59 protein-coding genes, 4 tRNA genes and 1 riboswitch (2 of these 64 cut by a window edge) are annotated in these 57,671 nt (G+C 45.7%); of the genes, 5 read left to right on the plus strand and 58 right to left on the minus strand.

Annotated elements, in window-relative coordinates; translation table 11 throughout:
* The 38 genes from murA to sleB form a co-directional block, all read right to left on the minus strand.
* Positions 1-787 carry the 5' portion of a UDP-N-acetylglucosamine 1-carboxyvinyltransferase gene (gene murA, locus DSOL_RS00555; RefSeq protein ID WP_075362953.1) on the minus strand. The gene continues 464 nt to the left of window position 1, outside the view, so the window shows 787 of its 1,251 coding nt (coding positions 1-787); it begins with the start codon at positions 785-787; the stop codon falls past the left edge of the window.
* Positions 788-898: 111 nt separating this feature from the next.
* Positions 899-1,561: a hypothetical protein gene (locus DSOL_RS00560; protein ID WP_075362954.1), complete on the minus strand. Its 663-nt coding sequence runs from the start codon at positions 1,559-1,561 to the stop codon at positions 899-901.
* 307 nt (positions 1,562-1,868) lie between these two features.
* Entirely contained in the window at positions 1,869-2,276 is a 408-nt protein-coding gene (locus DSOL_RS00565) for a F0F1 ATP synthase subunit epsilon (protein WP_075362955.1), read from the minus strand.
* A gap of 3 nt (positions 2,277-2,279) precedes the next feature.
* Positions 2,280-3,677, minus strand: a complete 1,398-nt coding sequence (atpD, locus tag DSOL_RS00570) for a F0F1 ATP synthase subunit beta (RefSeq protein ID WP_075362956.1) — start codon at positions 3,675-3,677, stop codon at positions 2,280-2,282.
* 36 nt (positions 3,678-3,713) lie between these two features.
* Positions 3,714-4,559: an ATP synthase F1 subunit gamma gene (atpG, locus tag DSOL_RS00575; RefSeq protein WP_075362957.1), complete on the minus strand. Its 846-nt coding sequence runs from the start codon at positions 4,557-4,559 to the stop codon at positions 3,714-3,716.
* A gap of 24 nt (positions 4,560-4,583) precedes the next feature.
* On the minus strand, positions 4,584-6,092 hold the full coding sequence (gene atpA / locus DSOL_RS00580; RefSeq protein WP_075362958.1) for a F0F1 ATP synthase subunit alpha: 1,509 nt from the start codon (positions 6,090-6,092) through the stop codon (positions 4,584-4,586).
* Positions 6,093-6,096: 4 nt separating this feature from the next.
* Complete coding sequence (gene atpH, locus DSOL_RS00585; protein WP_075362959.1) at positions 6,097-6,663, minus strand: ATP synthase F1 subunit delta; 567 nt, start codon at positions 6,661-6,663, stop codon at positions 6,097-6,099.
* A complete protein-coding gene (gene atpF, locus DSOL_RS00590; protein ID WP_075362960.1) occupies positions 6,660-7,157 on the minus strand; it encodes a F0F1 ATP synthase subunit B in 498 nt (165 codons plus the stop codon). Before atpF ends, atpH begins: the two co-directional genes overlap by 4 nt.
* A gap of 111 nt (positions 7,158-7,268) precedes the next feature.
* Positions 7,269-7,499, minus strand: coding sequence for a F0F1 ATP synthase subunit C (gene atpE / locus DSOL_RS00595; protein WP_075362961.1), 231 nt, complete (start codon positions 7,497-7,499; stop codon positions 7,269-7,271).
* Between the two features lie 95 nt (positions 7,500-7,594).
* Complete coding sequence (atpB, locus tag DSOL_RS00600) at positions 7,595-8,311, minus strand: F0F1 ATP synthase subunit A (protein ID WP_075363096.1); 717 nt, start codon at positions 8,309-8,311, stop codon at positions 7,595-7,597.
* A gap of 31 nt (positions 8,312-8,342) precedes the next feature.
* Positions 8,343-8,714, minus strand: coding sequence for a hypothetical protein (locus DSOL_RS00605; RefSeq protein WP_075362962.1), 372 nt, complete (start codon positions 8,712-8,714; stop codon positions 8,343-8,345).
* Positions 8,701-8,949 carry an AtpZ/AtpI family protein gene (locus DSOL_RS00610; protein ID WP_075363097.1) on the minus strand — a complete coding sequence of 83 codons (249 nt, stop codon included), beginning with the start codon at positions 8,947-8,949 and terminating at the stop codon, positions 8,701-8,703. Before DSOL_RS00610 ends, DSOL_RS00605 begins: the two co-directional genes overlap by 14 nt.
* A gap of 169 nt (positions 8,950-9,118) precedes the next feature.
* Positions 9,119-10,219, minus strand: coding sequence for a non-hydrolyzing UDP-N-acetylglucosamine 2-epimerase (gene wecB / locus DSOL_RS00615; protein WP_083642266.1), 1,101 nt, complete (start codon positions 10,217-10,219; stop codon positions 9,119-9,121).
* 94 nt (positions 10,220-10,313) lie between these two features.
* The gene (locus DSOL_RS00620; protein ID WP_075362964.1) at positions 10,314-10,772 is read right to left on the minus strand and encodes a deoxycytidylate deaminase; all 459 of its coding nucleotides are present in this window, start codon (positions 10,770-10,772) and stop codon (positions 10,314-10,316) included.
* Complete coding sequence (gene upp / locus DSOL_RS00625) at positions 10,772-11,401, minus strand: uracil phosphoribosyltransferase (RefSeq protein WP_075362965.1); 630 nt, start codon at positions 11,399-11,401, stop codon at positions 10,772-10,774. The genes DSOL_RS00620 and upp overlap by 1 nt, the downstream gene beginning before the upstream one ends.
* A gap of 17 nt (positions 11,402-11,418) precedes the next feature.
* Positions 11,419-12,675 (minus strand): serine hydroxymethyltransferase, encoded by a 1,257-nt coding sequence (locus DSOL_RS00630; RefSeq protein WP_075362966.1) that lies wholly within the window; start codon positions 12,673-12,675, stop codon positions 11,419-11,421.
* A 25-nt stretch (positions 12,676-12,700) separates the two neighbouring features.
* Positions 12,701-13,228: a TIGR01440 family protein gene (locus DSOL_RS00635; protein WP_075363098.1), complete on the minus strand. Its 528-nt coding sequence runs from the start codon at positions 13,226-13,228 to the stop codon at positions 12,701-12,703.
* Between the two features lie 82 nt (positions 13,229-13,310).
* A complete protein-coding gene (gene rpiB, locus DSOL_RS00640) occupies positions 13,311-13,763 on the minus strand; it encodes a ribose 5-phosphate isomerase B (protein ID WP_170871407.1) in 453 nt (150 codons plus the stop codon).
* A gap of 162 nt (positions 13,764-13,925) precedes the next feature.
* Entirely contained in the window at positions 13,926-14,363 is a 438-nt protein-coding gene (locus DSOL_RS00645) for a low molecular weight protein arginine phosphatase (protein ID WP_075362968.1), read from the minus strand.
* Positions 14,364-14,382: 19 nt separating this feature from the next.
* Positions 14,383-14,967, minus strand: a complete 585-nt coding sequence (locus DSOL_RS00650; RefSeq protein ID WP_075362969.1) for a manganese efflux pump MntP — start codon at positions 14,965-14,967, stop codon at positions 14,383-14,385.
* Between the two features lie 85 nt (positions 14,968-15,052).
* The gene (locus DSOL_RS00655) at positions 15,053-16,099 is read right to left on the minus strand and encodes an L-threonylcarbamoyladenylate synthase (protein WP_075362970.1); all 1,047 of its coding nucleotides are present in this window, start codon (positions 16,097-16,099) and stop codon (positions 15,053-15,055) included.
* A gap of 8 nt (positions 16,100-16,107) precedes the next feature.
* Positions 16,108-16,953, minus strand: a complete 846-nt coding sequence (gene prmC / locus DSOL_RS00660) for a peptide chain release factor N(5)-glutamine methyltransferase (RefSeq protein ID WP_075362971.1) — start codon at positions 16,951-16,953, stop codon at positions 16,108-16,110.
* A gap of 111 nt (positions 16,954-17,064) precedes the next feature.
* Complete coding sequence (prfA, locus tag DSOL_RS00665; RefSeq protein WP_075362972.1) at positions 17,065-18,135, minus strand: peptide chain release factor 1; 1,071 nt, start codon at positions 18,133-18,135, stop codon at positions 17,065-17,067.
* A gap of 17 nt (positions 18,136-18,152) precedes the next feature.
* On the minus strand, positions 18,153-19,034 hold the full coding sequence (locus DSOL_RS00670) for a DUF1385 domain-containing protein (protein ID WP_075362973.1): 882 nt from the start codon (positions 19,032-19,034) through the stop codon (positions 18,153-18,155).
* Positions 19,035-19,230: 196 nt separating this feature from the next.
* A complete protein-coding gene (gene rpmE, locus DSOL_RS00675) occupies positions 19,231-19,428 on the minus strand; it encodes a 50S ribosomal protein L31 (RefSeq protein WP_075362974.1) in 198 nt (65 codons plus the stop codon).
* Positions 19,429-19,564: 136 nt separating this feature from the next.
* Positions 19,565-20,536: a class II fructose-bisphosphatase gene (glpX, locus tag DSOL_RS00680; protein WP_075362975.1), complete on the minus strand. Its 972-nt coding sequence runs from the start codon at positions 20,534-20,536 to the stop codon at positions 19,565-19,567.
* A 279-nt stretch (positions 20,537-20,815) separates the two neighbouring features.
* A complete protein-coding gene (gene fsa / locus DSOL_RS00685; RefSeq protein ID WP_075362976.1) occupies positions 20,816-21,454 on the minus strand; it encodes a fructose-6-phosphate aldolase in 639 nt (212 codons plus the stop codon).
* Positions 21,455-21,476: 22 nt separating this feature from the next.
* Entirely contained in the window at positions 21,477-22,331 is an 855-nt protein-coding gene (locus DSOL_RS00690; RefSeq protein WP_075362977.1) for a class II fructose-1,6-bisphosphate aldolase, read from the minus strand.
* Complete coding sequence (locus DSOL_RS00695; protein ID WP_075362978.1) at positions 22,322-23,011, minus strand: hypothetical protein; 690 nt, start codon at positions 23,009-23,011, stop codon at positions 22,322-22,324. Before DSOL_RS00695 ends, DSOL_RS00690 begins: the two co-directional genes overlap by 10 nt.
* A 164-nt stretch (positions 23,012-23,175) precedes the next feature.
* Entirely contained in the window at positions 23,176-23,538 is a 363-nt protein-coding gene (locus DSOL_RS00700; RefSeq protein WP_075362979.1) for a response regulator, read from the minus strand.
* An 18-nt stretch (positions 23,539-23,556) separates the two neighbouring features.
* Positions 23,557-24,768 (minus strand): alanine racemase, encoded by a 1,212-nt coding sequence (gene alr / locus DSOL_RS00705; RefSeq protein WP_075362980.1) that lies wholly within the window; start codon positions 24,766-24,768, stop codon positions 23,557-23,559.
* 4 nt (positions 24,769-24,772) lie between these two features.
* The gene (locus DSOL_RS00710) at positions 24,773-25,855 is read right to left on the minus strand and encodes a lipid II:glycine glycyltransferase FemX (protein ID WP_075362981.1); all 1,083 of its coding nucleotides are present in this window, start codon (positions 25,853-25,855) and stop codon (positions 24,773-24,775) included.
* A 247-nt stretch (positions 25,856-26,102) separates the two neighbouring features.
* On the minus strand, positions 26,103-27,695 hold the full coding sequence (gene pyrG / locus DSOL_RS00715) for a CTP synthase (RefSeq protein WP_075362982.1): 1,593 nt from the start codon (positions 27,693-27,695) through the stop codon (positions 26,103-26,105).
* Between the two features lie 309 nt (positions 27,696-28,004).
* Complete coding sequence (rpoE, locus tag DSOL_RS00720; RefSeq protein ID WP_235838658.1) at positions 28,005-28,445, minus strand: DNA-directed RNA polymerase subunit delta; 441 nt, start codon at positions 28,443-28,445, stop codon at positions 28,005-28,007.
* A gap of 71 nt (positions 28,446-28,516) precedes the next feature.
* Positions 28,517-30,199 (minus strand): arginine--tRNA ligase, encoded by a 1,683-nt coding sequence (argS, locus tag DSOL_RS00725; RefSeq protein ID WP_075362984.1) that lies wholly within the window; start codon positions 30,197-30,199, stop codon positions 28,517-28,519.
* The gene (locus DSOL_RS00730; protein WP_075362985.1) at positions 30,196-30,633 is read right to left on the minus strand and encodes a YwiB family protein; all 438 of its coding nucleotides are present in this window, start codon (positions 30,631-30,633) and stop codon (positions 30,196-30,198) included. The genes argS and DSOL_RS00730 overlap by 4 nt, the downstream gene beginning before the upstream one ends.
* Positions 30,634-30,825: 192 nt before the next feature.
* The gene (locus DSOL_RS00735; RefSeq protein ID WP_075362986.1) at positions 30,826-32,187 is read right to left on the minus strand and encodes a PepSY1/2 domain-containing protein; all 1,362 of its coding nucleotides are present in this window, start codon (positions 32,185-32,187) and stop codon (positions 30,826-30,828) included.
* 10 nt (positions 32,188-32,197) lie between these two features.
* Positions 32,198-32,887 (minus strand): spore cortex-lytic enzyme, encoded by a 690-nt coding sequence (gene sleB / locus DSOL_RS00740; RefSeq protein ID WP_075362987.1) that lies wholly within the window; start codon positions 32,885-32,887, stop codon positions 32,198-32,200.
* A 218-nt stretch (positions 32,888-33,105) separates the two neighbouring features.
* Between sleB and DSOL_RS00745 the strand changes: the two genes are divergently transcribed.
* Positions 33,106-33,981 (plus strand): radical SAM protein, encoded by an 876-nt coding sequence (locus tag DSOL_RS00745; RefSeq protein WP_075362988.1) that lies wholly within the window; start codon positions 33,106-33,108, stop codon positions 33,979-33,981.
* A gap of 5 nt (positions 33,982-33,986) precedes the next feature.
* Here DSOL_RS00745 and DSOL_RS00750 read toward each other — a convergent pair whose 3' ends face one another.
* The 3 genes from DSOL_RS00750 to DSOL_RS00760 all read right to left on the minus strand — a co-directional run bounded on the left by DSOL_RS00750 (position 33,987) and on the right by DSOL_RS00760 (position 37,073).
* A complete protein-coding gene (locus tag DSOL_RS00750; protein WP_075362989.1) occupies positions 33,987-34,427 on the minus strand; it encodes a CBS domain-containing protein in 441 nt (146 codons plus the stop codon).
* A gap of 84 nt (positions 34,428-34,511) precedes the next feature.
* Positions 34,512-35,666, minus strand: a complete 1,155-nt coding sequence (locus DSOL_RS00755; protein WP_075362990.1) for an MGDG synthase family glycosyltransferase — start codon at positions 35,664-35,666, stop codon at positions 34,512-34,514.
* A 150-nt stretch (positions 35,667-35,816) separates the two neighbouring features.
* A complete protein-coding gene (locus DSOL_RS00760; protein WP_075362991.1) occupies positions 35,817-37,073 on the minus strand; it encodes an MFS transporter in 1,257 nt (418 codons plus the stop codon).
* A gap of 413 nt (positions 37,074-37,486) precedes the next feature.
* On the opposite strand from DSOL_RS00760, the gene ybaK reads away from it, so the two are divergent.
* Together ybaK and ilvD are read left to right on the plus strand one after the other, a co-directional pair.
* Positions 37,487-37,966 (plus strand): Cys-tRNA(Pro) deacylase, encoded by a 480-nt coding sequence (ybaK, locus tag DSOL_RS00765; protein WP_075362992.1) that lies wholly within the window; start codon positions 37,487-37,489, stop codon positions 37,964-37,966.
* A gap of 159 nt (positions 37,967-38,125) precedes the next feature.
* The gene (gene ilvD / locus DSOL_RS00770) at positions 38,126-39,778 is read left to right on the plus strand and encodes a dihydroxy-acid dehydratase (protein ID WP_075362993.1); all 1,653 of its coding nucleotides are present in this window, start codon (positions 38,126-38,128) and stop codon (positions 39,776-39,778) included.
* A 115-nt stretch (positions 39,779-39,893) separates the two neighbouring features.
* Here the strand turns inward: ilvD and DSOL_RS00775 are convergent, their stop codons facing one another.
* The 8 genes from DSOL_RS00775 to scfA form a co-directional block, all read right to left on the minus strand.
* Positions 39,894-41,552, minus strand: coding sequence for a glutamine--tRNA ligase/YqeY domain fusion protein (locus DSOL_RS00775; protein WP_075362994.1), 1,659 nt, complete (start codon positions 41,550-41,552; stop codon positions 39,894-39,896).
* A gap of 111 nt (positions 41,553-41,663) precedes the next feature.
* Positions 41,664-42,062, minus strand: coding sequence for a biotin/lipoyl-binding protein (locus tag DSOL_RS00780; protein ID WP_075362995.1), 399 nt, complete (start codon positions 42,060-42,062; stop codon positions 41,664-41,666).
* Positions 42,063-42,445: 383 nt separating this feature from the next.
* The gene (locus DSOL_RS00785; RefSeq protein WP_075362996.1) at positions 42,446-43,600 is read right to left on the minus strand and encodes a S1C family serine protease; all 1,155 of its coding nucleotides are present in this window, start codon (positions 43,598-43,600) and stop codon (positions 42,446-42,448) included.
* 20 nt (positions 43,601-43,620) lie between these two features.
* Complete coding sequence (locus DSOL_RS00790; protein ID WP_075362997.1) at positions 43,621-44,430, minus strand: MBL fold metallo-hydrolase; 810 nt, start codon at positions 44,428-44,430, stop codon at positions 43,621-43,623.
* 60 nt (positions 44,431-44,490) lie between these two features.
* Positions 44,491-45,186: a tetratricopeptide repeat protein gene (locus DSOL_RS00795; protein WP_075362998.1), complete on the minus strand. Its 696-nt coding sequence runs from the start codon at positions 45,184-45,186 to the stop codon at positions 44,491-44,493.
* A 150-nt stretch (positions 45,187-45,336) separates the two neighbouring features.
* Complete coding sequence (locus DSOL_RS00800) at positions 45,337-47,298, minus strand: molybdopterin-containing oxidoreductase family protein (protein WP_075362999.1); 1,962 nt, start codon at positions 47,296-47,298, stop codon at positions 45,337-45,339.
* A gap of 45 nt (positions 47,299-47,343) precedes the next feature.
* Positions 47,344-48,849 (minus strand): thioether cross-link-forming SCIFF peptide maturase, encoded by a 1,506-nt coding sequence (scfB, locus tag DSOL_RS00805; protein ID WP_075363000.1) that lies wholly within the window; start codon positions 48,847-48,849, stop codon positions 47,344-47,346.
* 103 nt (positions 48,850-48,952) lie between these two features.
* On the minus strand, positions 48,953-49,093 hold the full coding sequence (gene scfA, locus DSOL_RS00810) for a six-cysteine ranthipeptide SCIFF (RefSeq protein ID WP_075363001.1): 141 nt from the start codon (positions 49,091-49,093) through the stop codon (positions 48,953-48,955).
* A gap of 204 nt (positions 49,094-49,297) precedes the next feature.
* A riboswitch (M-box (ykoK) riboswitch) is annotated at positions 49,298-49,464 on the plus strand.
* Positions 49,465-49,676: 212 nt separating this feature from the next.
* Between scfA and DSOL_RS00815 the strand changes: the two genes are divergently transcribed.
* The gene (locus DSOL_RS00815) at positions 49,677-50,975 is read left to right on the plus strand and encodes a magnesium transporter (protein WP_075363002.1); all 1,299 of its coding nucleotides are present in this window, start codon (positions 49,677-49,679) and stop codon (positions 50,973-50,975) included.
* Positions 50,972-52,234 carry an Nramp family divalent metal transporter gene (locus DSOL_RS00820; RefSeq protein ID WP_075363003.1) on the plus strand — a complete coding sequence of 421 codons (1,263 nt, stop codon included), beginning with the start codon at positions 50,972-50,974 and terminating at the stop codon, positions 52,232-52,234. Before DSOL_RS00815 ends, DSOL_RS00820 begins: the two co-directional genes overlap by 4 nt.
* A gap of 74 nt (positions 52,235-52,308) precedes the next feature.
* Here DSOL_RS00820 and DSOL_RS28655 read toward each other — a convergent pair whose 3' ends face one another.
* The 9 genes from DSOL_RS28655 to DSOL_RS00865 form a co-directional block, all read right to left on the minus strand.
* On the minus strand, positions 52,309-53,478 hold the full coding sequence (locus DSOL_RS28655) for an ATP-binding protein (protein ID WP_235838663.1): 1,170 nt from the start codon (positions 53,476-53,478) through the stop codon (positions 52,309-52,311).
* Between the two features lie 238 nt (positions 53,479-53,716).
* Positions 53,717-53,878 carry a DUF1540 domain-containing protein gene (locus tag DSOL_RS00830; RefSeq protein ID WP_075363005.1) on the minus strand — a complete coding sequence of 54 codons (162 nt, stop codon included), beginning with the start codon at positions 53,876-53,878 and terminating at the stop codon, positions 53,717-53,719.
* A 400-nt stretch (positions 53,879-54,278) separates the two neighbouring features.
* A tRNA-Gly gene (locus DSOL_RS00835) sits at positions 54,279-54,353 on the minus strand.
* 72 nt (positions 54,354-54,425) lie between these two features.
* Positions 54,426-54,501: transfer RNA gene (locus DSOL_RS00840), tRNA-Phe, on the minus strand.
* Between the two features lie 4 nt (positions 54,502-54,505).
* A tRNA-Glu gene (locus tag DSOL_RS00845) sits at positions 54,506-54,581 on the minus strand.
* A gap of 26 nt (positions 54,582-54,607) precedes the next feature.
* Positions 54,608-54,683, minus strand: a tRNA-Lys gene (locus tag DSOL_RS00850).
* An 86-nt stretch (positions 54,684-54,769) separates the two neighbouring features.
* Positions 54,770-56,053, minus strand: coding sequence for an adenylosuccinate synthase (locus DSOL_RS00855; RefSeq protein WP_075363006.1), 1,284 nt, complete (start codon positions 56,051-56,053; stop codon positions 54,770-54,772).
* Between the two features lie 58 nt (positions 56,054-56,111).
* Positions 56,112-57,410: an adenylosuccinate lyase gene (purB, locus tag DSOL_RS00860; RefSeq protein WP_486598764.1), complete on the minus strand. Its 1,299-nt coding sequence runs from the start codon at positions 57,408-57,410 to the stop codon at positions 56,112-56,114.
* A 75-nt stretch (positions 57,411-57,485) separates the two neighbouring features.
* A protein-coding gene (locus DSOL_RS00865; protein ID WP_075363008.1) for an NAD(P)/FAD-dependent oxidoreductase crosses the window boundary here: on the minus strand, positions 57,486-57,671 show its end. 1,227 nt of this gene lie beyond the right edge of the window; 186 of the gene's 1,413 nt are visible here — the last part of the coding sequence; the start codon falls outside the window, past its right edge; its stop codon occupies positions 57,486-57,488.

Genomic DNA, 57,671 nt, shown 5'->3' on the forward strand with positions numbered 1-57,671 from the left:
TCAGGGGTTTCAGATGGTCCGCAATCACATTTTGAACTAAGACGTCTCCACCGGTTGCGGCTACAATAAGCAGATAGCTTCCTGCCTCGATACGATCAGGAATTACAGTATGCGAAGTGCTATGAAACTCCCTGACGCCTTCAATATGGATAATGCTAGTACCAGCGCCGCGCACTTTTCCTCCCATCTCGTTCAGAAACGTTGCTAAGTCCACAATTTCGGGCTCTTGTGCAGCATTTTCTATGAGTGTTGTCCCATGGGCCATCGCAGCAGCCATCATAATATTTTCTGTGGCTCCAACGCTTGGGTAGTCTAAGTAAATACGGGCTCCCCTAAGACCTTTTGAAGACACATCCAGAAATCCATGATCCATTTTGACCTCAGCACCTAATGCTTCTAGACCCTTTAAGTGCCAATTAATCGGACGAGAGCCGATAGCGCACCCACCTGGATGGGAAATACGAACATGGCCCTTGCGAGCCAGCAGTGGCCCCATGGTGACAATAGACGCTCTCATCTGAGAAACAAGGTCATAGGGCGCCTCAATACAATCTATCTCATGGGCATGGATCTTCAACGTTGAACCGTTACGCTCAACCGTTGCACCCAAGGCCGAAATAACCTGATTCATTACATTAACATCCAACAGGTCCGGAGCGTCATCTAGTTGAATGGGTTCGGCACATAGTAAACTAGCAGCAATAATTGGAAGTACGGCATTTTTTGCCCCACTCACGGTGATCGTTCCTTCTAGCGATTTGCCGCCTGTTATTGAAAACTTACTCAAATTCTGAAGACACCCCCTATCTCAGATTATAATTACTTCCGGACTTATTAATATTCTCTTTGAACCGCCACTTATCCTGCTTAAATTCGACTATTTTCGTTAAAAAGCACACTAAAATTCTTCTAGCAAAGCGGGCATCGCTAGGACTGTTTGCCCCTCGTTGTTCTTACCGCGACAAAGAAGTTGTATGTTAATCCGGTCTTGCCCGGCCCAAACCTTCGTCTTTAAGTTGCTGTGATAGGCTGCAATGGAAACCGTATTTCCTAATAGGGACCATTGAGCAGGAAGAGCATTTATCTGGCTTAGATAAGCAGAAATGTCTATTGCTTGAGGAACACGTTCATCAATATAAATCTTTCCTCCTACTTTGGCAAGTTGTTGTGCCATAGTAGTATACCACGTATATAGATTTGTTTCCTCGTTTTTATTCACAATATGACTACCAGAAAGAGTTACGGCTACTTTTCCGCTCTCCGTTTGAAGGGATTTTGAGTACCAAACCCAATCCGGCATCGGTCGTTTTGCCCAAATTTCAAGTGGAATATCTCCTTGTTCAAACCAAAGAACGACCTTTACTTCTGCCTCCTTTGACTGGACAATCCCTGAATTAATGAGCATGGGGACTGCCGTTGAAGAGAGCATACGGGCATCTAGAGTTGGCGTCATCATCTGAAAAGCAGCCCGCCCCAAACTTATGAGAAAAATGCATACGACAAGTATGGTCATACTATTTCTGTAGAAACTGCGTTTTGGCTCTAATTGTCCAACAAGCACGTTGAAAACCTCTTTCTCATTCCTATGGTTTTAGCCATAGCTTTACCAAATAATGAGAAAGCTAACATACTTGACCTGGCAAAATTGAATTATAGTACATTTGCTTTATTTCCATAGTGAACTCGTTCAGCTAAAGCTGAACATCGAGACTTCAGTGGGGGAGTCTACCTCCACCGAAGCAGAGCACGGAATACCCACTCCCACTTATAGAAGTGCGAGTCTTGGAAGTGGATAAACTGGACAAAGAAAAAAGGCCTTCTTGAAAGGGCCTTTTTTTCACGGTAACCAAATCCCTAAATTTGAGGGCCTATTTTGAACCTTCTGAGGCATTGATACGAGCCACCGCTCTGCGTAACGCATATTCAGCTCGCTTGATATCAGTCTCACTAGAAGAAGCCGACAATCGTTTCATCGCCCGCTCTTTAGCCTCTAGCGCACGAGGAAGATCGATCTCCTCGCTCAACTCAGCTGTATCTGCAAGTACGGTTGCAGAGTTATCCGCAACTTCGACAAATCCCCCGGCAAGCGCCAATCGCTTAACATTGCCATTAAGCGTGTAGCGGACTACACCGATGTCAAGTCCAGCAATTAACGGTGCGTGATTGGGTAGAATTCCTAGTTCACCTGCTCCACCGGGAAGAACAACAAACTCGACCTCTTCTTTCAGGACATTTCCTTCAGGAGAGACAATTCGCAGTGAGAATGTTCCTGCCATGGCTTATTCCCCCAATGTCTTGGCTTTTTCGATCACTTCTTCTATGGGTCCAACCATAAGGAAGGCGGCCTCAGACAAGTGATCGTATTTTCCATCCGCAATTTCTTTAAAGCCACGAATTGTTTCTTTTAATGGCACATATTTTCCTGGCGAACCCGTGAATGCTTCAGCCACGTGAAACGGTTGGGAAAGGAAACGTTGGATCTTACGTGCCCTCGACACGATGAGTTTTTCTTCTTCAGAAAGCTCATCCATACCAAGGATGGCAATAATATCTTGCAACTCTTTATATTTCTGCAGGATCTGCTGAACACGTCTTGCCACAGCATAATGTTCTTCTCCTAACACCAAAGGTGAAAGGATTCGTGACGAAGAATCCAAGGGGTCCACTGCTGGGTAAATCCCGATTTCAGCAATTGAACGGGACAAAACCGTAGTTGCGTCCAAATGCGCAAATGCAGTTGCCGGAGCTGGGTCTGTCAAGTCATCAGCCGGTACATAGATTGCTTGAACCGAAGTGATCGATCCTTTATGAGTGGAAGTAATCCGCTCTTGTAATTGACCCATTTCCGTAGCCAAGGTTGGTTGATATCCTACTGCCGAAGGCATCCGACCTAGCAGAGCCGAAACCTCTGAACCAGCTTGAGTAAAACGGAAAATGTTGTCAATGAAAAGAAGCACATCTTGGCCTTGATCATCACGGAAGTATTCCGCCATGGTCAGACCCGTTAAACCAACTCGTAGACGCGCACCTGGAGGCTCGTTCATTTGACCGAACACCATGGCCGTTTTGTCGATAACGCCGGATTCCTTCATTTCGTTCCAGAGGTCGTTTCCTTCACGTGTCCGTTCACCAACACCAGCAAATACGGAAAGTCCACCATGTTCTTTAGCAATATTATTGATTAGTTCCATAATAAGTACCGTCTTGCCTACGCCGGCGCCACCGAAAAGTCCGATTTTTCCGCCCTTAGAGTACGGAGCTAGTAAGTCAATGACCTTAATTCCCGTTTCCAATATCCGAGTCGAAGGTTCTTGATCCGCAAACGCTGGTGCGGGTCGATGAATCGGATAATGGGTGTCGGAGTTGACTTCTCCAGCATTATCAATAGGCTCACCTAACACACTAACCATTCTTCCCAGCGTTGCTGGGCCCACAGGTACCGTTATCGGTGCCCCAGTGTCGATTGCGTCAATACCCCGTTGCAACCCATCCGTAGAGGACATTGCAACCGTACGTACTGTGTTATTTCCGAGATGTTGAGCTACCTCTAAGGTTATGTTAAGGTTCTGCTCAGGAACCTTAATCTGAATGGCGCTATATATTGCCGGCAGTTGGTCGGGCTTAAACTCAACGTCAACTACCGCTCCCAAAACTTGCAAAACCTTGCCGATATTCACAGGCGCGAAACCTCCTTTTTGGGTATTTCCAGCAGCTTATTCTAAGGAAGCTGCTCCTGAGACGATTTCGGATATTTCAGTCGTGATCGCCGCTTGTCGGGCTCTATTCATCGCCAGCGATAACTTCTCAATCATATCCTTGGCATTATCCGTAGCCGAACTCATTGCCGTCATTCGAGCCCCTTGCTCACTCGCTTTTCCATCTAGGATCGTCCGAAAGATCTGCGTTTCAACATACTTAGGCAACAGACTGTTCAGGATATCTTCAGCAGACGGCTCAAAAATGTACTGTTTACCTTGTTTGCCTTCAGGTTGTTCGATCGGAAGTAATTTGATTTGCGAGGGTCTCTGAGTCATCGCAGTGACGAATTCGGTATATAAGATATACACCTCATCCGCTTCGCCCTGCTCATAAAGGCGAACCACTTCCTGGGCAATCTCTTTGGCTTTATTATAACTCGGATCGTCACCAAGTCCCGTATACTCAGCCAAAAACTCAATTTTACCGCGCCGGAAGAAATCTCGACCTTTGCGGCCTACAGTCACCAACTTAACCTCTTGCTGTGTTTCGGCAATTAGTCCACTGGTCTTCCGAATGAGGTTGGCATTGTACCCTCCGCAGAGACCTCGATCCGAAGTTATCAGCACATAAACCACCTTTTGCACAGGCCGCTTTTTCAAGAGCGGATGAATAGCATCTACCGGAGCCTGTGCTAGGCGTTCCAAGACCCCTTGCAATTGGCGTGCATAGGGACGAGCAGCGTTAAGTTTTAGTTGGGCTTTCCTGAGTTTGGCCGCGGATACCATTTTCATCGCCTTGGTGATTTGCTGCATATTGCGAACGCTGCGAATCCGACGACGAATATCTTGTGCTCCTGCCACCTCGTTCACCTACTCCTTTTTAATCTAGGCCAAAAATCCCTGCTTGAACTCATTAATCGCTTTTTCAAGCTCGGCGATCATTTCCTTGGAGAGCGCCTTCTCAGTTCGAATCTTTTCCAACAGGTCAGCCTTCACGGAGCGCATGAAGCGCAGGTATTCTTCTTCAAATTTCCCGATTTTGTCTACATCAAGCTCGTCGATAAATCCTTTAACTGCCGCGTAGATAACTACGACTTCTTCTTCAACAGGCGAAGGTGTATACTGGCCCTGCTTGAGAATTTCCAGTGTCCGCTGACCACGCGTGAGCCGCATTTGGGTGACTTTATCTAAGTCCGATCCAAACTGAGCAAAGGCTGCCAACTCACGATATGAGGCAAGATCCAAACGAAGTTGTCCTGCGACTTGCTTCATTGCTTTAATTTGAGCGGAACCCCCTACCCGCGAGACGGAAATACCTACGTTAATAGCAGGCCGGAATCCCGAGTTGAAGAGGTCAGCTTCAAGAAAGATCTGACCATCTGTGATAGAAATCACGTTTGTCGGAATATAAGCGGACACATCACCTGCTTGAGTCTCGATTATTGGGAGCGCAGTCATAGACCCGCCACCAAGTTCATCAGACAGCTTAGCAGCACGCTCTAACAAACGAGAGTGGAGATAGAAAACGTCTCCCGGATATGCTTCTCGACCAGGAGGCCGTTTGAGTAACAAGGAAAGTTCACGGTATGCGACAGCTTGTTTAGAAAGGTCATCATAGACAATCAAAACATGCTTGCCATTGTACATGAATTCTTCGCCCATAGTGCAGCCAGAATAAGGAGCAATATAGACCATTGGGGCAGGTTCAGATGCGGTAGCCGCTACTACTATACTATAGGACATGGCATCGTGATCTTCTAACGTCTTAACGACGCTGGCAACGGTTGACGCTTTTTGTCCGACAGCAACATAAATACAAATGATGTCTTGCCCTTTTTGGTTGATGATCGTATCGATGGCCACCGCAGTTTTACCGGTTTGACGGTCACCAATGATCAACTCACGCTGACCGCGACCAATGGGAACCATGGCATCAATCGATTTAAGACCGGTTTGTAACGGTTCATGCACGGATTTCCGAGCTGCAACCCCAGAAGCTTTGTTTTCAATCGAGCGGAATTTATCGGTCGCAATTTCTCCTTTGCCGTCAATTGGCTGACCGAGGGCATTAACCACACGACCAATTAAAGCCTCGCCCACTGGAACTTCCACAATCCGGCCTGTCCTCTTGACCTGGTCACCCTCTTTAATTCCTAAGTAAGATCCCAGAATAACACAACCGATATTGTCTTCTTCAAGGTTCATGGCCATCCCGTAAATGTTGCCGGGAAACTCTAAAAGCTCACCAGCCATGGCCTTTTCTAAACCGTAAACACGGGCAATTCCGTCCCCGACTTGGATAACTGTCCCCACATCGATGATATCGACAGACGTCTCATAGCGTTCGATTTGCTGTTTGATAATAGAACTGATTTCTTCTGGACGCAAGTTCATCCTGTTATTTCACCCCTACTTCCTGAGGTTTCTCCGAGGTTCTACGTAAATCCTCACGCATTTTATTTAAAGCATGGGCGATGGTCCCGTCCATCACACGATCTCCGACCTGCACAAGAACCCCACCTATGAGTTCACCTCGAACTTCGCTTATTATGCGGACGTCTTTTCCTGTCAGTCGTCCAATGGCCTTCTTTAGTTCGTCAAGTTGAGAAGCACTCAGCTCTATGGCACTAGTAACTTTCGCTTCCACGACTTGACGCGCCTCATCAGCCAACCGAGTAAACTCACGTTGAATGAGCGGCAAGAGGTTTTCTCTCTTCCTGTCAATCAAAAGGTAGAAGAAACGACGAGTTATTTCACCAAAATCTTCTCCCAATAACTTGTCCATAATGGATTTTTTAACGCTTAGAGAAATATGGGGATGAAGCAAGGCGTTTTTAACCTCAGCATTTTCTTCCACCAGCTTTGTAAGTTCACGCAAATCGGTATCAATCGGATCAAGGGACGTCTCGGAGGCAATTTCAAACAAGGCCTGAGAATACCTTCGAGCAAGTGATCCATTTATCATTGCATATCCCCTACTTCTTGAATGAATTGTTCAATGAGCTGTCCTTGGCCCTTCATGTCAAGCTTTTGTCGAATAATCTTTTCAGCCACTAGGACTGACAAATCGGCAACTTGAGCTTTAACCTCAGAAATCGCCCGATCACGTTCGCGTTCAATATCAACAAGGGCAGATTTCTTGATTTTCTCAGCTTCTACGTGGGATTCAGCTAAGATTTCAGCTGAGCGTGCTTCGCTTACCTTTGTAGCCTTAGCAATCACTTCTTGGGCTTCTTGGCGAGCTTTACGCATTTCTTCTTGGTATTCGCGTTTTATTTGCTCTGCCTGTTGTCGTTCATTTTCTGCCTGAGCAAGCATGGATTCGATGTTGCTCCGCCGTTCTTCCATCATTTTCATCAGCGGACCCCAAGCTTTTTTACTGAGCAGCCAAACGAGCAACAGGAAAGATAAGACCGTAGCTAATACCGTATAGTCAAATTGAATAGGATTCCCACCCAATGGTCTACCCCCCTCTCGAGTCTGATTGACGTCGGGATGATTTTTTTCAAGGGGGAACTCTCGTTCCCCCTTGAATTAAGATGGGCCGTATTCTTAGCCCAGTACACGAACTTACTTTGTAAACATAAGCAACAGAGCAAGAACCCAGCTAAGGAGTGGCAAAGCCTCGATCAAACCAACACCAATAAACATGGTAGCTTGCAATGTCCCTTTAGCCTCAGGTTGGCGAGCAATGCCCTCCACCGTTTTGCTAATAACATTACCATTACCAATTGATGCTCCAAGGGCTGCTAATCCAGCAGCAATCCCTGCACCAAGGGCAGCAGCAGCAGATACGTCCATGGGAATTTCCTCCTTTCTTGTTTCCAATAATTTGTAAGTATTATTCCCTCAGTGAGCCTAAAAGATCACTGAAAAATGACACCAAAATGAACCGCCTAATGTTCTGTAGCCGTAACAGCCTGCGATATGTAAGCTGTAGTCAGTACCACAAACACGTACGATTGGATGGATCCGATAAAAATACTAAAGGCCAGCCAAATTGTCGTCGGAATAATCCCAGGCAACACCCAGATTCCCGGAAGCATAAGAATAACCTTAAGTAGAATTTCACCGGCAAAGATGTTTCCGAAAAGACGAAAGGCCAGTGTCATCGGTTTGGAAATCAAGTCAATGGCGTGAATGAGAACGAACACTGGATTGGGTTCTATAAAGTGATGGAAATAATGGACTCCCTTATACTTAATACCTAAGGAAACGACTAAAATAATGGTTAACAAGGCAAGAGACGCTGTTGTGTTAATATCAGCGGTTGGTGACTGCAACGATGGCCCCTCGAAAATCTTGTTTAATTGGGCAAATTCTATGTGGAAATGTTCAAAAAGGTTAAATGTAAAGTTTGGGATGAGACCAAGCATATTGGAAAAGAAAACAAACAAGATTAACGTTAACAAATAACCTAGCAGTGGGCGTCCCTTTTCATCGTCCATGTTATCGGATACAAGATTACGGACGAAATCAACAATCCACTCTAAGACATTTTGCATTTTACCAGGTTTACCGCTGGTTAAATGCCGTACCCCAAGATAACAGAACAACAAGATCGCAGCCATGGCAGTCCAGGTCATAATTAATGTCTTAGCGTGAAACGTCATATTTCCCAAATGCCACAAAACTAGCTCTTCTTTATGCACTTTTTTTATCACCCCTTTCTGCTGAATTTTGATGTATTGCAACGGTGATGAATGAAGCTATCACCCCGAAAGCAATCCCTAACGCTAAGCTGTAGAGCCAACTCGCTTGGAAGCGAGCGACAGCCACGACAACAAGAGTGATCATACCCAATCGAGCCAATAAGCTCCGCCGCATCTGCCCGAGCGCTGACCGAGTATCAAGTTCTGAACTGCGCAGCACATCGCGACGAAACCAAATAGTATATCCAAATCCTACCCAGTATCCAACCAAACTACCCATAAAGGTCGGTTGGCCTGTTATTGCTATCACAATCAACACACAAGCCGTTCCACTCCATAAGGCTACGAAGCTACTCTTCATCATTTGATGCCCCAAACTCTTTTAAAGTGATAACAAGATAGCCCCCTCCGAGTGCCAATCCGCTTAACATTAAAATTATTGTTAACCATGGCCGAGTGCTCCAGCGTGCATCTAGATAACGCCCTAGCAAAAATCCTCCCCCGACCAATCCTGCCAACGATGAAGCAATGCTTGATCCGACCGCGACGCCTTTTTGCCATGCTTTCTTGTTCACTGCATCTAATCCCTTTTCAGTCATTTTAGAACGAGTCAACTAGACTTTTCGTTGATTTTTGCTTGCCTGAGCTATCCTTTTAGTTTTGAATTTTCTAGAAGTTTCTTACAAATATGCTTGTATTTATAGTTTAACACATTTCAGCATTACTTTGTACTTTTTTATACAACATAGTTAAATTTTATCTCTGCAGTTAATTTTCCGCAATAATTGATACAATTTTTATGGCCGCGGACCCATCTCCGTAAGGATTTATAGCCATTGCCATTTTCTGATAGGCAGTTTGGTCGCCCAGAAGGCGCTTTAGTTCAGAGAATACGCTTTCGTAATTAGTGCCCACGAGAGATACCGTCCCTGCATCCACTGCTTCAGGCCGTTCAGTAGTATCTCTCACCACTAAGACCGGAACTCCAAGGGATGGAGCTTCTTCCTGAATCCCCCCCGAGTCTGTCAAAATTAAATGTGCACGTGCCATTAGATTTACAAAGGGCTCATAGTCCAGCGGTTCAACAAGATTGACTCGGGGATGGGCTCCCAATACCTCAGTGACCACTTTTCGCACCTTGGGATTTTTATGTACTGGAAACACAACATGCGTATCCGGGAATGTTTCAAGCATACTTTTTAAGGCCTGATAAATCTGACGCATCGGTTCACCGAGGTTTTCCCGACGGTGTGTTGTGACGAGAACCATCCTTGACTTTTTACCCTGCTTTAGAATCGCTTGAATTTCAGGATCAAGAAAACTATACTCTGGTTTCACAGTTGCTAACAAAGCATCAATGACTGTATTGCCTGTTACGAAAATTTTCTCTGGGGCGATCCCTTCTTGCAGGAGATTCCGTTTTGCCGTCTCTGTAGGGGCGAAATGAAAATCTGTCAGAACGCTTGCTAATCTACGATTCATTTCTTCTGGAAATGGGGAATACTTATTTCCCGTTCGCAGCCCGGCTTCTACATGCCCGACTGGAATTTGCGCATAAAATGCAGCAAGTGCAGCCACAAACGTGGTTGTTGTGTCCCCATGCACCAACACAAGATCAGGGAGTTCACGTTGAAAAACCACTTTGAGCCCACTCAGCGCACGTGTCGTGATTTCTGTTAACGTTTGCCCCTGCTTCATGAGATTTAGATCAAAATCGGGAACCATTTTAAACAGCTTTAAAACTTGATCTAACATCTCGCGATGCTGAGCTGTCACGGCAACCTGACAAAGGATGGATTCTTTCTGGCGAAGCGCTTGGATCACTGGAGCCATTTTTATGGCCTCCGGGCGCGTACCAAACACAACCATCACTTTTTTTCGATTTATCACGTATTATACCCTCCGATTGACATGCCAATCACTTAAAATTATTTAATTAGGAAGAGCGAACGACATATCACGTTTATGATTCGGTAAGTTGTTCAAACTCTAATCCTGCTTCTCTCGCCATATCCACTGCCAACTGATCTGGATAAGAATGAACATAGACCACACGTTTCACTCCAACATTAATCAGCAATTTTGTACATAGTGCGCAAGGCTGATGGGTCACATAGAGATCCGCCCCCCTAATTGCGACCCCATGTTTAGCCGCCTGTACAAGAGCATTTTGCTCCGCATGTACAGCACGGCAGATCTCATGTCGTTCCCCAGAAGGAACGCCTAAGCTCTGCCGTAGACAACCGACTTCATCACAATGTTGGAGTCCCGAGGGACTCCCATTATATCCTGTGCTCAAAATTTGTTTGTCCTTGACTATTACAGAACCGACCTGGCGGCGCAGACAGGTTGAACGCCCAGCCACCACATGTGCCATCTGCATAAAGTAACTATCCCAGCTTGGACGTTTTCCTCGTGTCATCATTTCGTCCCAAACAGCCGATCCCCAGCATCGCCAAGCCCTGGTATAATATAACCGTGATCGTTCAAACGCTCATCCACTGCCGCGACAAAAATATCCACGTCGTCATGTTTGCTTTGTACGGCTTGAATCCCTTCCGGAGCCGCAATTAGGCACATCAATTTAATATTTTTAGCGCCACGATCTTTTAAGAACGTAATCGCCGCGGATGCTGACCCACCCGTTGCCAACATGGGATCAATGACAATAAGGTCTCGTTCAGCAATGTCACTCGGTAACTTGCAATAGTATTCCACAGGCGAAAGAGTCTCAGGATCCCGATAAAGACCCACATGCCCAACCCTTGCTGCGGGGATCAAACGGAGCATCCCATCAACCATCCCTAACCCTGCACGCAAGATCGGAACTAAGCCAACTTTTCGACCGGCAAGCACTTTAGACTTTGCAAGTGCAACTGGTGTTTGTACTTCTACTTCTTGCAGGGGGAAGTCACGGGTTACCTCATAGGCCATCAACATCGCGACTTCCTCTACTAGTTCCCTAAATTCCTTTGAGCCAGTCTTTTCATCGCGAATAAGGGACAACTTGTGCTGAATTAGAGGATGATCAAGAACTTGAAGCTTTGCCATGGTTCCGGTCTCAACTCCTAATTTAAATTAGCGTATAAGGGATACTCAGTGCATAACGTACTGACGATTTCCCGTGCTTTCGCTAGTTTATCAGGTTCATGGTGTGAGGTCAAGGCGAGGTCCATCGCCTCCGCAATTTGCTTCATAGCCTCCGTGTTCATGCCACGCGTTGTGACTGCAGGCGTCCCCAGTCGAATCCCACTTGTGACAAAGGGACTTTCTGTATCAAAGGGTATGGTGTTTTTATTTACAGTAATACCTACTTCATGCAAAATACTTTCTGCTTCTTTTCCCGTTAACTTTTTAGTCCGTACGTCCACAAGCATAAGATGGTTGTCCGTGCCGCCTGAGACCAAACGGAAGCCTCGATCGACCAACGCTTGGGCCAACGCTTGGGCATTTTCCACAATTCGAGTTTGGTACGCTTTAAAGTCTGGTTGAAGGGCTTCGCCAAAGGCCACTGCCTTTGCAGCGATAACATGCATAAGAGGGCCCCCTTGAATTCCCGGGAAAATGGCCTTATCAATTGCTTGAGCATACTCGGCCTTACAGAGAATTAAACCACCGCGCGGGCCTCTTAAAGTCTTGTGAGTAGTCGATGTCACAAAGTGCGCATAAGGGACTGGAGAAGGATGTAAGTCTGCAGCCACTAGTCCAGCAAAATGCGCCATATCCACCATTAAATAGGCGCCCACTTCATCTGCAATTTCGCGCATTTTGGTAAAGTCAATAATCCTCGGATAAGCGCTCGCCCCTGCTACAATCATCTTTGGCTTATGCTCTTGAGCTAGTTTTCGAACTTGTTCATAGTCAATACGTTCCGTTTTCGAATCAACGCCATAGGAAACAAAGTTAAAATAGACCCCCGAGATATTTACCGGGCTCCCATGGGTCAAGTGTCCTCCGTGGGATAAATTCATTCCAAGGACCGTATCTCCAGGTTTCAACATAGCGAAATAGACCGCCATATTAGCTTGGGACCCGGAATGAGGCTGGACATTAGCGTGCTCTGCACCGAAAATCTCCTTAATCCGTTCGCGCGCTAATTTTTCGACAACATCGACAAACTCGCATCCGCCATAATACCGTTTATCCGGATATCCTTCAGCATACTTATTGGTCATAACAGATCCTTGGGCGGCCATAACTGCCCTGCTGACAAAGTTTTCTGACGCAATCAATTCAATGGTGCTTCTCTGACGATTCTCTTCTTGTTCGATTGCTTTAGCAACTTCGAGGTCTTGGGGTTTTACCCATTGGTTGATATAATCCATTTCTATTCCACTCCTACTTTTTCATTCATTCATACATTGCCCGGGGGCCACCGATTAGGCGGGGACGAGTACGTGCTAGGGTTAGGTGAGCTTCCCCTAGTTCTTTGACATGTATGCGAATGGGTATGGCTACGGGGCGAAGGTGCATACCAATAAAGGTGTCTCCGATGTCAATTCCAGCATGTCCTTGAATTCGCTCTACCATTACAGGAGAAGAGAATTTTTCCCATGCCTTGACGGTCATTGCACCTCCGGCATGCAAGGCTGGACGTACAGTAACAACTTCTAATTCATAGTGTTCTGCACACGCTTCTTCCACGACCAAGGCCCGGTTGATATGTTCACATCCTTGAACAGCTAAAAAAATTCCCTGTTCGTGAACCCGTCTCAAAAGGGGAGGGAGCAATACTTCGGCAACTTCTAAACTGCTTCCTTGTCCAATTCGTTGGCCGATGACTTCACTGGTGCTACACCCTAAAACGAGGATCTGTCTCGGGCGTAAATTAGCATTAAGGAAAAAGGCATCTAGGATTTCGTTCCATAGATTGCCCATATCCTGCAATTTTCGATCTACTTTATTATCCACGAAAAGGCAGTCCTCCTTTCCTATACGTAAGTCGCTTGAAAAAACCCATTTAGTAGATTTTCTCCCCACGTTCGATGTTAGAAATTAAATTTATGCGGTTGGTGTGTCTACCCCCTGAAAACTCGGTTTTTAAAAAGATGTCCACGATGTCGAGCGCCAGTCCAACACCGGTAACCCGACCACCCAGTGATAAAACATTAGCGTTATTATGTTCTCGCGCCATTCGGGCAGAAAATGTCTCTGTACAGACCGCTGCACGGATTCCTGGCATTTTATTTGCGGCCATGGCAATCCCCTGCCCTGTTCCACAGACCACAATTCCTAAATCCGCCTCTCCCTTGATGATCGAATCCCCTACTAAAAAACCATACTTGGGATAATCCACCGAGTCAGTCGAGTGGGTTCCCAAATCTTGGACTTCAAATCCTTGTGCTTCTAAATGCGTCCGAATGGCTTCCTTTAATTCGTAACCGCCATGATCAGCTCCCAGCACAACTCTCACGTTCATCCCTCCATCTCTTTTATAAATATTAGTTCTATAATTCCAGTTCTACAGATAGTTACAAAATCCCTGCAAAAACACAAAATAAAGCGACGTTTCAACGCCGCTAGTGTAGACATCTTTCGTCTTTCTTATGCTAATATTTTTGACTGATCCGATGGATCAAGGTATCTGCTCCTTTAACACTCTTAACAATTCACCAATCTCTTGTGCTGTCTGACGATAAACTTCGAGGGAACCTCCCCAGGGATCCCGCACGTCTCGTTTTTGTTTTCCCCAATCCCCTAAGCACCGGAATTTATGGACATGCTGAGGAAATTGCCGCTTCAAGCCTTCTTCTTGAGCATGGGTCATCGGTATAATCCAATCCGCCTCCACCATGAGTTCTTCCCTAATCCTCCTCGCGCGATGCTTGGATAGATCAATATTTCGCTCTGCAAGAACCTCAAGCGCGTGAGGACTGGCATACTCTCCTTCCCATGCTTCCATCCCCGCCGAACTAACTTGAACAACATCCCCTAGCATTTCCCGGGCTAACCCCTCTGCCATTGGGCTTCGGCATGTGTTTCCTGTACAAATAAACAGAAGCTTTAATCCCATTTTAAACCACCTTAATCCCTTAAGTAAGCAATTTAACTCCAATGAAAAACAAAGCTAATCCACCGAGGAGTTCAGCCTTTTCTCCCAACCACGTTCCCATAATACGTCCCAAAACCAGGCCCATTCCGGTCATTAGTCCGGCAACCATTCCTATGGTCATGACCGTTAGCGAGACATCCGCCTTGATTGTTCCCAGGGAAAACCCGACACTTAAGGCATCTAAACTAACGCTGGCGGCCAGCATATACATACCCCATCCCGTGAGAGAAACACTAGAGGAAAATCTTTTACTGGAAAGGGCATCCCTAGCCTCCCCAAACGAAAAATGTTCAGCAGTCGGTCTATAAACTTTGTAAAGCATCCGTCCCCCTAATCCCATAAGAACCAAGGCTCCTATCCCGCTTGCAAAGCGTCCAAGAATAGAGCCTAATGCCTGTCCTAGAATCATTCCGCCCAGCGGCATAGCCACATGGAAAACAGCTACCACCACCGACAAGCGCAACATCATCCTTTTCCTTATTCCTGCTAAGCCGATCGCTAAGGACAAGGAGAATGCATCTGCTCCCAGGGCAATTGCAACTGCGACAACCCATGCTATATTCAATACCCTTCCCTCCGTTCTCACTATGTATATGCACAGGAAAGGGCTTATAAGACGATTAGTAAGGACACAATGCATTGTGCCCTTACTAAATATATAGAATCCGTTGTCCGGCAGCCTTCTGCAATCGGTTCATGATAGCGGTTCCCAGGCCTTCTTCCTCCACCCCTTCAGCCAAAATCAAATCCATTCCTCTCTCATCACACAGTCGCAACCCCTCAAACAGGTTACTTGCGACTTCTTCTGGTCGATCTCTAGAACCCAATACAAACAAAAGATCCGGGAGCTGGATATGCAATAAAGGTGCACTCTCTAATGTACAAAGAACCCCGACTTTTTTTAGCCTTGCATGTCCTTTATGAATTTCTTGTCCCAATCGCCGAACAACCCGCTCGTGAGGACCAATCATCAGAATCATCTCTCCCTGTGGAGCATAGTGTCTATATTTCATACCTGGTGCTTTAGGAGCCTGATTTTCCACTGGAACGTCCACTCGAACCTCGCCCAATACCGCCTCTAACTGTTCTTTAGAAATTCCGCCCGGACGAAGGATCGTGGGAACTCCCCCACTCACATCAAGTACAGTTGATTCTAACCCTACCAGACAGGCCCCTGCGTCAAGGATAAGCGGAATTTTGCCTTTCATGTCACGCCAAACATGGCTTCCCCTTGTCGGACTGGGTTTCCCTGAGAGGTTCGCACTTGGCGCAGCAATTGGAAGCCCGGTTTCCTCGATCAGACGAAGGGCCACTGGATGACTAGGCATGCGTATCGCCACGTTGGGCAGACCCGCTGTAACAACATCCGGAACTAGAGCCGTTTTTGGCAAAACCAACGTTAACGGACCTGGCCAGAAATGTTGGACACATAGCTCTGCCTCCGGAGACCAAACCTCAACCAATTTGTTGGCCATGGCACGGTCACAAACATGCACAATCAAGGGATTATCCTGGGGTCGCCCCTTCGCTTCGAAAATTTTAGCACAAGCCGAAGCCTCCAAGGCATTAGCCCCTAAACCATAGACCGTTTCCGTCGGAAAGGCTACTAATTCCCCTTTTCGCAGCCACTCTGCACCCTCTTTTAATAGTTCAGCTTCTGGATGAAGTCCATCAATGTAACGTCGTTGTGTCTGCATTATTACGATCACCTCGCTAAGATCACCCGGTCCCGCCCCGCTAAATCCGGGAAAACTTGAGTTTCATAACCCTTCTTCTGAAATATTCCACACACCGCCTCAGCCTGATTCCAACCGATTTCCATCAGTAATTTCCCTTGCTGGTTTAGCAACGGTCCAACCTCTGCTGCCAAACGACGATAGAAGTCCAAACCGTCTTGTCCCCCTAAAAACGCCATGGCAGGTTCACTGAAAATCTCGGGAGCACACTGATTATATTCCTCTAGAGAAACATAGGGAGGGTTTGTGATAATAAAGTCCCAAAGTTCACCCTGGAGAGGGGCGACAAAATCCCCCTGGCGCCACTGCACTGAAACACCCAAGCGCAGGGCATTTTGTCGTGCCACCTCAAGGGCATCTAGTGAAAGATCCGTCCCAACCATTTTAACTTCAGGATAATAATACGCCATAGAAATAGCGAGTGCCCCACTTCCGGTGCAAAGATCCGCGACCTTAATCGATCTGCCCCGTCCTTGACGTTCTCCCTGCTTCACAAGTTCCAACCACTTCTCGACCAAAATTTCGCTGTCCGCGCGCGGTATGAGTACCCTCTCATCAACGTAGAACGAAAGGCCCATAAACTCCTGCCGTTTAAGGATGTATTGGAGAGGTTCGTGCTCAGCGCGACGCATAATAGCCCTTCGATAGTCCGTCTCCTCTTGCTCTGACAAAATTCGGTCCCCATCAAGATAGAGTCGATCACGCGCTACATCTAATACTCCAGCTAATAATAGGTCTGCGTCAAAGCGAGCATTTTCTATCCCTTTTTCCAAGAGTTGCGCCTCACCCCAACGCATTCCTTCAATTCCCTTCAAAACCGCTTAGCCCCCTAATCGATGTTCGAGGTGCGATGTTCGAATATCCCTTAGGCACCCAACTAAGTTCTCACTTACTTCAATGCGCAAATCTGCTTGACGTAAGTTCTTTTATTTAATCTCAGCTTTTAGTCGTTCCGCTTGATCCGATGTAATCAAGGCTTGGATAATCTCTTCCAAGTCTCCCGTAAGGATTGTTTCCAAGCGATGCACTGTTAAACCGATACGATGGTCAGTAACTCGTCCCTGAGGAAAGTTAAACGTTCTAATCCGCTCACTCCGGTCTCCTGTCCCCACCTGACTTCGGCGTTCAGACGCCTGTTCTCCACTTGCCTCTTCTTGAGCCTTCTCCAGGATGCGAGCACGCAAGACACGCAAGGCTTTTTCTTTGTTCTTGAGCTGTGATTTTTCATCCTGGCAAGACGCAATGATTCCTGTGGGCAAATGAGTCACTCGCACTGCCGACTGGGTGGTATTCACGCACTGTCCGCCTGGTCCGCTCGAACAATAGACATCAATGCGTAGGTCATTTGGATTAATGGAAACTTCCACTTCCTCTGCTTCCGGAAGAACGGCAACCGTTGCCGTAGACGTATGGATCCTTCCCCCAGATTCCGTGGTCGGAATCCGTTGAACTCGATGCACACCACTTTCAAACTTAAGCTTGCTATAGGCCCCATTTCCCTCGATAAGGGTGATAATCTCTTTGTAACCGCCCATATCTGAGTAGCTGGCGCTGAGCACCTCTGTTTTCCACCCCTGCCCTTCTGCATAACGAGTGTACATCCTGTAAAGATCTCCTGCAAACAAGGCAGCTTCATCTCCGCCTGCCCCGGCCCGAATCTCCATAATAACGTTTTTCTCGTCCAACGGATCCTTGGGCAAGAGTAGAATGCGAATCTTTTCTTCTAATTCCTGAGATCGGTTTCGCAATTCATCTCGTTCCTGCTCCGCCATCTCTTGCATGTCGGAGTCGAGTTTTTCCAAAAGCAAGGTTTCCGTTTCCTCCAGCTCTCGAAGTACTTCCTGATATTCTCTAAACGCCGTAACAAGATTTGTCATACCAGCCTGAGCTTTGGCGTATTTTTGCCACTCACTCTGATTAGAAATTATTTCCGGGTCGCTGAGAAGCTCCGTAAATTCGTCATATTTCCGTTCAATTTCATAAAGTTTTTCTAACATCTTTCACACCCCAAAATTTACGTAAGTTCTTGACCTGAATCCAAAACCCCTTTTAAAGCAGCCAGGGCAACCTCAAGCTGAGAATCATCCGGTTCCCGCGTGGTTAATTTCTGTAATAATAAACCAGGTACAATAAGCCAACGAAACCACGGTGATTCTAAATGTCGCGCTGAAAATTTTAGAATTTCGTAAGCGATCCCCGCCACGAAAGGCATGAGCAATATTCGGGAAATTATACGCCACCATAAGGGGTGCAAACCCACAAAAGCGAATACAAAGATGCTGACTACGACTACAATCAGAAGGAAACTCGTCCCGCAACGCGGATGCAACCTGGGAAATGGACGCGTGTTTTCTACCGTTAGCTCTTTACCCGCTTCATAGGCAAAAATTGCTTTATGCTCTGCGCCATGATACTGGAAAACCCGTTGAATATCTTTAACTCGTGAAATGAGCAAAATATAGAGGAAAAAGACAACCAGACGTATTGCCCCCTCCAAAAGATTTTGCCATACGACCCCTGTGACCTTCCCTTGAAGCAAATGAGCCATTCCAGTCGGCAATCCCACAAAAAGAAGAAGACCCAAGCCAAAAGCGAACCCTATGGTTAACGCCAATTCCCAAAACCCCAATTCTTCTTCGCCCTCTTCTTCTCCCATTGAACGGTTGGCCGAAAAGGTCAAGGCCCGAGTTCCTACAATCAATGAATCTACAAGCGCCACAAACCCTCGAATCAACGGTAACTTAAATACTGGTTTTGCCGCCCAGGTATTTAACCCTACGTGCGTTACCTCAATCTCACCATTTGGCAGCCTGACCGCAATAGCGCTTTCTCGGGGCCCACGCATCATGACTCCCTCTATGACAGCTTGCCCGCCATATTGGACCGGTCTACCCATCCTACGTCCTCCTCATCTAATATATTGAGGTCTGATGCGCGATGTTCGAGGCGTGAAGGCTTTATATCGAGACGCGATGCTCGATGCCCGATGCTCGAAGGTTAAATATCGCGCCTCGCGCTTCTCTATGGCACATTTACGCAAAAAGCAGAGCTTGCGCTCTGCTTTTCCACCAGCAACGACCGCAGGCCGTTGTTTACATCCCATATTTCTTTTTAAACCGATCAACCCGTCCGCCGGCATCGACAAACCGCTGTACCCCGGTATAGAAGGGATGGCATTTCGAACAAATTTCCACTTTAATGTCTTTTCGTGTACTTGCTGTTTGGATGATTTCCCCGCAAGCACATGTCATCGTGGTTTGTTCGTATTTCGGGTGAATTTTTTCTTTCATGTCTTCACCTTCTTTCCCATTTGGATCAAGGCGCTTTTTTGCCGCACCTGTTCGAGTAACATTTCATTTCCAGTCAACTCTTACTATTCTAGCATAACTATACTTAACTGGTCAAGATCCCATTTCTGAAAAGAGATCAACAGCCTTTCATAGCATATTTCGGTTTCTTGTCAAAGGTGTGACGTGCTTCGATAAAGCGAACCGTCCCTGTTTTCCCCCGAATGACCACGGTGTGTGTCAATGCCCCTTTGGAGGTGAAGGTGACCCCACGCAGCAAAGGGCCCTCTGTAATCCCTGTAGCCGCAAAAAAGACGTCATCACTGCTTACTAAGTCGTCCATCATTAATAATTTTTGCACATCCTCAATCCCTAAGGATTTAGCGCGGGCGACATCGTCTTCATTTTCAGGCCAAAGACGACCTTGCATTTCTCCCCCCAGGCAACGAAGGGCTGCTGCAGCTAAGACACCTTCAGGCGCTCCACCTATTCCCATCATCATGTCCACCCCAGTATCTTCAAACGCGCAGGCCACAGCCGGGGAAACATCTCCGTCTGTGATGAGACGAATCCTCGCTCCACAAGCACGCACTTCCTGAATCAATTTCTGATGGCGCGGACGATCCAAAATCACAACCGTCATGTCTGCCATACTTTTCCCCAACGCTTGAGCCACATTAGAGACGTTTTCGGCCACGGTTGCATCCAAACTAATCCGTCCAACAGCGGCTGGGCCTACCGCGATCTTATCCATATACATATCTGGTGCATGAAGTAGGCACCCCTTCGTGGCAATCGCCACAACAGCAATTGCCCCAGCAACCCCCTTGGCGACAATATTGGTTCCTTCTAGGGGATCGACGGCAACGTCCAATTCTGGACTTTCTCCATTTCCGACACGTTCTCCAATATAGAGCATCGGGGCCTCGTCCATTTCCCCTTCTCCAATTACCACCGTGCCATCCATGTGTATCGTGTCAAACACCGCCCGCATCGCTTCAACAGCAGCATTATCAGCCTCGTCCTTATTGCCGAGGCCCACCCAACGTGCTGAGGCCAATGCTGCAGCCTCTGTCACTCTAGCAAATTCCATTGTAAGTTCTCTTTCCAATTTCTAGCCCTCCTAATTTCTCTATCGAACTAATCTTGTTTCGTCTCACCCTTTTGTCAAACACACGCATTAAGACTGAGACTATCCTTCATGTATTTCAAATTATGCCATCACATTTATCGTTAATAAGTTTATTGTGCCATACTTTTATGGTGATTTCAACCCTCATTAAGTTGACCAAACCCTCGGATTCGCAAAAAGGTTGGCATCAACTTATCTGTAGTTAGACAAGCAGATGCCAATCATGCATTAAACAACCAAGTTTTTACGAACTAAATCTCAAAGTTTCTTCCAATCCGCCAAAAACTTTTCTATCCCAATATCTGTCAGAGGGTGACGGAATAATTGCCTTAAGACCCCATAAGGGACTGTTGCATAATCTGCTCCCAATTTAGCAGCTTCCGTAACATGAACAGGATTTCGAATGCTCGCTGCAATAATTTTGGTTTCGAGGTCATTGACCTGAAAAATCTCGCACATATCAGCTAACAAATTCAGCCCATTTTCCCCGATATCATCCAGTCGCCCTAGAAATGGACTAACATAGGTAGCGCCCGCACGCGCGGCCAATAGAGCTTGATTCGCTGCAAATACAAGCGTAACATTTGTCTTGATTTTCTCCGCACTTAATACCTTGACAGTTTTCAGTCCGGCTTCAGTCATAGGAATTTTGATCACGATATTGGGATGAATACCCGCCAACACATGCGCTTCCTGTAACATTCCTTCATGATCAAGGGCTATCACTTCTGCGCTTATGGGTCCATCAACAATGCCTGTCACAGTTTTGAGAAGTTCGTGGAAGTCCTTGCCTTCTTTAGCTACTAGACTGGGATTCGTCGTTAAACCAGCAATAACTCCCATATCCCAAGCCTGTTTAATTTCTTCAATATTAGCAGAATCCAAAAAAAATTGCATACGGCTGCCTTCTTTCTATTATTTACGCCTTCCCATTACTGCCGAAGACCCGTATCTTCTCGCGTATGATTGCTGTTGCAGCTTCCCGAGCGGGGCCCAACATTTTACGCGGGTCAATTTCTTTGGCATTTCCTTCAAGCACTGCGCGGGCAGCTCTTACAAACGCTTCCCGAATATTAGTGTCAATGTTAACTTTGCAAACCCCTCGTGAAATCGCCTCCCTCAGCGCATCATCGGGCACTCCCGAAGATCCATGTAACACAATCGGAGTCGAAATCTGCTCCCGAATCTTTGTTAATCGTTCAAAGTCAAGTTTAGGAATCCCAATGTATTGACCATGTGCTGTCCCTATAGCAATTGCGAGCGCATCTACCTGCGTTGCTTGAACAAAGTGCTTCGCTTCAGCTGGATCTGTAAACAAGGCCTCTCGTTCGCTCACGGTAATGTCATCCTCTGTGCCACCGATTTTGCCCAATTCAGCCTCTACAGAGAGCCCCAAAGGCCGAACTGCTTCAATCACTTTATTGGTTAACGCGATATTGTCTTCTAATGGCAGTTTCGACCCATCAATCATTACGGAAGAAAATCCATTACGAGCACACTGCATGACCTGGGCAAAACTAGTCCCATGATCCAGATGCAAGGCAATAGGAACATTCGCGTTGCTGGCAGCAACTTTAGTTAAAGCCGTGATGTACTCAATTCCAGCATATTTTATTGCACCTTGGCTAGCCTGAATAATAACTGGAGCATTTTCAGCCTCTGCTGCAGCGACTATGGCTTGGACAATCTCCATATTGTTACAGTTAAAAGCCCCCACCGCATAATGTTCTTTTTGTGCTTTTTCTAGTAACTGAGTCATCGATACTAACGCCATTTTTCTTCCTCCTTATTTGTTTTTGAAATGTGTTGACCTCGCAGCGGACTATTAATTCGCCAAGTTTTATTCTCTTCCAGATACATTGAATTTATTCCTTCAACCTGTCGAACATTATCCGCACTGTCCGCATATATGACCCCTACGGCCTCACAGCATTCACAATAAAGTTCAATACGGTCTGGTAACAACTCATAGGATAACTGCCGGTTTCCACAAGCACACCCTAAATCTCCTTGCTTGGTCAGATGGTGAAGATGATCTAAAATACGAAGCATCACTTCTGGATTTTCGAACTCTTCCTCATAACCCAAATCTATGGCCAACTCTCCAATGGATTTTTCACGTTCATGACACGCTTGGGTGACTTTCTGTTTAGGACCGATATATCCCACCGACGCTCCCACGACTGGGCAGGCCAACGGCAAAGCCTCTTTTCCCCAAATGGCATGGCGGCTTAATCTTAAATAATGGGTCTCCCCACAGTAGGCACAAACATGAGCGACGTTGAACTGTTGACGGTTCCGGCTCGTTATCGACGCAAGTTGAAGACCGCAACTAGCACAAAACAAGTCCTTACGTCCTCGCCGAGAAAATGCAAAGAGAGAGAGGGCATGAAATTCTAGCTCCCCGCATTGGGAACACTGAATGGCTATCGTCGTGTTTGTCGTTAGAATCATAAGTCCCACCTCTTCCTACTGATTATACTTCGTCGTGCAAGAAGATTCTCCTGCCTTTCAGTTAACAAAAAAGTGTGAACCCGTGAAAAGCGACGACAAAAAGAGGTCGGCACAATAGGTGCTAACCTCTAAGTAAAATGATCTCCTTAAAAGACGTCCTTCCGCTATGTTGTCTTTAAAACTCCGCCCACCCTTTCTCGCAACTCAAATAAATCAAAAGGTTTACCTATGTAATAGAGAATTCCAAGTTCCTTGGCTTGTTCCATATTCTGAGCATCCCCGTAAGCCGTCATCATAATCACGCCGACTTCCTGGTCCACAGAACGAATCTGTGCTAATGTTTCTATGCCGTTCATTCCAGGCATTTTCATATCCATCAAAATAAGATCTGGTTCAAAGGTTTTGAGTAACTGAAGAGCTTCTTCTCCATTAGCGGCCATTTCCACCAAATGTTTATCTTCCCTGAAAGTTTCAAAGAGCAGGCGACGTACGCCCAGTTGATCATCTACTACTAGAATCTTAGCCACTCACTACATCCCTTTCCCTCAAGATTGTACTGAATGTGAATCTTCTGTATAAATAGGCATAATTCCTTCTTCTATAACTCGTTCTGACAACATTTGTCCATCTTTTCGATATCTCCTGAGAATCCTAGGATTTGCCACAGTCCGGCGCAAAGGTAATTTAACCTCTTCTCCCAGCGCGCATTCCATCATTCCCACATCAAGCACGGTAAGCTGCATACCAATTTTCCCGGCAACACGCACTGTCCGCCCTTTCAGTTCCACCCGTTCTTGACCGAGGTAGATACCGAACAGCGCCACAAAATTCTTAACCACGATTTTGATAAAATCGATCCCTCCTTGAGGGACAAAGTGGGGGGCTACGCCAAATCCATCTGCATATCCCACCGGGATCACCGCCAGCTGTGTTTCTTTCTTCGTATGATATATGCTTTGATACCCCACATCCGTCCCTTTAGGGACTTTACGCAGATGAACAATCTGACTTATAGCAGTCCAAGGGTCTTCCAACCTTAATTTCCCACTAAAACCTTGCCCAGGATAATGCCCAATCAATAATGTCCCAATACGCACAAAGTCATGATGCCACTCTGGATGATCAAGAAATGCCGCGCTGTTACAGACATGTTTCCAAACCGGGTGGATTCCCCCTTCTTCAAGACGAGCGGTAAACTCCTCGAAACGTTCGTATTGCCTCAAAGTATAGGGTTGATCCCTTTGGGCGGCACGAGCGAAATGGGTATATACACCTGCAACTTTAAGATGAGGAGCGCTTGACAAAGCCGCAATAAGCTCTCCTAATTCTGAAAGTCGAAATCCTGTTCTCCCCATGCCAGTCTCAACTTTTATATGCATCTGCACGTTTTGCTGGGGTTCCAGTTCCATATTTGAACAAATCTCATTCAATTCCGAGATCGAAGACAATTCAGAGAGTGTCAGTTGCAAATGTGCTGAGATCGCCTTGGGCCATTCCTCCTTCGTGGTCGGACCCAAGACAAGGATTAACCTCTCAATTCCATGCTCCCTCAAAATTAGCCCTTCTTCGACCCTAGTAACCGCAAACGCTTCACAGCCGGCTCCTTCTAAAGCCCGTGCAACCTCAACTGCGCCCAGACCATAGGCATCCGCTTTTACAACTGCCATACACCTCGCTTCGGGTCGGAGATATTTAATAACTTCTTGATAGTTCCCCACTACCGCATCGAGATTAACTTCAATCCAGGTTCCAGCCATGGCGTTATCCCCTCCGTGTTCGCCGTAACTTACCGATGATTCCCTTGACAACATCCGAGTAAATCGGTTCTAAATGGTTCCAAAGGAAATAGATCACCCTGCGATACACGAGATCCCATTCTCCGATAAACTCTGTATACTCTCCGTTAAACCCCTTCTTAAAGCGGTAAAGGCCATAAAGAGGATTGTCTTCCGTCAAGTGCCCAGGAACCCCTCGGAAGTCATAGAGAGTGCAACCCAACGACTTTGCCCAGCGAATCATTTCCCATTGAATTAAATAGTTGGGCATGACATTGCGATGAGCGTTGGACGAAGCCCCATAGATATACCAAGCTTTATCTCCTATGACAAAAGCCAAGGTTCCGGATACAATGTTCCCTTCATACTCGGCTATGAATAACTCTCCCAGTCCTACCGGGACTAAGGAGTCATAAAGGTCTTCAAAATAAGAATAAGCTCGCACCAAGAAATGGTCGCGCTCGGTTGTTTCTTTTAAAACACGGTAAAACTCCGGTAAATCTTCGCGCGTCCCTCGCCGGATTTGTACCCCTTTTTTCTGAGCAAGGCGAATGTTGTAGCGTGTTTTTTGATGCATATTGTCTAGGAGCGTTTGCTCATCTGGCGAGATATCTAAACGAAACACATACTTTGGTTGAACCCCTTCAAAGCCCTTACCACTCTCTGCGGAATGAAATCCCTTGTTAAGCAAATACTGCTCCAGTTCTTTTTCTGATGACGGCACATCTGGGTCAATCTTTAAAAAAATCGCTCCCCGGGTTTTCGCCAACTTGCGGATTTCTGCCAGCACCAAATCGAACAGCTCCACATTCCCCCAGTCCAGCACAGGACCGCGTGAAGCGTAAAAAATAGGGATTCCAACAACTGGAATTTTACGTTCGAGAAGTGAGGCAACAGCCACAATTTCTCCATTTTCTTCAACAACTAACCGCCAGGGTACCCATCCAGTACGGCTCTTAATCTCTCCCCACTCCCAAGACTGGAGCACATGCCCTTTCGGAGCCTTGGCCAAAAAAGCATTGAACCGCGAATGTTCACGTTTATCGATCCATCTTGCAACATAGGCCATCGTTTCAGCCCCCTTCCTCTTTCCATTCTTTCCAGGGTTACAAGGCTCTAATCAACAACTTATTATTACAACAGGAAGAGTTCTTGCCATACCCTTTATCCAAGGCTTAGCAGAACTCTCCTAAGTTAGCTTACCATAATTTTCTCTTATCTGTACGTCGAAGTTCGAGATTCAAACTTCGTGCGTCGCACATTTCCCCCGTTCCAAGCCCCGGGACGCAGTATCACATAAGCGCGACGTCCAACTTCTATTTTAACGCAGCTCGAATGAACTCTCGGAAGAGCGGATGTGCTCGGTTTGGGCGAGACTTGAATTCCGGATGGAACTGTGAAGCCACAAACCATGGATGATCTGGGTATTCTACTATTTCTACCAAACGGCCGTCCAACGAGGTCCCCGAGAATCTCAACCCAGCGTTCTCGAGCTCTGTACGAAATTGGTTATTGACTTCATAACGATGACGGTGGCGCTCGTAGACAACTTGCTCTTGATACGCCTGATTAGCTATACTACCAACAACCAACTTTGCTGGGGAAATGCCTAAACGCATGGTCCCGCCTTTTTCCTCGATATCTTTTTGCTCTGGAAGTATGTCAATAACCGGATATGGCGTGTCTGCATCAAATTCCGTGCTATTGGCGCGCTCCATACCACACACATTGCGGGCAAATTCTATAATGGCTGTTTGCATACCTAAGCAGATTCCGAGAAATGGGATTTTTTGTTCTCTAGCATACCGAATCGCATCGATTTTCCCCTCAATGCCCCGGTTGCCAAACCCCCCAGGAACGAGAATCCCATCTATACCCTCTAAGTACTTTTCAGCAGATTCTTCCTCCACATTCTCGGAATTAATCCAACGGACTTTCACTTTAGCACCGTGTTCAGTCCCTGCTGATCGCAAAGCTTCTGCTACGCTTAAATAGGCATCCGGGAGTTCTACATATTTACCGACTATTGCAATCTCGATCTCCCGCGTCGGGGACTTAATTTTCTCCACCATAGCCTTCCACTCGGTCATATCAGCAGGGGGAGCCTCTATACCCGCGCGACGCAAAACGATATCATCCAATCCCTCTTCTTGAAGATTCAAAGGAACTTCGTAAATCGTTGGGGCATCTAAAGCCTGAATAACAGCTTCTAGTTTCACGTCACAGAGCAGGGCCAACTTCTCCTTCATATCCTGAGAAAGAGCTTTCTCCGTGCGACAGACAATAATCGTAGGTTGAATGCCGATTCCCCGCAATTCTTTAACCGAGTGTTGGGTGGGCTTTGTTTTTAATTCTCCAGACATGGGTAAATAAGGGACTAAGGTGACATGTATGTAGATGACATTTTCGATACCAATGTCATTTTTCATCTGGCGAATTGCCTCAAGAAAGGGCAAAGATTCAATATCCCCGACAGTTCCCCCGATCTCGGTGATCACAAAATCCGGATGGCTCTCCCGCGCCACGCGGTAGATTCGCTCCTTGATCTCATTGGTAATATGAGGAATAACTTGCACCGTTCCTCCTAGGTAATCCCCTTTGCGTTCCTTCCTGATGACTGACCAATAAACCTTGCCTGTCGTTACATTACTGTTTTTTGATACTGGCACATCAATAAAGCGCTCATAGTGACCCAAATCTAAGTCCGTCTCTGCCCCGTCCTCCGTAACAAACACTTCCCCGTGTTGATAGGGGCTCATCGTTCCTGGGTCAATATTAATATAAGGATCAAACTTCTGGATTGCCACTTTTAAACCCCTATTTTTGAGAAGACAACCAAGGGATGCCGCCGTAATTCCTTTTCCAAGGGAAGACACAACGCCGCCCGTTACGAAAATAAATTTTGTCATGCGCTTTACCATTTCCTTTCAGACCTTTGAAGTATACCAAACATCTATTTCCTACCAAACTCCCATTTTCGACGTGAAGATTTTTACTGCTACAAAACACATAAATAAAGCTAGTTCGCGAGCACTAGCTTTATTCTACCAGTCAGTAAGACTATTTTTAGTCAAGACTCAAACAGGGCATTCGAGATTTGGACCAAATTTCCTTATCTCACTGCTCTATTTTAGCTAGACTTCCAAAGGATGTCAAGATAGAATACAACCTTTGGAAGTCTAGCATACTTATTATCCGCACATAATCACATTAAAAAACTACCATTTCTCTCTACGTGTGCCTTCATCCGTCTCATCAAAGACCTCGTCTGTTTCTACGGCATCTTCATCCAAACTCTCTTCATCCAATTCTTCAGAATCAGACTTGTCATCTTCATCAGACGATACTTTATTCATTAAGCTAATTGGAGACGACCGTTTTGGGGCTTTTGTCGATTCCCAAACCTTCAGGCCCCATTCGCCCCGTCCGTGAAACGTAAATCGAGTGTCTAGGTTTATCTGGGTAAGAGCTGCCGCAATCCGAATAGCCTCCTGAGAAATTCCTAAGCGTCGCAAAACCTCTTCAATCAAATTTTGGTAATGCATGGGGTTACCCTGAGTTTTAAGAACTTCATAAGCTATATCAGCTTCCGTAGGCTTGTCTTTTTTACTTAAAGAGTGGGTCAAAACTCCACCGCCCTTCGTCGTTTTGAATATCACTATATTCGGCCCACCCCTAAATATTTCCTGCATGTCATTTATTTAAACATTAAATTTTGAAAAAGTTAATCCTACATCCTATCTGGAGCCGATACACCAAGAATACCCAACACATTGCTAACAATTTGTTTCACGGCACGCACTAAACTCAAACGTGCCCGACGCAACCCCTCGTCATCAACCAGCACACGCTGGCTGTTATAGAAAGTATGGAAGAGACCAGCCAAGTCAAGGACGTAACGGGCTAAACGATGGGGTTCCATAAGACGTGCAGCAACCATGATCTCGCTTGGGAAGTCAGCCATCTTCTTAAGCAAATCCCGTTCTTCCGAGCTGTTCAAGCGTTTTAAATCTTCTTCCAGAGGCAAGGTCCCAGCATCCCCCAGTTCTTCGGCTTGGCGCAAAATACTACATAAACGAGCATGCGCATACTGTACATAGTAAACTGGGTTATCTGAGGATTGTGCTCTAGCCAAATCCATATCAAAGTCCACGGTAGAGTCAGGATCCCGCAGAATAAAGAAGAAGCGTGCCGCATCTTTCCCTACTTCGTCCATCAGTTCGCGTAACGTAATGTACTGACCGGAACGCTTGGACATTTTCACAACTTCGCCTTTTTGGATGAGGCGCACAAGCTGCATTAGAATAATTTGGAGATGATCGGAGTCGTACCCTAAGGCAGACATCGCTCCTTTCATCCGAGCAACATGGCCATGGTGATCCGCACCCCAAATATTAATAACCTGACCAAATCCACGATCGAATTTGTTGCGATGATACGCAATGTCAGCCGCAAAATATGTGGGAGTTCCGTTGCTTCTGACCACTACTTCGTCCTTTTCGTCTCCAAACAACGTGGATTTAAGCCAAAGAGCGCCTTCTTTTTCATAAATGTACTCTTTTTTCTGGAGTTCCTCTAGGGTTAAGCGAACTTCGCCTGAATCATGAAGGGATTGTTCGCTAAACCAAACATCATAGACAACTCCAAAATCCTCAAGCGTCTCTCGGATATCATGCATTTTTTCCCCTAAGGCATACCGTACCAGAAACTCCCGTCTCAAGCCTGGCTCAACAGAAAGATACTTGTCCCCCACTTTGGCAATAAGACCCTTTACCGTTTCGATCAAATCCTCGCCATGATAACCCCCTTCTGGGAAGGGCGCATCCTGGCCCAGTTGTTGTAAATACCTCGCTTCAAGTGACAAAGCAAAATTGTGAATTTGATTCCCGGCATCATTGATGTAAAATTCCCGAGAAACTTCATACCCCGCCATCGAAAGTAAGGATGCGAGGCTGTCGCCAAGTGCTGCTCCACGAGCATTGCCCATATGTAATAGCCCCGTGGGATTTGCGCTCACGAACTCGACTTGAATCTTTTGACCCTTTCCGATATCCACCTGGCCATAGCCTTCTCCAGCTTTTAACACTTCAACAATAACATTCGTAAGCCATAGCGGATCTAAGTGAAAGTTAATAAAACCCGCCCCGGCAATTTCAGAGGATTGAATCCAAGTCCCAGTCGTATCCAGGTGTTTTATGAGTGTGGTGGCTATCTCCCGAGGGGAACGTTTCGCTTGTTTTGCTAAGACCATCGCTAGATTCGTTGCCAAATCTCCGTGTTGTCTATCTCTTGGTTCTTCCAAAACATAATTCGGTAATTCTTCAAACAGTAATTCTCCCGCCGCTTGGGCGGCATTCGCAGCTTTTAACAACTGATTCGTAATCTGTGTCTTTATATTCTCGTAGAGACTCATAGGGGGAGGTCCTCCTTTATGTTTAAAAACAGTGCATTATAACTTACCAGATTATCATCGACAAAAAGGTCATATTCTAGACTAATACGTCCCCCGTGTACTGTCAAGTCACACTCTACCTTGTGGGGCATAACGCTAAGCCAAATTTTTCCATAGCAAGTAGTATAGATGCTGCGATTGAGCTCACCCGTCTTAAACTCTTGGGTTAAATCAACTGCTCCTTTGCGATTTAGAGTGACTATTCCTTCTTTAATGATCAAAAAAGTGGATACTTCTTCAAAACCTGTGCTTTCACTTCCAGATTCTTCGTATAGCACATAGAAAACTCCGTCTCGCTCATAAAGCATTCCTTCGGTGATCACTTCCTGCTGATCTTCGTGCCCTTCGGGATACTTCTGATTTCCGTGGACCTGGATGGTTACTTTCTTCTGCAATGGTTTGCTCCTTTCGAGAGGGGGAGGTCAAGAACGAATTGTATAAAGCTTAATGTGCCTATTCTCGCTTAGCCGAATAAACTCCTTTATTGCTAATAATTTATTTCGTCAGATTATACAAGAGCGAGAGGAAACTGTTTCCTCTCGCTTATTCTTCCAATCCCATTATTCTCCTAATCCTATATCATCTTTTTACTGGAGGAATTCCCCTCGAGGGGTCTTGATAATCCGTTGAATTTTTTCTTCGGCCCCTGTAACGGCATTTAGATAGAGAAGATATTCCTCTCCTTGATACCGCCCACGGAATTCGTAACTATAGACCTCTTTGTTTCCACTTTTGGCAATGACCGCTAATCTGCTTTCTAGGACTTGGAAATTCTGACGCAGCTTGCGTTCTGCTTGGCTCATTGTTAGTTTAGCTGGGAAGGTTCGGGTTTGATGAAATGAATAATAGGGTGCTGCATCTAGGCCAACGAGCTGACCGTTGTCCAAGGCGATCATCGCCCGCACTTTATCTGGATAGATCCGTACCCCATCTTTTTCAGCAACGAAGTCGAATTGAGCGTAAGATCCGAAGTTCTCACTGGACGTTAACATGAGTTGCCAGCCTAATGTTTGCAAAACTGTTTTGGCTTTACTTGCACCTTCTTCTAAGCTCAGTGTTCGAGGTTCTATGGGACGCTGATCCCGATATAGTATTACAACCCCGCCTTGGCGGCTTACTTGCAAATAAACGTCTTTGTATTTCCAGGAATACCCACCAAGGAGGCCCTGGTAGTCCCCTGCAAATTCAGGGGTCACGTTTGCATAGCCCACTTTGTTTAAGAAATTCCGCGCCACTGCTTGGGCTTGATCTCGGGTTACTTCCCCAGAAGGGAGACCTAGGGGCTTGAGCACAACGCGAGAGGAGTATTCTCCTGTGTACGTAAAGGGCGGAAGTTTCTGCAGGCTGGCATCCAACTGATCCAGACCAGACCTAACAGATTTTGTTGGAGCTTCGGACCCGTCCGCAGCTGCTTCAGCGATCTGGGGTCCGCCCAAGCCTAGTCTTTGTCTTAGTGTCGGGGCAGGATCAGTCCAAACTAGATTTTCTGTGTCCATTCTGGTCATCATCTCTTGAACCTTTTGATTGACAGGCACAAGCCGTTCATGCATGTCTCTCAGTGTCTTATCCTCTTCCGCAGTGATTGTTTCTCCGCCAGCAACACGTTGTGCCAGAGTCCTAGCAAAATCGCCGGATTGAGTTAAAAACTGACCCACATAACTGAGACCCACCTGATCGGCTGGGATCTGAGCGAAATCCTTGAGCGCTGCATCGCTTTTACTTGAGACTTGACTTAAATAGAGAATTTTTTGAGTGGAGTTACTTGCTACATCTCCCTTGGCCATATCCGTTTCTAACTGATCAAGGTGACTTGCAAAATCAGACAAAGCCCGACGATTGTTATTTTCCGCTAAGAGACGATAGTCTCCCGCTAAGCGGTATTCATTCAATCCCCAGCCTAGAGAGATTGCCAAAGCTGCTGCCAAAGCACCTATCCAAATTTTTCTCATGCCTGTCCCCCTACTTCGTAAAAATATGATTCCCAATCTGGAGAATCTGTGGACGCGACCAAATATATTTATTCTTCGTTTTGGCTGGATTGAAAAAGAAGAGAGCACCTTTAGAAGGGTCTACTCCACTCGCAGCCTCTTGGGCAGCACGTATGGCGGATGCGGAAGGGGGCAAGTTAATTTGACCGTCATTCACGCTGGAAAAGGCCTGAGGCTGATAGATGATATCGGCAATTGTTTTAGGAAATGCCGGATCTGCAATTCGATTAATAATTACAGCAGCGACTGCAACTTGTCCCAAATAAGGCTCTCCTCGTGCCTCCGCATTCACGGCTCGGGCTAAGAGGTTAGTGTCAATGTTTTTATAACCTACAGCCTTTCCTGATCCATTCGTGCTTTGCCCGGCTAAACGTTTTAACTCTTTAATGGTTTGCGTTCCGGCCAATCCATCCACTCTTAGCCCGTGGTCCTTTTGAAAGTTCCGTACTGCCGACTCTGTTTTTGCGCCAAACTTGCCATCGACCGTCCCGACTCCATAGCCTAACTGTGCTAATTTACTTTGTAACTCTTTGACTTCTGGGCCTTTGCTCCCTCTGCCAAGCAAACGGTCACCTAACGCTGCATAGGCAATGCCGGACAAGGCTATGCTGAGAATTAGCCCGATAATCAAGACCCCCCAGGGTCTAACGCGAACTTTCATACCCTCACCTCACTTTTGTTAATGCTTCCTTAGTGTGGCAAAAGTTAAGGGAAATTATCCAACATTATCCTCTATGAATAAAATAAATATGCCCTAGGAAGGTAACCCCCTAGGGCAATAAATAGACCCAATATACACTTAGAACTAATCTTGCAGGTACTCACACCATCCTTGTAGAAAAGACTATATAATGCAAAAAACAACTAGGAGATGGTAACATGTTTTATGAAGGAAAGATTTATCGACCACCTAGCGAGGCAAAAAGCATCATCTTACAGATCACTGTAGGGTGCCAGCACAACGCCTGTACCTTCTGTTCCATGTACAAGGAGAAATCCTTTCGGATCAAATCGCGCACTGAAATCCAAGATATCATTGCAACCGCGCTGCTAGACAATCCCAATGCAGAGCGAGTCTTTCTGGCTGATGGAGATGCAATCGCAGTTGACTCCGGATTGCTGGTTGAAATCCTCGATCAACTTTATAAGAAATTCCCACGCCTTAAACGGGTCGGGATCTATGGAGGGCCCAAAGATATTCTCGCCAAGAACCCCCAGGAATTGGCCGATTTAAAAGCACATGGACTAACCATGGTTTACTTGGGAGTTGAAAGTGGCAACGAAGGGATTCTAGCCTCCGTGTGTAAAGGTGTAACATCGGACCAGATGATAGCAGCAGGACAAAAGCTTAAGGAAAGTGGCTTATTACTATCCTGCACTGTCATTATTGGCCTAGGAGGAAAAGCCCTTTCGCAGGAACATGCCCTTGATACCGCCCGAGTCATTAGCGCCATTGACCCCCAATATTTAGGAGCTCTGACCTTAATGGTTGAGCCGCAGGCGCCCTTGGCAAAAAGTATCGAAAACGGCACGTTTCAGCTTCTCACACCCCTCGAATCCCTGACTGAAATTCACACTCTCTTAAAACATCTTAAGGTCACACATTGTGTCTTCCGGAGTAATCACGCTTCCAATTACTTACCCCTCCGGGCAACGCTCCCCGATGACCGTGACGAGCTGTTGAAAACCCTCAACAATATCATCGAGACCAATGCCTTCGGACGCTTACGACCTGAAGGTTGGCGAGGCCTTTAAGGGCTTTAACTAATTCCCACTTTGGATGTTGGTTCAGCTTTTTTTTGAAGTAAGAGTTTCGAGCAGTATTCAATCATTTCCCGTCGACGAACAATCCCAATAAACGTCTGTTGATCATCCACGACAGGTACGAAATTTTGCACCACTGCTCTTGAAATTAAATCCTCCATTTGGGCATCGATTGTGACCGGTACATTCTGAACATGTTGTTCTACGCTACTCAGAAAAATATCTTCGGTATTTTCGAAAGTTAACCCTGGTGTATTTTTAAGCTTCCAGAGCAAATCTCCTTCAGTAATGGTTCCAACATATTTTCCCTCACCATTAATGAGCGGGACTGCAGAATAACTGTGGTACTCCATCCTCTCTAGAGCCTGGCGCATCGTTGCGCCCTCTTTTAGATAGACAATGTCTTTTTTAGGAATAAGAAAAAAGGCTATATTCATTTAATTACGCTCCATTTAAAAAGATTTTACCCAATAAATCCTATGTCAATCCAAAAGGCTATATCATGGATAGTCAAATGTCTACTATCCAATTTTCTGTTTCCTTCTTCTTAAATGCACTGCTAATTGTAACATATCTTCGACGGCCCTTTCTGTCGAACGGCCCGGCAAAGCTGCCGCCGCCCTTTCCCGCATTTTCTCGATATCCTCAGGATGACTTAAGAAATGGTTAAGAAGCAGTTCCAACTCTTCTTCGCTACCTGCAACATGCCCAGCACCTATGCGTTGTACAAACTGTGCATTCCCATCTTCCTGCCCGGGAATTGGCTTGAAGATAACAAGCGGCAAATGCTTGGTTAGGGCCTCAGAGACTGTTAAGCCGCCCGCCTTAGTGATGATTAGCTTCGAAACCGCCATTAATTCCTCGACATTATGCACATACCCTAACCGAACGATGGGGTTGCCGGCCCGCGCACTTACTTCTTCTAAAGAGTGATATAGCTTTACATTTTTTCCACAAACGATAATAGATTGAACCGGGACTAACGAATCTGCGAGTTTTTTGCAGATTCGTTTCGTGCTTTTCAACCCACCATATGCTCCTCCCATGACTAAGAAGATCGGAAGCTCCGGGTCTAAGCCCAGCTCATAAATAATTTGTTGACGGTCCAAGTCCCCTTCAAATCTTGGACTTATAGGGATCCCCGTCACATGAATACGTTGCGCATTAATTCCCCAAGACACTAAGATTTCTTTTACCTCAGCACAGGCCACCATGTAACGATCGACCCCTGGATGAACCCAATGACTATGAGCCGTAAAATCCGTGATTACGGTTATCAAGGGCACGTGGAGAATTTCCTCAAGTCTGAGTTCAGCTAAAATTGAAGACACTGTGGGATACGTACATACAATGAGATCTGGTTCAAAAACGTGAATATATTTGAGAAAATCATTCCGACCCAATTGGTTCAAAAAACGTTGCATCATTGATCTAGGTTGCGCTTTAGATGTTTTATAATACAATCTTCCCCAGAGCTTCGGCGTGCGTTTAATCATTTCCAGATAAACATTTTTCACCATGGAATTAACACGTTTATTTAGAAAATCGCCAAAGTCCAAGTGAATAATTTCAGCTGAAGGTTCCTTAATTCGGATTCCTTCTATCACTGCTTCAGCCGCCCGCAAATGTCCATTTCCAAACGTTGCAGAAAATACGAGAACCCTTAACTGTTTCAACACTGGCCCTCCCTTTCCTTAACAACGTTATTTCTTTAAAGAAAAATCATTCAGTTGCTAATAGAATTATAAAAGATATGAACGCGATCAGCAATCTATGAAATTGGAATTTAGCAAGATTCACATTACTTTCACATCTGGAACGCTATTTTACTTCATGGCTGCATTTACTTGACATTCCGGGTTATTTTGCAGGTCGAACTTTTCTAAGGCCAACATCAACAACGTAAAGATAAGGGTTGAAATTCCGATTAGCCTCCATCCAGTATCAATGCTCACATAGGTCAGTACGTACCCCATTCCCAGAGGTCCAAATGTATTCCCTAACCCAAAAATCATGGGAACGACAGAGTTCATTCTTCCGCGGTGAGAAATCGGCGTATGACTGACAATAAAAGGAGTTACACTAATCGCCAAAATAATTTCCCCAACGGTGAAGGTAAAAGCCCAGAGAAAAACAAACGATAAAGAATGGGTAACCCCCAACATCCCAAATCCGAGGGCATAAAGAAGTCCGCCATAGACCATCCGGCGCATATCACTAATTCCATCCGCGATCTTGGTAACAAGCGGCGTAAATAACATAACCACCAAACCATTAAATCCTGCAATATAGCCAAAGTATTCCGCACCGACTCCGCTAAAATTTTGCATTATTTGCATCGGCAGCATAAACGACCACTGCGCATACGCAAAGTTATAACCCAACATTATGATGCCAAAATAAATAAGAATGGGGCGTTTTAGCAAAATTACAAAAATCGAGCCCTCTTCCCGTTTTTCTAACCTTCGGCTCGCCTCGGTAATGTCTTCCTTCGTTCTCAAAATTGTCTCCGGTATAAAGATGGCAATAAGACTTAAAGCCATTAGTGCCGTCAGAGCATCGCCGATAAAGACCAGAGGAAGATGGTTTTTATATAACATTCCACCGACAACAGGCCCCACTGCGAAGCCAATGTTCCATCCCATATAAGAAAGTGCGTAAGCTCCATTTCTCGTTTCCGGTGTCGTCAAATCAGCGATTAGCGCATCATGGGCCGGACCCGCCGTTACCATACAAGCACCAGCGATCATCACGATATAAATCATCACTATCGAAGGCTTTGTGAAACCAGCCAGTATATAAAATACTGCGGCAAACCCATCAAAAAACAAAATCACCTTTTTTCTACCGATCGTGTCTGCTAGTTTTCCACCAAGCATTGCTGCCGGCAAAAACAAAAGACCCGAAAGACTTATGTAAAAACCCGTCATTTGCTTGGATAACCCAATATTTTGAGTTAAAATAATCGTAAGCAGAGGCATAACAAAACATCCTAGGGCATTAACAATCCGAGCTACAAAAATAACGTAAATTTCTTTGGGCATTCCTTTATAAGGACTAAACAACGTTTTCAAACCTAACATTCTCTTAAAATTCCTCCTTCAACAATACAAAAAGCCACGGTACCTACGTCGTCCCAAGGGCAACGAGGGGTTCCATGGCTTTGATCAAAGGTTGGGGACGGCCTCACCCACAATAAAAAGTCACGGAATCATACGACCCCGTGACTTCACTAATCCGTTCCATTCTAAATCAGCAAAAGTTCGCTCTACGCAGGCCGTTATATGAAGCATAAGGCATCAAACCCGTTACTATCCCTTTCATCCTTCACGACCTCCTTTTGAACTTTAATCTGTATACAGTATAAAGTTCCTTACGCTAGTCTGTCAATACTTTCCTAGTTATAAATTTGCAGGAAAACCTCTGTCTATATCGAATAAAGATTTACTTGGGAATTCAAGGGATACACCAGTGTTTATGAAGGGTGGAGCAGAGCATGGCGCAAAAAACAAATGCGGCTCGTATTCTAGATCAAGCCAAACTATCTTATGAATTAAAAGAATACCCCGTCGACGAGTCAGATTTATCCGCTATTACCGTTGCCCAAAAAGTTGGCCTACCCATCGAACAGGTTTATAAAACCATAGTCGCTCGTGGCGATAAAACCGGAGTAATCGTTGCATGCATTCAGGGAGATCACGAACTCAATCTCAAGGGATTAGCAACACTTAGCGGAAATAAGAAAGTCGAGGTTGTCTCCCTTAAAGAAGTCCAACCTTTAACTGGGTATATCCGGGGTGGGGTTTCCCCCATTGGAATGAAGAAGCACTATCCCATCTTTATCGACTCGAACGTCCAAGCTCAAGAGAAAATTGCTGTTAGCGCTGGATTACGAGGACTTCAGCTCTTCCTGCGCCCGGTTGATTTGATTTCCGTGACGAAAGCACAATTAGGCGGACTGTGCTTGACAGTCTAGCTTCATGTACTATAATAATCATAAAAAGGTGGCTCTTGTTATCTAATATTGGACAAGTAAGGGGTTCTCTGGAACTTATACTTTCTAATTAAATTTAGTAAAGAGAAGGAGAAATCCTTCTCCTTCTTAACAGAACGCCGAAAAAAGGGGAGAAATAGTTTGCGCAGTGATATCGTTAAAAAAGGCTCAACAAAAGCTGCACATCGCGCTTTGTTTTATGCCATGGGTTATACCCCTGAAGATTTGGAGAAACCCCTCATTGGGATCGTAAACGCTTTTAATGAAATTATCCCTGGTCACGGGCATCTTAGAGATCTGGCCCAGGCCGCCAAATTAGGAGTATCGGCCGGGGGCGGAACCCCCATCGAAGTCCCTGCCATCGGAGTTTGCGACGGTATTGCCATGGGGCATAAAGGAATGAGCTTTTCTTTGCCGAGCCGCGAACTTATCGCCGACTCAATCGAAGCACTTGCGGAGGCGCATGCTTTAGATGGTCTCGTCTTAATTCCCAACTGTGATAAAATCGTCCCCGGCATGCTCATGGCTGCTGCCCGCCTCAATATTCCCTGCATCGTAGTCAGTGGCGGACCCATGCTAGCAGGCCGCTATCAGGGAAAAACCATCAGTGTTAGCCAAATGTTCGAAGCTGCAGGACAATACGAAAGCGGAAAAATCAGTGCCGAGGAACTCGATGCAATGGAGCACTCAGCCTGCCCTGGCTATGGCTCTTGCGCCGGTCTATTTACCGCCAACACCATGAACTGCCTTACTGAAGCCCTTGGCCTCGCGCTCCCCGGGAATGGGACAATCCCTGCTGCTAACTCTGGCGCACGTAAAATGTTAGCTAAACGTACTGGCGCTTTAATTGTTGATCTTATTAAAAGAGATATAAAGCCTCGGGACATCCTTTCGCAAAAGTCCTTTGAAAATGCCATTACCGTCGATATGGGAATCGGCGGATCCTCCAACACAGTTTTGCATCTCACCGCAATTGCCTATGCAGCAGGAATTGAGCTCCCCCTCTCCCTCTTTGATTCCATTAGTGCCAAGACCCCTTACATCACCAAACTGAGCCCCGCTGGCACGCACCACCTTCAGGACCTCAATGAAGCCGGTGGGATTAGCGCTGTTATGCATGAACTCAATAAGGCCGGTGTCCTTCATACGGATGTTTTAACGGTAACTGGCCCGCTGGAGGATCGCTTAAAAGATGCCCAGACGGCTTGCCCAGATGTCATTCATTCAATTGATAACCCTTACCGCAAGACTGGGGGCATTGCTGTACTTTCCGGGAACCTAGCACCAGACAATGCCATCGTTAAAGAAAGTGCCGTTGAAGACGACATGCTAGTCTTTAAAGGTACTGCCCACGTTTTCAACTCTGAAGATGAGGTGCTTGAAGCCTTACTCAATAAACAAGTACATGACGGAGAAGTCGTTGTTATCCGCTACGAAGGGCCAAAAGGTGGTCCTGGGATGAAAGAAATGCTCAATCCTACCGCCCTCATTACCGGTATGGGATTAAAAGTCGCTCTGCTCACCGATGGCCGTTTCAGCGGAGCCACACGCGGTGCGTGCATCGGCCATATCTCTCCTGAAGCCATGGAAGGTGGCCCCATTGCCCTTGTAGAAAACGGCGACCTTATCTCAATCGATATCCCCAACCGTTCTCTTCAATTACTTGTTTCTGAAGACGAACTAGTAAAGCGCAGACAAGCCTGGATAAAACCCGAACCCAAGGTGAAATCCGGTTATCTAGCCAGGTATGCCAAATTAGTTACTTCCGCCAACAAGGGTGCCGTGTTAATCTAATGCAAGTTATGGGGACGGTTCTTGACTTGCATTGACTTGCATATTGACATTTATTATGGAAAAAAGGATCCACCGCTTTTGTCGGTGGATCCTTTTTTCTTTCTTCTCTCAGATTTTACAGCTTCGGTAATTCAAAGGAACTCTTCAAAGATACAATTCTGTTAAAAACAAGATGGCCTTGCGTTGAATGCAACGGATCAACGTTAAAATAACCGTGTCTAAAAAATTGAAATTTTTCCTGTGGCTTTGCTTCTTGAATATTTGGCTCAACGTATCCATAAACGATTTCTAAAGAATTAGGATTGATGTGATCCATAAACGAGGTCCCGTCTTCCTCGTCCTCATCCAAAATCAAAGGCTCATATAATCTAAACTCCGCAGGTACGGCCTGCGAGGCATCGACCCAATGAATCGTTCCCTTGACTTTTCTTCCTGTGAAGCCTGACCCACTCTTGGTTTCTGGATCATACGTACAGCGCAGTTCGATGACTTTTCCAGTCTCGTCCTTTACTATATCATTACATTTAATAAAATAAGCGTTTTTCAAACGAACTTCATTTCCAGGGAAAAGCCTATGATACTTAGCTGGAGGATTCTCCGCAAAGTCGTCTTGTTCAATATAAATTTCTCGGGAAAAAGGAATTTGCCGAGTACCCATTTCCAGATTTTCCGGGTTAATTTCAGCCTCTAACATCTCCACCTGATCTTCAGGATAATTTGTGATAACCACCTTTAGTGGCTCTAGCACAGCCATGGTTCTTGGTGCTTTAAGTTTCAAGTCTTCTCGGATAAAATGTTCGAGCATCTTGCTGTCCACGACACTATCCGCTTTGGCCACCCCGATTTCTCGGGCGAAAGTGCGTATAGCCTCCGCGGTATACCCTTTGCGCCGCAGTCCTGAGATCGTCGGCATTCTGGGATCATCCCAACCGTCCACAACTTTGTCATCCACAAGTTGCTTGAGCTTCCGCTTGCTCATGACCGTATTCGTGATATTTAAGCGTGCAAATTCGTATTGGTGAGGAACCTTCTCCATTTCACATTCTCGAATGACCCAATCATACAAAGGACGGTGATCCTCAAATTCCAACGTGCAGATCGAGTGAGTAACCCCTTCGATGGCATCTTCTAACGGATGCGCATAATCATACATTGGGTAAATGCACCAAGTATCCCCCGTATTATGATGGGTCGCATGAGCGATTCGGTAAAGAACAGGGTCCCGCATATTGATGTTGGGTGAAGCCATGTCGATTTTAGCTCGTAAAACCTTTTCCCCGTCTTTGAATTCCCCTTTACGCATGCGTTCAAACAACTCCAGGTTTTCTTCAACGGTTCGGTCGCGTGAGGGGCTCCCTTGTCCAGCTTCTGTTAATGTACCACGCATTTGCCGTATTTCTTCTGCGGTGGAATCACAAGCATAAGCCTTGCCCTTTTTAATCAGCAAAACTGCTCGGTTGTACATTTCTTCAAAGTAATCTGAGGCAAAGAACAATTCATCCCATTCATACCCTAACCACGACACGTCTTCCTTGATCGATTCCACGTATTCCGTGTCTTCTTTAGCCGGATTCGTGTCATCAAAGCGCAGATGGGTCTTACCCTTAAATTCATCCGCCAATTCAAAATTCAAAATGATGGATTTGGCATGTCCAATATGTAAATAGCCGTTGGGCTCCGGTGGGAACCGCGTGATAATGTGATCGACCTTACCTGATTTTAGATCCTCGTTAACAATGTTCTTAAGAAAATTCGAGGAGGATTTGTTTTCCATCCGTTATCAACCTTTCTGCCCTGAAATAACCCTGCTTCTGCCAATTTTACCCTTGCCCTAAATAATACTGCATTCATGGCAAGAGTTCAACTTTACCCAAAACTATGTAATCTAATATTTAATATTTTTATAGACTCTAACGAGGGTTTGATTCGAGGAAACTGTTTCATGAACACCCATAACGTTAAGTACAATACCAGAAACAGGTGCAACAATAAGGGACTTCCTTTCGTATTCCGACCTAAGCGCCTGAATCTTTCGGGTGTCTGGAATTGCTAGTGCCTTTAAATCGTTAATCTGTCGGATTAGACTATCCTGCGGTACAACTGCCATAATCTGACCCGCCTGCACAAAGTCTCCGACCTTAACTCGAACATCACTGATACGCCCCCCAGCTTCAGGAATCAGTGCCGTTACACCGTTTTGTGGAATAACCACACCTTTGACCTGCACACTATCAGGTATACTTCCAAATACCGACCAAAACCCCACAGCGATGAGCAAGGCCATACATCCAAGTATTACCCCCCACACGCCGGGGTTCGTTAAGTCATAGTATATTTTTTATATTATTCTGTGCGGGTGTTTTTTTTCATATAACGGCAGTCAAGAGCCCCTAAAAATGCGCACTAAAAAAGAACGCGAACTCCTGGTCTTTCTCTCTGACGCAGGCAGGGAGGGCGTTACTAATTATTAACCAAAGAATAAAGGACTAATTATTATCGAAAGGGACAAGGAAGTCGTTCATAAAAGCGAGTGTTTCTTCTGATCAGAAATAGACCTTTCGATCCTTTTTCAAAGTTCTTTTATGAAAAGCCTGCATTTAAGATTATAAATCAATCTAAAATGCAGGCTTAGCGCAGTACGTTTTTAGTTTTAATTAAAAGGATGTCTTATTGCGGCTTAATTTCCGTCAGCGTAATTGAGACGTCCTGCGTCTTGTTATTGCGGAAAATTGTCACGGTAACCTTGTCCCCCGGATTATATTTGAACAACTCATGGGTTAACTCAAGAGAACTCTTAATTTCCTTACCGTTAATCTTCGTTAAGACATCTCCAGCCACGATTCCCGCTCGTTCAGCCGGGCCGCCCTGCGTTACTTTTGATACATACGCCCCAGCTGGCCATCCTCGTTGGCTGGCATATTCCGCCGTGTAACGAGGATCTATTTGGACATTAAGTCCAGGATGACTTGCATACCCTTTTTCAATCAATTGCTTGATCGTCGGTAGTGCATCAGAGATCGGGATGGCAAAGCCCATTCCCTCAAATCCAGCTTCCTGATTCTTTGCCGAATTAATTCCGATCACTTGACCCTGGTAATTCACAAGGGGCCCCCCGCTATTTCCGGGGTTAATGGCGGCATCCGTTTGAATGAGGTTAAAACTTGCTTCCCCCGGAATATTTAGGATTCGGTTTGTTGCCGAAACAACACCTGCTGTCACAGAGCGTGCAAATTCTTGTCCACCCGGATTGCCAATGGCCACGACTGGTTCACCGACTTGGAGTTTTGAAGAATCTCCCTGTTGTGTAGCCGTCAAATTCTTGGTATCTGAAATCTGAACCACCGCCAAGTCCGTACGGTCATCGGCACCCACTAATTTTGCAGTGATATTTCGTCCATCAGCCAGACTCACAACCAGCTTTTCTGCCCCGGTTACAACATGATTATTGGTAATAATATAGCCATGTTGCGCATCAACAATAAATCCAGAGCCACTGCCCACTTCCGATGAACCTCCTCCGCCGAATAACGATCCACGGGATTGAAAATTTGCAATGCCAACCACCGCCGGGCCAACGGCTTTAGCAATCTGAGCGACGGAAAAATTAGTGGTGGCCCCGTCTGTTTTAATAGTAGGGGTTGTCGCTCCACTATTTAAAACTACTTGATTTGTGGGGGCCGGTTGCTTATTTCCATAGATAGACGGAACCAACGCCACGGCCATGACCCCACCCAGCAAGGCGCTTATTAAAGCAACTGCAACGGTTGAAAAAAAACGGGGTCTATTCCCTGAATAATTATTTTTATCGTTATAATAGCTCATGTCCTTACCTCCTCTTCCTATTATTCCCTTAGTCTAATCAATTCATGCGGCGTGTACCGAGGAGCAACCTGAACCTGGACGTCCGGACACTTTCTGGCGGTATTCAACTCTCTCAGAATGCGTGTAACCGTCGATAATGCGATTTGCGGAGTATTGTTTTCTTCACTCAGATGTGCTAACACAACCCGTTGCGTGTTTTCTTCAATCCACTCCGAAAGCCCTTCCGCTAACTGCCTATTTTCCAGATGCCCGTACTGTCCACTGATCCTCTTTTTGAGATACCATGGATAAGAACCGTTCCATAACTGTTTGTCATCATAGTTGGCCTCAACAACAAAGGCATCACACCCTTTCAAGTGCCGATGCATTTCTTCAGTAATCACGCCACTGTCTGTAGCAATACCAATCGCCAAATGCATCTTATCCTGCCGTTTGGGCCGCGAAACTTTCAAGCCGTAACTTTCCCGACTATCGTGAGACGTGGGGTAAAGTTTGACCTCTAACCCAGCACAAGAAAATGAATCTTGCACTTCAATGCACTGGTTCTCCGCAAGTTTACCCAAGCAAGACCCCATCGCTTCCCATAACCCTGCCGTCGCATAGATTGGTATTTTTAATTTTCGAGCTAAGACTCCCACTCCGCGAATATGGTCTACGTGTTCATGCGTGACTACGATTCCTTCAAGTTCTGAGTCCAGTATGTTTACCTGAGAGAGGTTATGTAATAAGCTCTTGCCGCTAATTCCACAGTCTACCAGAAAATGTCGGCTGTTCTCTCCGACAAGAATTGAGTTTCCGGAACTTCCGCTCGCCAGTGTTGTAAAATGCAATTTATTGTCCCTCCGTCCCGGTGAATTACTCCTCCTTGGCTTGTACCGTAATCCTCATCTTCACGGAGTTACAGGATTAGCTACTCCGTTTTTTAAAGCAGGGTTGGGGTTGGATAAACCGTTCGTTGCCGGATTGCCCTTGAGTTGACTTTCAGCCTGGCTTATTAACGACTTCATCCGATCTTTATCTGCACTGTTTTGGGCTAAGGTTTGAGCCTTCTGCCACTGAGTAAGAGCCCCTGCCCAATCTTTCTTAGCTTGAGAAAGAAAAATACCATAATTCCCCAAGGCATTGTAGGAATCTGGTTTAAGGATTAGCGCTTCTTTGTAGGTTTTATCCGCTAAATCATCTTCTCCACTGTAAAAGGCAGCTGTCGCCATATCCACCATGATATTGGGATCCTTATTTGTTTTCAATACGATCTGATAAGCCTCAATCGCGTGTTTAAAGTTTCCTTGTACCTCAGTGGGTGCGACCTCTTGCGCTGCAACGCCTGCGTCATAGTATTCATTGCCTAGGGTGATTTGCAACTGTACGTTACTAGGGTCAGCTTTAGCTTGTTGAGTCATAGCTTCAATGCGCACTTTCTGTGCTTGGTAATTTTCTGCAGCGCTGGTCGTTTGCTTCGAACCGCTTGAGTCGGTAGATGGTATGCCCCCGCTCACAAAATATCCGACAACTGCCGAGCCAATCAGAGCAACGCTAATAAAAACAGCAAGTATCGTGGCAAAAATTCGCTGTTGCTTTTTCTTCAAACCGCTCGCCCCCTTGACCATATAATCCCAAATATCATTGTAACATGCCCTTCCCAGACCATCCAAGCATTATTTACTAACTTCTATGAAATAATTTCGTTACTCATTTTCATTCTCAACCCGTGTCTTCTAAGTTGAGGTCTATGCAAACTACCTTTTCCGAATTTGACAACGCATATCGTAATACGAGGTACTTTCTCCCACATCAGAAAGCTTTCCTTTAATTAACTGATTGACACCAAGACCGTCTGCCGTCTTACCCTCTGGGAGAACAACCGTTTCAGATTGGATATCCTCAGAAACCGCCACCAAGGCCACGAGTTGCCCATACCTTGTCTCCACAATCGCCTGATCTTCAGAGGTCAGATCATACTTTTCGGCCAAGTCCGGGTGAATAAAGACCGTGAACCCTTCCTCTTCATGGAATTGGGAATGTATCCCTTTGGGCGGATGCGGGGTAAGCAAGTACCAGGGAAATTCTGCTTCCTCCTCTTGAGACGCAGTTGACACATACGTTGCGACCGCTTCTCCCATCTCTTCCTTCGCCTTTTCCGAAAACAATTCGATCTTTCCACTGGGTGTTTTAAAGTCCTTCTCCGCCCAAGCCACTTTAGGAATATAAGGTGCGTAGAGCGGTCCCTGAGCAAGCTGTTCAAGCGTTATTCCGTAGGTTTGTTCCAAGGGTTCAATCACAAATCTAATCCATTCCCTCGGCGTATACGGAAAATCCTGTTCTAAACCTAACCTCTGCGCCAACTCCGTGAACAAAATCGGCTCGGGTTTAGTCTCCCCTTGAGGATCAAGGATTTTCTGGGAATAGTGGATCAGTGGGCTCCAGGACGTTGTAATGAGTTCTTCCTCTTCGAAGACGGTAGCAATCGGTAAAACCAAATCCGCTTGACGCGCGGTTTCAGTTATCACAGTATCTAATACCACTTTAAAAGGGATCTGCCGCCACACCTCTCTCCAAAGTGATGAATTCGGCTGTTGAACCAAGGGATTAGAGCGTGTAACAAAAGCCAACTGAACCTTAGGATCCGCCTTTAGCAACTCTTCCGCCAACATTGGATGGGGGTAGGTCCGTGCCTGGTATCGTTCAGGGGAAAGCAGCACAGAGTTCAACTTCCCTCTATGATATTGGTGAGCGTACTGAACCCCTGCACCCGTGCAGCCAATATTTCCACTTATGGCAGCAAGAGCATCAATTGCCCGGACCGTATTTCCTCCGTTAACATAGCGTTGGAGTCCATATCCTAGAATAAAAGATACCGGCCTACTTTGGCTTATTCTCTGTGCCAGCTCTGTCAGTTGGGATACCCCCACCCCTGTGATTTCTTCCACTCGCTCCAGTGAAAACTTCTTAACCTGGTCTGCAAACGCTTCAAAACCATAAACATACTTTTGGATAAATAGTGAGTCTTGCCAGCCCTGCCGCATGATAATGTTCCCCAGTCCTAAGGCCAAGGCCGCATCCGTACCCGGACGAACTTGGATGAAATCATCCGCAAAATCCGCGCTTTTCACACGGTTCGGGTTGATAACAATCAAGCGGGCTCCCCGCTTCTTTGCTCTTAAAAGATGGGGCATCAAGTGAATATTGGTGACGGCAGGATCCCGCCCCCAGAGCACCAGAGTCTGTGCTTCCTCTAAGTCTTCCCGTGCATTTGTAAAGACCCCACCAAAATCCAGTTCCTGAGCCCTATACCCTGCTCCCCAACACATACTCCCTCTAGGTTCGGTAACGCCCCCTAGGGCTTGAAAAAACCGTTGGTCTAATTCCCGCAGAGCTCCGTTGTGTCCATAATCATAATGATGGAGAATTCCCCAAGATCCTACGGTTTCCAACGTTTGTTTGATCTTCTCGGCTAAAAGCGCGTAAGCCTCATCCCACGTTAACCGCTTCCACCCTGCTCCCTGCCTTAACAGAGGAAACAACAAGCGGTCGGGCGAATATACGCGCCTAGCTAAAGCTTGTCCTTTGGAACAGATAAACCCTTGGGTGATTGGATTCAAGGGATCTCCTTGTAACCGCAATCCTTTTTCCGTCTTCTCTACCAAAAAAGCACACCCATCCGGACAGTTCAAAGGACAGGCCGAACGTACTACAGCCATATAGTTCCCTCCCAATCACGGCTCCCTATTCACGACGTGCGAATTTTAACAGCGGACTTCTGGAACTGGAGATGCAACGACAGCGGATAAGAGATTCTTAGTTTGTAGACTTTCTTTGATTTTGACATATAGGGCTACTTCTAGGCGTTTCTTCTGAAGCTCGCACCCCAGGGTATACACCTCTGTCAGTTTTTGAGTAAAGGCCACATTAGCCGCATGACACCCGCCACTACAAGCAAAGCGTGCCCAGCATTCCCGACAAGACGACTTCGTAAAAACATGTGCGGAGCGAAAATCCTGAACAAGCTCGGGCCGGAGGGCATGAGGGTGTTCGTCATAGAGTGAACCCAATTTGTAGGCTTCCTGCCCCACAAATTGATGGCAGGGATAAAGATCTCCCTCTGGAGAAATCGCCACATACTCGTGACCAGCTCCGCATCCCGAAAGCCGTTTAATCAAGCAAGGTCCCTGATCCAGCGCAACATTGAAATGAAAGAAGTTAAAATCTCCTTCTTGCCCCCGGCGAGCTAACAATTCCTCGCCAAGTCGATCGTACGCTTCCCGAATTTTATCCAAATCCCCTTCTTGAAAAGCATAAGCATCCTCTGGACCTGCCACCACTGGTTCCACTGAAATTTGTTTGATTCCTAAATCCGCCATGTGCAAAACATCGCGGTCAAAATCCAAATTGAAATGTGTATACGTCCCTCGAACATAGTAATACGTCCCTAGTGCGTAAGGGGAGCTTTCCGGTCGCTTGGTCGCGAACTGTTGGATTCGGGGGGTAATTTCTGCGTAACTTCCTCTGCCATCGGCATGGGGCCTCATCCTGTCATGCACTTCTGGGCGTCCGTCTAGGCTCAAAACGACACTGATCTCCTCTTGTTCGAGAAAGCCTTGAATTTCCTCGTTGAGTAATACCCCGTTCGTAGTTAAAGTAAATTTTATTGTTTTATTCTTGGCCACAGCGGCTTTTCTTCCGTAGGCCACCAAGGCTTTGACCACTCCAAAATTAAGCAACGGTTCTCCACCAAAGAAGTCCACTTCACAATGATCTCGCTGCCCCGCTGACTCTAAAACAAAGTCAATGCCCCTTTTACCCGTCTCAAAATCCATCAGAGTTCTGCACCCGCCAAAGGCACCCGCCCCAGCGAAACAATAGGTGCAGCGCAAATTGCAATCATGAGCAACATGCAAGCAGATCGCTTTGACAATGGGTTTATCCGGGTAATTCGGGGTAACTCCCTCAGATTCCTTTGCAAAGAGCGTCCCTTCTTGACGGAGCTCCTCTAGTTCTTCCAAGATCTCAGAAAGGTCTTCCTCCGTCAGAGCGGGTTGTCCCGCTTGTTCAATCACCCCTTTGATCCCCCAAGGTGTAATCTCTTTTTCTCCCTCTTGTAAGCTCTCCATAGCCTTTAATACATTAAACGTCCCTTCATCCAGCACATGCAAAGAACCGGAATTGACGTCATGCGCTATCCATAAATCCCCTTGACGATAACTATGAACATTCTTTTTGATGCTATACCCCTGAAAATTTAATAATTTCAACTTTTAGTCCTCTCTTTCTTGCCCCAACCTCAATAAAATAGAAACAGAACCCAGCCCGTATGTAGGGTGGGTTCTGAGGTCTATGTTCAACTATCGTAGCGCCTTATTTAACACACACTTGATTACCAACCGTGCACGACGTTTTACATGCAGATTGGCAAGAGGTCTGGCACTTGCCACACCCGCCGTTCTTCACTGTGGCACCTAGGTTTGCTTTCACAATGGTCTGAATGTGTTTTGCCATTCAAACACCCTCCTCTCGAGACTCGCGTCATTAATTCATTTCTGATTATATCACAAGGAAAAGGAAAAAGGCAAAGTTTAGCTAGCACGAGGAATTAAAAGAAATACAGCTCTAACATTTGAGAATGCGCAAATAATAATAAAATTTACGTAAAAATGTTGACGAATTTACTAAACTGTACATATAATGAAGTAATCATTGAAATCTTATCTCTGTTAGGTGAGGCTCCTGCATAGACACAGGCCACTGCCCAGAAATGTCGAGAGACGCCAATTGGGTGGAACAGGTATTACCGGCATAAGGTTCTACTTAATGTGGCTGAGAAAAACTCTACGCTATGCAGTGCTAAAGCTCAACGAGTAGGGAGGTCCATAACGCTTATGTTTATGACCTTCTATTTTGCATAGAGGTCATTTTATTTTTCTCACATATTATAGTGCTCTTTTACGGAGAATTTAAAGGAGGTGGTTTTGTGGATTCTGGGCCTTATCCTTTACGAACGTGCAATCTTTGTTTAATTCATAGTCAAGAGAGTCTCTATGCCTTTAGGCATCAGATTCCATTCTACAAAGGAGGGAAGTAAATGAATGAATTAAAAGTTTTAGGGGAATTTTATTTCAGCCAGTTAGCCAATAAACCGATCTGGGATGACAAAGGACGTCGCATTGGCCGATTATTGGACATGGCCATGCGTTGGGATAGTGTCTCTCCCCGTGTTACCGGTATCCGATATGCCAAAGGAATCTCTTCCTTAATTCCCTTCGAGTGGGTCGCATCCTGGGATAAAGACGGTCTACGTCTTAATACCACCTTCAATCCTCAAAAGACGTACCCGCTGCATGACGATGAAACGTTTATTGGCAAATGGCTATTAGATAAACAGATCATTGACTTAGAAGGGTCCAAACTGGTTCGTGTCAATGACATTTCCTTGTCCTGGGTGTCCCATGAGGATCATCAATACCTCGTTTTAGTTGCCGTGGATATTGGGGTCCGTGGATTATTTCGCCGCTTAGGTGTTGAATTTTTGTTAAGCCGAATTGCCAATAATTTTGTGGGCTGTCAATACATTAAACCTTTAGAAAATCGGACATCCGCTCTCCAACTCACACAGGAAAAAGAACAATTGCGTCAACTACATCCCGCTGATATCGCTGATATTATTGAAACGATGGACTATAAACAGAGGGCCAATTTCCTTGAAGCACTCGATTCTCAACAGGCTATCGATGCCCTAACCGAGATGGAATTAGAGGCCCAAGTAGAAATGATAATTCAAATGGATGAAGGCAGGGCTTCTGATATCTTAGAAGAAATGCCTCCCGACGAAGCCGCTGATATTCTAAGCGAGTTATCTTTAGAAAAATCCGAGGAACTTCTGCGCTTGATGGAATCGGATGATGCTGAAGATGTTCGGGAATTGATGCAGTACGAAGAAGACACCGCTGGTTCACTGATGACGACGGAATATATTGGTTTACCATTCTGGCTGACGGCTGAACAAGCCATTAACGAACTAAGACGATTAGCTCCTGAAGCAGAAACCATTTATTATCTTTATGTGGTCGATGAACAAGAGATCCTTGAAGGGGTTCTTTCTTTGAGAGAACTAATTATTGCTTCACCCGAAACTCCCTTAAAAGAAATAATGCATACAAAAATTGTAAAAATATCTCCCTATGAAGATCACGAAAAAGTGGCTGACATCATACACAAATACGGTTTACTAGCCGTTCCCGTCGTCAATGATCAAGATCAAATCTTAGGAATCATCACGGTTGACGACGTTCTGGAATTATTTATGTCAGAACGCCCTCGCGGAGAAATTTTCTCAAGCTTGATCACCCGCCGTCACCAACTGAAAGGAGGGCATAGCGAATGAAGCTAAAAGTACGTTTTGCCCTGTTCTTTGCCGTTATGGGGCCCGGAATCGTCACAGCCTTTGCCGATAATGATGCTGGGGGAATTGCCACTTATGCTGCGGCAGGTGCCAAATATGGCTATTCCCTCATTTTTACCATGCTTATCAGCACTGTGCTTCTGGCCATAGCGCAAGAGATCTCGGCGCGCACAGGCGCCGTAACGGGTCGCGGGCTCTCTGATCTAATCCGTGAAAATTACGGAGTGAAATGGACCTTTTTTGCCATGAGTGTCCTGCTCATTGCAAATCTGGGGACCACAGCTTCCGAATTTTCCGGGATTGCTACAAGTTTTGAAATTTTCGGAGTGAGCAAATATCTCTCCGTGCCAGCCATGGCCTTTATCATTTGGTGGCTTGTCATAAAGACAGATTACGGCAAAATAGAAAAGATTCTACTCCTTCTTTGCTTAACCTTTTTTAGTTATGTTATCTCGGGGGTTATAGTCCATCCGCCCTGGCCTCAAGTCTTGGTAGAATCCATTACCCCCACGTTCTCCAGAACCCCGGCCTTTTTACTGATGGCCATCGGGGTTATTGGAACAACGATTACACCTTGGGGACAATTCTACGTTCAAGCTTCCGTGGTCGATAAAGGGATTACCGCTAAAGATTATCATTATACGCGCTGGGATGTCCTAATTGGAACCTTCTTTACCGGATTCATTGCTTTCTTTATTATTGTAGCCACGGCCGCAACGCTCTACGTCAACAACATCCCTATTGAGACAGCAAAGGATGTTGCCCTCGCGTTAAAACCGTTAGCCGGACAGTATGCCAGTTCCTTATTTGGCTTTGGTCTGCTTGGTGCTTCCATGTTGGCAGCGTTTGTCCTTCCTTTAAGCACCTCTTATGCTGTTTGCGAAGCGTTCGGATTTGAACACGGGATTAGTAAATCTTATAAAGAAGCACCCGTTTTCTTTAGTCTTTATACCGTTCTCATCGTTTTGGGGGCAGCCATTGTCTTATGGCCCAATTTATCATTATATAACATAATGTTGACGACCCAAGTGGTCAATGGGATTCTTTTGCCTCCCATACTCATCTTCATGGTTCTCATTGCTAGTAAGAAAAGTATTATGGGCGATTACGTAAATTCCAGATTCTTTAACGTCATCGCTTGGTCTTTCACGCTCATCTTAATTTTACTTACCCTGCTCTTACTAATATCAAGCCTGTTCCCCGAGTACCTAACTCATACTTTGGGGTTTTTGGGATTATAGAGAAACAAAGAAACAGCCTTCTTGTCAAATTCAAGGAGGCTGTTTCTTTTATCAACGTATTACGAGCTAATAGCTTAACCTACCTTTGGCTTGGGAAATCTTACGAAAAAAGTGGTTCCATCGACACCCGTTTCAATGTCTATTAGAGCCCTATGTTTTTCCGCTATGTCGTAACATATTGGAATGCCCAGACCCGTACCATTTTCCTTCGTCGTAAAAAATGGAGTTCCAAGTTTTAAAACATGCTCAGGCTTAATGCCAGTTCCCTCATCTTTTACGCATACAACAATGTATTCTTCATCCATAAAGGTCTTAATCGTTAGACACCCCTCTTGAGGCATTGCTTCAAGTCCATTGCGCGCTAAGTTTAAGACAAGTTGAATGACCTCATTGGCGTCAATCTCCAGATCGGCTATATCTCCCGGCTCAAAGACCAACTTCTTACCCTGGCTATAAGCATCCGCTTGTATAAGGGGAAATAGGTTCGTTATCAATTGGTTAAGATTTTTGCGTTTAAACACAGCTGGTTTATTTTTGCTTAGAGACAAAAACTCACGTATGATCGAGTTGGCTCTATCAAGCTCCTCTATCATCAGGGTGAACTGATTCTTATAGCTATGTAACTCATTTTTGTTCTGAAGCAGTTGAAGAAAACCTCTTACGGTCGTCATGGGATTTCGAACCTCATGACCAAGACCAGCTGCCAATTGACCAATAACATTTAACCGTTCAAGTTTAGCAATTTCACGTTCTATGCTTTGTCTTTTCTCGAACTCTTGCCTAAGTTTCTTTGTTCGTTCATCAACCATCTCTTGAAGTTGAGATTGCTGAGCATCCAGCTCCTGAGTTTTAGTAATAAGCCCCGTAACTTCCTCAAACGTGGCTACCGCTCCTACGATAACACCCGTCTCATCTCTCAATGGACTTGTACTCCAAATTGCGGTTTTAGATATACCATCTGGCCAAACAAACTCGAGTTCGGCACCCGTGATTCGATCACCGCACCGAGCAGATCGTTGGATGGGTATTTCTTGAGGAGATAGCAATTTACCCTTCTGAAATATCTTGACCGACATCGAGCATAAGGAAGTATAGGGGAAGTTTTCACAGTCTTTTATTCTAAAGAATTGCGCTGCAACTGGATTATGAACTATTTTTTGACACGTAACATCCGTAGCAATCGAAACCCCACCTGGCATATCCGAGAGCCCTAACAATAGATTATGTTGGTAACTTCTTCTCATTTCATACAATGTCAAAAACTCCATTTCGTCACTACGACTTTAGCAGGCAATCCAAGTGGAGTTACGGCTAGTGGAAAGATTCTCTTTATAATTCTAGTCCTAGTATGACTGTAATAGGACTAGAAGACAATACCCTTTGGTAAACATTTCACTATATTCTGGTGGTTATACAGAAATTATTAAACCTTAATTGTAGATTAAACAAGGTAGTCATTCGACTACCTTGTTGCTTGCTTTTTTATTGACTATTTTCGAATGTTGTACAGGCTGTACCGTCACTCGTTTTGGCAATTCCATCACCCATAGAATTTACTTCCAAAGCTTCTGCATGGCAAGAACGGTTTTTGTTATACGAACAGTTCTCAACACCACATTTAACCTGCATACTAGGTGCTTCCATCCTTTTCACCACCCTTCATTTTTCTATCTGTATTCTGCACATTATTTAAGAAAAATATTACATTAATTTGCATCAAAACTGGTTTTCGTAACTGCATGCGATCATTTAGCTGATGCAGGACTTTCTATTATTTTGCCAGAATCAGCGTTCTTCAATACCTTCGAATTCAGCAATGGAAAAGCGTCCGCACATTTTAAGCACTCCTAAACGTTAATAAATATGTTTTAGGTTAGACATTTCGGGCAGAAAGAGTTGCGCTCAATTCCTCGACCAATTCCATCATGCTTCTCCTGATGGAACCCTCTGTTCTGGTGTTGACTCCACTTAAGAACCTCGCCTACACAAAAAAGGACCTCAGAATCCCTTTTAGGAAAACCCTGAAGTCCTTAATACTGCTGATTGGAGCGGACGACGAGATTCGAACTCGCGATCCTCGGCTTGGGAAGCCAATGCTCTACCGCTGAGCCACGTCCGCATAAAGAAAACTTAGCTGGTGTAAATAACAACTACATTATAAATAAGCTCTGCCTAATCGTCAAGGCTAAAGTGGTGCCTCAGGACGGAATCGAACCGCCGACACGAGGATTTTCAGTCCTCTGCTCTACCGACTGAGCTACCGAGGCATAATGGTGACCCGTACGGGATTCGAACCCGTGTAGCCGCCGTGAAAGGGCGGTGTCTTAGGCCGCTTGACCAACGGGCCATAATCAATGTGTAATGTTCGAAAATTGGTGAGCCATCCGCGACTCGAACGCGGGACACCCTGATTAAAAGTCAGGTGCTCTACCGACTGAGCTAATGGCTCAAATAATCACACCACGAATATGAATATTACACGAGAATATCGAATATGTCAAGGATTTTGTGTGAAACTTGTTGTGAATTGTTGTTCTAAAAAATCTCTCCACGTACTATGGTTTGTTCGCGTCCTGGGCCTATGGCGACCAACGTAGCTGGCACCCCTGTCAGTGTCTCAATCCGAAGGACATAATTTTGGGCTGCCTTAGGGAGGTCCTCGAATCGACGGACATGGGTTAAGTCTTCTTGCCAACCCGGTAATTCCTCATAAACTGGTTGACACTGCTTAAAGATTTTCTGACTTTGCGGAAATTCAGTAATGATTTCCTCATTGACACGATACCCAACACAGATCTTCAGTTTGTCGAGTCCTGTCAGGACATCCAGTTTGGTAACTGCAAAATCGGATAATCCACTTACCCTCGCAGCATAGCGGGCAATGACTGCATCAAACCATCCACAGCGGCGGGCCCGACCGGTTGTGGTGCCGAACTCATGTCCATTGGCCCGCATTTCTTCTCCAGTCTTATCCAAAAGCTCTGTTGGGAAAGGTCCTTCCCCAACGCGCGTGGTATAAGCTTTAATGACCCCAATTACGCGATTAATACGAGTCGGGCCAACGCCTGCCCCAATGCACGCTCCTCCAGCAATAGGATGAGAAGAGGTTACATAAGGGTATGTTCCATGGTCAATGTCAAGCAATGTGCCTTGGGCGCCTTCAAAAAGCACTTTTTCCCCAGCCCGAATGCTTGTGTCAATCGCCAGTGAACTATCCGTTACCATCGGGCGAATTCGTTCAGCATAGCCTAAGTATGTTTCATAAATGTCCTCAAACTTAAGGGCTTCCTTGCCATAGACTTTTACGAACAAGTTATTCTTTTCTACCAAATTTCGACGAAGTTTCTCCGCAAACTCTTCTTTGTCCAAAAGATCTATAATACGAATCCCAATCCGCGAAGCCTTATCCATGTAAGCAGGGCCAATTCCACGCTTTGTCGTCCCAATTTTATGCTCTCCACGCGCTTCTTCTTCCAAACCGTCAAGCACCATGTGATAGGGCATAATAACCTGAGCATTACTGCTAATTAATAGTTTACCCGTCTTAATCCCTCGCTCGGCGAGATAATCAAGTTCCTCCAACAACACCTTGGGATCAATTACAACACCATTACCAATGACACAGGTCTTGTTTTCATATAGAATTCCCGAGGGAATAAGGTGAAGCTTGAACTCTTCTCCGTTCGCCACAACCGTATGACCCGCATTGTTTCCACCTTGGTAGCGGACCACAACATTCGCCTTTTCTGCCAAGAAGTCCGTAATCTTACCTTTTCCTTCGTCTCCCCATTGAGAACCAATTAACACAACAGCAGCCATTTTATGATTCCTCCCATCTTTCAATCAAAAACATATCTAGATCTCATTTAAGGAAATTCTAACTTTCTAATCTCAAGCGTTTAAAAATATCATCCACATGTTGCAGATGGTATTTCAAATCAAACAAACCCGCAATTTCCTCTTTGCTCAAATAGTTAGCAACTCGATCATCTGCCGAAACAACGTCTATGAAATCCTGACCATTATCCCAGGCTGCAAAAGCGTCCTGTTGAACCCAGGCATAAGCTTCTTCTCGCATACAGCCATGTTCGACTAAGGCCAAAAGAACACGCTGAGAGGATGTCAGGCCAAAGGTTTTCTGCAAATTTCGTCTCATCTGATCCTCACGGATTTTAAGACCAGAAATAACTCGAGTCATTTGACGGAGCATATGATCTAAAAGAAGACAACTATCCGGGAGGATTACCCTTTCCACCGAGGAATGGCTCATATCCCGTTCATGCCAAAGTGTAATATTCTCCATTGCCGCCAACGCATTCCCGCGCAAAAGTCGTGACATTCCGCTCACCTGTTCACACACAATCGGATTGCGTTTATGCGGCATCGCCGAAGAACCTTTTTGCCCTTCTGCGAAAGGTTCCTCGACCTCAAGGATTTCTGTTCGTTGCAAATTGCGGATTTCCGTAGCTATTTTCTCCAACGACCCCCCAATTAATGCCAGGGTCGTTATATAATGTGCGTGACGGTCCCGTTGCAAAATTTGATTGCTTACTAAAGCCGCTTCTAACCCTAGGTGAGTGCACACCGCTTCCTCAACTTCAGGTGACACGTTAGCATACGTTCCTACTGCTCCTGAAATCTTACCCACGCTTACGGAAACAATCGCCTGATCGAGACGTTCCATTTGACGATCAAGTTCAGCAATCCATAAGGCCAGCTTTAAACCAAACGTCAGCGGTTCAGCATGAATCCCGTGACTTCGACCGACCATCACGGTATATTTACTCTCTAACGCCCGGTTGACTAAGGCACTTCGTAAATCTTGAAGATCCTTCTTAAGTAAGCGGCCTGAATCCCTTAAAACCAAGCTTAATGCTGTATCCTTAACATCTGAAGAGGTTAAGCCGAGATGAAGGTATTTTCCGGCCTCTCCAATCTCCTCTACAACCGCTTGGAGAAAAGCGATCAGATCATGACGTACCACATGTTCTATTTCCAAAACCCGCTTCGGGTTCACTTTCGCCGATCTTCTGATTTCTGACATAGCTTCTTGAGGGATTTCCCCCCGCTTAGTCATCACCTCAGCGACCGCCAGTTCCACTTCCAACCAACGTTCATATTCATATCCGTCCTGCCATAGTTTTCCCATTTCAGGGTGGGTGTATCGATCGAGCAACAACCTTCGCCCCCTGTCATTTCATAGTATTCCACAAATCGTGAGTCTTCATAAACTTAGTACATGGCAGCTATATTAGACCTTTGACACGATGTCTCGTCCCACGACAATCCCTGTCGCTGAAGCTTGCATTAAACCACGGGTTATCCCTGCGCCATCCCCAATGGCATATAAGCGAGGAATCTCTGTTTCAAAGTTGGATTTTACTTTGACTTTTGAAGAATAAAACTTTGCCTCAACCCCGTAAAGTAAGGTATTCTT

It is taken from the genome of Desulfosporosinus metallidurans (assembly GCF_001936615.1).
GTDB lineage: Bacteria > Bacillota > Desulfitobacteriia > Desulfitobacteriales > Desulfitobacteriaceae > Desulfosporosinus > Desulfosporosinus metallidurans.

What these genes read in the sequence shown, in the direction of transcription:
- upp (WP_075362965.1), bottom strand. Translation starts at nt 11,401, where the DNA reads ATGGCAAAGCTTCAAGTTCTTGATCATCCTCTAATTCAGCACAAGTTG.
- DSOL_RS00635 (WP_075363098.1), bottom strand. Translation starts at nt 13,228, where the DNA reads ATGGGCAATCTATGGAACGAAATCCTAGATGCCTTTTTCCTTAATGCT.
- atpE (WP_075362961.1), bottom strand. Translation starts at nt 7,499, where the DNA reads ATGGACGTATCTGCTGCTGCTGCCCTTGGTGCAGGGATTGCTGCTGGA.
- DSOL_RS00785 (WP_075362996.1), bottom strand. Translation starts at nt 43,600, where the DNA reads ATGAGCTATTATAACGATAAAAATAATTATTCAGGGAATAGACCCCGT.
- fsa (WP_075362976.1), bottom strand. Translation starts at nt 21,454, where the DNA reads ATGCAATTTTTTTTGGATTCTGCTAATATTGAAGAAATTAAACAGGCT.
- DSOL_RS00750 (WP_075362989.1), bottom strand. Translation starts at nt 34,427, where the DNA reads ATGAATATAGCCTTTTTTCTTATTCCTAAAAAAGACATTGTCTATCTA.
- DSOL_RS00565 (WP_075362955.1), bottom strand. Translation starts at nt 2,276, where the DNA reads ATGGCAGGAACATTCTCACTGCGAATTGTCTCTCCTGAAGGAAATGTC.
- DSOL_RS00745 (WP_075362988.1), top strand. Translation starts at nt 33,106, where the DNA reads ATGTTTTATGAAGGAAAGATTTATCGACCACCTAGCGAGGCAAAAAGC.
- prfA (WP_075362972.1), bottom strand. Translation starts at nt 18,135, where the DNA reads ATGTTAGAAAAACTTTATGAAATTGAACGGAAATATGACGAATTTACG.
- DSOL_RS00800 (WP_075362999.1), bottom strand. Translation starts at nt 47,298, where the DNA reads ATGGCTGTAGTACGTTCGGCCTGTCCTTTGAACTGTCCGGATGGGTGT.
- ybaK (WP_075362992.1), top strand. Translation starts at nt 37,487, where the DNA reads ATGGCGCAAAAAACAAATGCGGCTCGTATTCTAGATCAAGCCAAACTA.
- wecB (WP_083642266.1), bottom strand. Translation starts at nt 10,219, where the DNA reads ATGGTTGTGTTTGGTACGCGCCCGGAGGCCATAAAAATGGCTCCAGTG.
- atpB (WP_075363096.1), bottom strand. Translation starts at nt 8,311, where the DNA reads ATGACGTTTCACGCTAAGACATTAATTATGACCTGGACTGCCATGGCT.
- DSOL_RS00620 (WP_075362964.1), bottom strand. Translation starts at nt 10,772, where the DNA reads ATGACACGAGGAAAACGTCCAAGCTGGGATAGTTACTTTATGCAGATG.
- DSOL_RS00605 (WP_075362962.1), bottom strand. Translation starts at nt 8,714, where the DNA reads ATGATGAAGAGTAGCTTCGTAGCCTTATGGAGTGGAACGGCTTGTGTG.
- DSOL_RS00760 (WP_075362991.1), bottom strand. Translation starts at nt 37,073, where the DNA reads ATGTTAGGTTTGAAAACGTTGTTTAGTCCTTATAAAGGAATGCCCAAA.
- scfA (WP_075363001.1), bottom strand. Translation starts at nt 49,093, where the DNA reads ATGGCAAAACACATTCAGACCATTGTGAAAGCAAACCTAGGTGCCACA.
- rpmE (WP_075362974.1), bottom strand. Translation starts at nt 19,428, where the DNA reads ATGAAAGAAAAAATTCACCCGAAATACGAACAAACCACGATGACATGT.
- DSOL_RS00710 (WP_075362981.1), bottom strand. Translation starts at nt 25,855, where the DNA reads ATGGCCTATGTTGCAAGATGGATCGATAAACGTGAACATTCGCGGTTC.
- atpH (WP_075362959.1), bottom strand. Translation starts at nt 6,663, where the DNA reads ATGATAAATGGATCACTTGCTCGAAGGTATTCTCAGGCCTTGTTTGAA.
- DSOL_RS28655 (WP_235838663.1), bottom strand. Translation starts at nt 53,478, where the DNA reads ATGAGAAGAAGTTACCAACATAATCTATTGTTAGGGCTCTCGGATATG.
- sleB (WP_075362987.1), bottom strand. Translation starts at nt 32,887, where the DNA reads ATGAAAGTTCGCGTTAGACCCTGGGGGGTCTTGATTATCGGGCTAATT.
- DSOL_RS00775 (WP_075362994.1), bottom strand. Translation starts at nt 41,552, where the DNA reads ATGGAAAACAAATCCTCCTCGAATTTTCTTAAGAACATTGTTAACGAG.
- DSOL_RS00610 (WP_075363097.1), bottom strand. Translation starts at nt 8,949, where the DNA reads ATGACTGAAAAGGGATTAGATGCAGTGAACAAGAAAGCATGGCAAAAA.
- atpA (WP_075362958.1), bottom strand. Translation starts at nt 6,092, where the DNA reads ATGAACTTGCGTCCAGAAGAAATCAGTTCTATTATCAAACAGCAAATC.
- DSOL_RS00830 (WP_075363005.1), bottom strand. Translation starts at nt 53,878, where the DNA reads ATGGAAGCACCTAGTATGCAGGTTAAATGTGGTGTTGAGAACTGTTCG.
- alr (WP_075362980.1), bottom strand. Translation starts at nt 24,768, where the DNA reads ATGGCTGGAACCTGGATTGAAGTTAATCTCGATGCGGTAGTGGGGAAC.
- pyrG (WP_075362982.1), bottom strand. Translation starts at nt 27,695, where the DNA reads ATGACAAAATTTATTTTCGTAACGGGCGGCGTTGTGTCTTCCCTTGGA.
- DSOL_RS00735 (WP_075362986.1), bottom strand. Translation starts at nt 32,187, where the DNA reads ATGAGAAAAATTTGGATAGGTGCTTTGGCAGCAGCTTTGGCAATCTCT.
- DSOL_RS00655 (WP_075362970.1), bottom strand. Translation starts at nt 16,099, where the DNA reads ATGCAGACACAACGACGTTACATTGATGGACTTCATCCAGAAGCTGAA.
- DSOL_RS00630 (WP_075362966.1), bottom strand. Translation starts at nt 12,675, where the DNA reads ATGGATTATATCAACCAATGGGTAAAACCCCAAGACCTCGAAGTTGCT.
- DSOL_RS00645 (WP_075362968.1), bottom strand. Translation starts at nt 14,363, where the DNA reads ATGGGATTAAAGCTTCTGTTTATTTGTACAGGAAACACATGCCGAAGC.
- DSOL_RS00690 (WP_075362977.1), bottom strand. Translation starts at nt 22,331, where the DNA reads ATGGCGTTAGTATCGATGACTCAGTTACTAGAAAAAGCACAAAAAGAA.
- DSOL_RS00855 (WP_075363006.1), bottom strand. Translation starts at nt 56,053, where the DNA reads ATGGCTGCTGTTGTGTTAATTGGTTCTCAATGGGGAGACGAAGGAAAA.
- DSOL_RS00670 (WP_075362973.1), bottom strand. Translation starts at nt 19,034, where the DNA reads ATGGGTAGACCGGTCCAATATGGCGGGCAAGCTGTCATAGAGGGAGTC.
- DSOL_RS00815 (WP_075363002.1), top strand. Translation starts at nt 49,677, where the DNA reads ATGAATGAATTAAAAGTTTTAGGGGAATTTTATTTCAGCCAGTTAGCC.
- DSOL_RS00695 (WP_075362978.1), bottom strand. Translation starts at nt 23,011, where the DNA reads ATGATTCTAACGACAAACACGACGATAGCCATTCAGTGTTCCCAATGC.
- argS (WP_075362984.1), bottom strand. Translation starts at nt 30,199, where the DNA reads ATGAGTCTCTACGAGAATATAAAGACACAGATTACGAATCAGTTGTTA.
- DSOL_RS00820 (WP_075363003.1), top strand. Translation starts at nt 50,972, where the DNA reads ATGAAGCTAAAAGTACGTTTTGCCCTGTTCTTTGCCGTTATGGGGCCC.
- DSOL_RS00780 (WP_075362995.1), bottom strand. Translation starts at nt 42,062, where the DNA reads ATGGCCTTGCTCATCGCTGTGGGGTTTTGGTCGGTATTTGGAAGTATA.